We start from the raw sequence: 57,671 nt of genomic DNA, 5'->3' as shown, positions 1-57,671 counted from the left end.
GCGTTCCGGCTCGGGTGCATCACGCTCCTCTTGCGCCGGATCCTCATCAACGGCCCTCTCGGTCGCGTCGGGCGCGGGCGCGCCGGCATCGCGGGGCGCCGGGGTCGCGCAGGCCGCCAGCACAAGCGCCAGCGCAACGACCCCCGCACCCTGCACGGCCCGCCAGCCGCCGTCGGCCATCCAGGCCTCTCGGGACCGGTCCTCTGCAATACGGAACATCTTCAACGAAATAACCTCTCGAACCAGCCCTGCGAGCCGGAATCACTGCCCAGGTCGCACTCGGCGCGCCCTTCGGGCCCCGAATTCTGCCAGAACGGCAGCGTCTTCACCGCCTCGCAGGCATGGTCCTCGTTTTCCACCCGCAGGCCGGAGGCCAGGTCCACCTCCTGATAGCCCACGCCGGGGTGGCCTTCCAGCCGCAGAGAGTGCACGCCTACCCCCGCCATGATCTCCGCCCAGACCGGCGCGGCGGAGACGCCACCGGTGAGTCCGGTCGGGCGATTGTCGTCCATCCCCAGCCAGACCACCGCCACATGCCGATCATCGAAGCCGGCGAACCAGCTGTCCCGAAAGTTGTTCGTGGTACCGGTTTTGCCAGCCACCACCTGACCGTTCAGCCGCGCCGCGATCCGCCGCCCGGTCCCCTCGCGAGTCACGTCGTGCAGGGCATGGGTCAGGACGCGCACGGAACCATCCGACACCGCCCCCTGGAGCGACAGGCCGTAGTGGGACAGGACCTCGTCGTTCTGATCCAGGACATCCCGGATCACCCGGGTACCCGTCGCGTAGCCGCCGTTCGCCAGCGCCTGGTAGAGCCCGGCCACCTCCAGCGGTGACAGCTCGATCGCGCCCAGCGCCAGCGAAGGCAACGGGGCCGGCGTCCGCTGCAGCCCCAGCGTCTGCAGCAGGTTGACCACCTGGGAAATACCGATCTCCTCCGCCAGGCGGACGGTCGCCACGTTGTAGGATTGCACCAGGGCCTCCCAGGCCGTGACCGTCCCCCGGTTCTCGCGATCGAAATTGCGCGGTGTCCAGGGCTCCCCGTGCGGCAGCTGCAGGGTCAGCGGGCTGTCATCCAGGAGGGTCGCCAGGGTGTAACGATCCGGGTTGGTCAGGGCCGCGAGATAGACGAACGGCTTGATCACCGACCCCACCTGGCGCTGGGCCTCCACGGCCCGGTTGTACCCGGGAAAGCGCGGGTTGCGATCCCCCACCACCCCCAGCACTTCGCCCGCCTGGGGATCGGTCACGACCGCCGCGGCCTGCAGGTTGTCGAGGTCGGAACCGCCCCCGCGGCTCCGGACCAGCTCGTCCACACCCCGCACCAGGCGATCCTCCAGCCGCATCTGCACCACCGGATCCATGGTCGTGAAGATCCGCAGGCCCTCGCTGCGCAGATCCTCGTCCGCGTAGTCGGCCCGCAGCTCACGCCGCACCAGGTCGAGAAAGGCCGGGAAACGGCTGCGCCCCTCCGGCATTACCGGGGAGACATCAAGTGCGGTTGCCAGGGCCCGATCCACGCGCTCGCGACTCGCCAGACCGGTCTCCGCCATCGCCTCCAGGACCCGGTCGCGGCGCTGCGTGGCCCGCTCCGGGAAGCGGCGCGGATCGTAATAACTCGCTCCCCGCGCCAGACCGACCAGCAGCGCCAGCTGATCCAGGCGCAGTTCGTTCAATGGACGCTGATAGTAGAACTGGGCCGCCTGGCCAAAGCCATGGATCGCCCGCTCGCCGGTCTGCCCGAGGAACACCTCGTTCAGATACGCCTCGAGGATCTCCCGCTTGTCGTAGCGGTGTTCCAGCAACAGGGCCATCACCGCTTCATTCAGCTTGCGGCTCAGCGTCTGCTCGCGCGTCAGGTAGAAGTTCTTGACCAGCTGCTGGGTCAGCGTGCTGCCCCCCTGGACCGTGCGCCCGGCACGCAGGTTGGCGACCGCCGCGCGCCCGATGCCCACCGGATCAATCCCGCGATGCGACATGAACCGCCGGTCCTCGATCGCCAGCAGCGCCCCGATCAGCTCGCGCGGTACCTCGTCGATATCGACCAGGATGCGATCCTCACCATGGGTCGGATAGATGCTGCCAATCAGCAACGGCTCCACCCGCATCAGGTCCACATTGCGGCCCCCGGACTGCTCCGCCACCGACTGCACCCGGCCGTTCGCCAGGCGCACGCGTACCGAATGGGCCGGCTCCGGTCCGTCCCCAAACGTGAACGGCCGGGTGGTCAGCCGCACGGTACCGCCGCTGACGTGAAACTCGCCCGGGCCCGAACCCTCCGGCGTCTCGCGGTAATTCAGCGCGCGCAGCTCCATCTCCAGCGCATCCGCCGTCAGCGGGCGGCCGGCATACAGCTCCAGCGGCCGCGCATACACCCGGGCGGGCAATGCCCAGCGCTGGCCCTCGAACCGTTCGCGGATCTCGCGGTCCAGATGATGGACATAGAGCCCCCCGATCCCCACGGCGGCCAGCAGCAGGCCGGCCAGGGTCCAGCCCCCCGCGCCCAGCAGGCGCCGGACCCGCCCCCTGCGGGGCGCGTTTCGATGACGGGGACGCTGGCGGCTCTTTCGTGGCATGGACTGGCTGGGGGGCGACGTGACCGGAACGGCTGCAATGGTAACCTGACCGGCAAGCAAAAACGGGTGCATGCCCGGCGATTCCGGGAAAAACATCCGGCGCCGACGCTCGCCCGCCTGAACCTCCAAGCGGAGCCCCCATGACCGAACTGGAACAGCACCAGAAACGCCTGCGCCAACTGGTCCAGGGCAACGGCTTCCCGACGCCCCTGCCGGACACCAGAGCGGTTCGGACCATCGAGACCCATATCTCCACCGTGATCCTCGCCGGCGACGAGGCCTACAAGTTCAAGAAACCGCTGGATCTCGGCTTTCTCGACTTCACCACGCTGGACGCCCGCCGCCATTACTGCGAGACCGAGCTGGAGATTAACCGCCGCCTGGCGCCCCAGCTCTATCGGGAGGTCGTGACCCTCAATGGTGACGACGCGCATCCGGTCATCAATGGCGACGGACCCGTGCTCGACTACGCCGTGCGCATGCGTCGCTTCGACCGCGAGCGTCAGCTCGACCGACTGCTGGACCGGGACCGGCTCCCCACGGCGGCCATGGATGCGCTCGGTCACTACATCGCGGCCTTCCATGAGCGCACCGAGCGGACCGATGCTCAATCCGAGTACGGGACCGCCGAGGCCGCGACCCAACCCATGCTGGACAACTTCCCGGCCCTGTCCGAATCGGTCACCGGCGCCTCGGATCGGGCGCGCCTCGAGCGCCTGAAACAATGGACTCGAACGGAAATCAATCGGCTGTGGCCCTTTCTTCAGGAACGTCATGATGCCGGGTTCGTGCGCCACGGCCATGGTGACCTGCACCTCGGGAACCTGGTCTACGTCACGGACGAGGATGGCGACGAGGTCCCGGTCGCCTTCGACGCCATCGAATTCGATCCCGCCCTGCGCTGGATCGACGTGATGTCCGAGATCGCCTTCACCACCATGGATCTCCTGGCCCGCCGCTCCCGCGCCCATGCCTGGCGGCTGCTGAATGCCTATCTCGAGGGGCGCGAAGACTTCGATGGTCTTGCCCTGCTGCCGCTGTACCAGGTCTACCGTGCCCTGATCCGGGCCAAGGTCCAGGGCATACACGGAGCCGAGCCCCAGCTGCCGTCCGATGAACAAGCGGCCCACCGGGCGGAGATGAGTCGCTACCTCGCCCTCGCGGACCGGTTGACCGAGGCTGGCTCGCCGCGCCTCGTCCTGATGCACGGCGTCTCCGGCAGTGGCAAGACCGTCGTCAGTACCCAGGTGCTGGAGGCCCTGGGGGCGATCCGGCTGCGCTCCGACATCGAGCGCAAGCGGATGGAGGAGCCGGTGGACTACAGCGCCGCCGGGCGCGCCCGGATCTACGAACACCTGTTGCAGCGCGCGGAACGCCTGCTGTCGCTCGGACTGACCGTCGTCGTGGATGCCACCTTCCTCACCCGCGAGCAACGTGCTCCGTTCCAGGCCCTGGCCCGGCGCCATGCGGCCGGGTTCGCCGTGGTCGCCTGCCAGGCGCGCGAAGACGTTCTGCGCGAGCGCCTGGAGCGCCGCGCTCGCGCGGGCACCGACGCCTCGGATGCCGGTATCGAGGTCATGCAACAGCAGCAGCCCCAACAGGAATGGCCGACCGATGCCGAAGGCTGCATCGAGGTCGCCCCGGATGCACCGCTCGACCCCGATGCCCTCGCGCACCGCCTGCTCCAGCCCGTCGCAACCTGAGCAACGCGCTACAATGAGGCCCACGAGCACCACAGTCCGCCCGGAAACCGGAGACACCCCCATGCATCGTTGCCGTACTGGCCCGTTCGACCGCCTCCGCCACGCCCTTGCACCGCTCGCCGCCTGCGGGCTGCTGGCGCTGGGCTCTGCGGCCCAGGCCGATGCCCTGCTCCACTATGTGGACGACGAGGGGCTGGAGAGCCAGATCCTGGTGCGCGGTGACATCGTTCGCATGGAGCTGAACGAGGCGATGAGCGGCACCTCCGGCTATATGCTGTTCGACGCCACCAACGACCAGCTGACCGTCGTGGACGACACCGAACAGACCTACACCCCGCTGACCCGCGAGGTTATGGACCAGCAAATGCGCGCGATGACCGATATGGTCAGCGATCTGCGTCGCCAGATGGAGCAGCTTCCGCCGGAGGTGCGCCAGCAACTGGAATCGCAACTGGGCATCGGCGCGGAAGGCTTCGATGCCGAAATCAGCACCCGGACCACCGGCGAGCAGCGCGAGATCGGCGATTTCGTCTGTGACGAGCACGAGGTCCTGATCGATGGTCAGGTGCAGAGTACGGTCTGCGTGTCGGACCCGGCCCGTCTGGGATTGGAGGAACACGACTTCGCCACCCTGGGCGCCCTGATGGATCGCCTGTATGAGCTGTCCCTCAGCGCCCTCGAGGCCGGTGGCCCGATGGCCTCGCAGATGGGCGCGTCCCTGCTGCCGCGCGTGGATGGCATCCCCCTGGAGGTCAGCGAACACGACGGCGTGACCACTCGCCTCGCGGGCATCTCCACCGACGACCTGAGTCCCGAGCTCTTCACTGTCCCCGACCGCTATGCCGAACGCGATCTTTTCTGACACCGTCCCGCGCTTCCTGCCCCTCGCTCTGGTGGGCAGCGGCCTGCTGTTCCTCGCGGCCTGCAGCGCCGGCCCCGAGCCGCGCGGCACGGAGACCGCCACCACCATCGCCACCCCCCAGCCGCTCCCGCAGGGGCCGATGAGTCCCGCGCCCGAGGCCGGTCTGGAGCGTTCGGAGGTCGTCCTCACGGCCCTGGGGCACCTGGACACGCCCTATCGCTACGGGGGAACCGACGCCTCCGGACTCGACTGTTCCGCCCTGGTGCAGCGCGCCTACCGCGAGGCCGGTCGCAGCGTGCCGCGCACCACTCGCGACCAGGCACGGGCCGCCACGCGGCGAGACGGCGCCCCGACGCCGGGTGACGTCGTGTTCTTCGCGATCAACGGGAGTCAAATCGATCACGTCGGGGTCTACGTGGGAGACGGACGTTTCGTACACGCACCCAGCTCCCGGGGCCAGGTGCGTATTGAGCAACTGGACAACCCCTACTGGGCCCCTCGAACCCGGTTTGCCGGTCATTTCTTCGACTGAACCCGGCATCCCGGAAAACGCGGTGCCGGCCGTCCCGAGGGGCGTTGGCGGCGACACCCGCCCTCGCTCATCCAGCCTTCGAACCCGCTACCTGAGGAAGGAACCATGAAAACGACCAACCCCGTTACACGCGCATTGCGGACCTCGGCCCTCGCCATCACCCTCGGGCTTGGCGTCGGCTTCGCCACCAGCACCGCGCACGCATTCGGCCCCGAGACCGTGATCGAGACCCAGGAACGCGTGGTGTACAGCATCGAGGGCGAGTTCGACTTCTACTACGAGATGATCGAGGACGCCATCGCCGCCGAGGGACTGGTGATCAACAATCGCGGCTACATTGCCGACATGCTGGACCGCACCGCCGACCAGGAAAGTGGCGAAGGCCTGTACCTGAACGGCATGTCCGTCGATTTTTGCAGCGCCACCTACTCGCGCGCGACCATGGATGCGGACCCTCACAACATCACCTTCTGCCCCTACGTGATCGCAATCTACGAACTCTCCGACGAGCCCGGTACCATCTACGTGGGCTACCAGCGCGTCCCGGAGATCGGCGACGAGCCCTCCGCGGAGGCCCTGCGCGACGTCAACAAACTGGTCGACCGCATCGTGCAGAACGCCCTGTCCTTCTGAACCAGGCGGCCCGTCCGACACGAAAAAAGCCCGGGCCTTGCGGCTCCGGGCTTTTTCTTTCCGGGCCGCAACGTGCAACCCGGTGTGACGCCCCCCTCAGGGCGTCTGATCTTCCTCGGCCCCTTCCTTCTTCACCGGCAGCAGGACCTGACGGTCAACGCCCAGCATCAAGGCCGCCGTCGCCGCGATGAAGATGGACGAGTAGGTCCCCACAATCACCCCGATGATCAGGGCGATCGAGAAATTCTGCAGTGCCGCCCCGCCGAGGAACGCGAGCGAGAACAGCACCAGCAGGGTTGTCATACTGGTGACGATGGTACGCGCCAGGGTCTTGTTGACCGCGTTATTCATCACCTGCTCGGTACCCTGCTTGCGCAGCACCCGGAAGTTCTCGCGTATTCGGTCATACACGACGATGGTGTCATTCAGCGAGTAGCCAATCACCGCCAGTACCGCCGCCAGCACGCCCAGGTCGAACTCCAGCTGCAGCAACGAAAAGATCCCCAGAGTGATCAGGACATCGTGTACCAGGGCCAGAACCGAACCGATGGAAAACCGCCACTCGAAGCGAACCGCCACGTAGATCAGGATGCCCGCCAGGGCATAGATCATCGCCAGGCCGCCCTGCTCGCGCAGCTCCTCCCCGACCGCCGGGCCGACAAACTCCACCCGACGCAGGTCCGGGTCCTGCGGTCCACCATCCTGCAGCGTGTTCAGCACGCGGTTGGAGAGCATCGCCGGATCGTCGTCATCCTCGCTTGGCGGCAGACGGATCAGCACATCGCGCGAGGTCCCGAAGGTCTGCACCTGGGCCCCGGCAAAGCCCCCGGCCGCGAGGGTCTCACGGATCGGATCCAGCTCGACCGCCTCGGGATAGCCGACCTCCACCAGGGTACCCCCGGTAAAGTCGATCCCGAAGTTCAAGCCGCGGGTTGCGAGCATGGCGATGGAAGCGAGGATCAGGATGAGCGAGATGGCGATCGTGATCTTGCGCTTGCCCAGGAAATCGATGTTCGATTCGGCGAAATTCAGATGCGGAAGCATGCGGGTCTCCCGGCGCTCAGATGGCCAGGCGCGTCAGCCGGCGCTGGCGCCCGTAGGTCAGATTGACGATGGCGCGGGTCACGATGATCGCGGTAAACATCGAAGCGATGATCCCGATCGACAGCGTTATCGCGAAGCCCTTGATCGGACCGGTACCGAACAGGAACAGCACCAGGGCCGCAATCAGCGTCGTCACGTTGGCGTCCGCGATGGTCGTGAAGGCCCGGTCATAGCCGGACGAGATCGCCGCCTGTGGTGACAATCCGTTGCGGATCTCCTCGCGTATGCGCTCGAAGATCAGCACGTTGGCGTCCACCGCCATACCGACCGTCAGCACGATCCCGGCGATCCCCGGCAGGGTCAATGTCGCCTGCAGCATCGAGAGCACCGACACGATGAAGATCAGGTTCAGGGCCAGTGCCACGTTCGCGATCAGGCCGAACACGCGGTAGTAGAGGATCATGAAGATCATCACGGCGATAAAGCCGATCACCACCGACTGCATGCCGCGGTCGATGTTCTCCTGCCCCAGGCTTGGCCCGACCGTGCGTTCTTCCACGATGGACATCGGCGCGGCCAGCGCCCCGGCACGCAGCAGCAGCGCGAGGTTGCGCGCCTCGCGGGTGCTGTCGAGTCCCGAGATCTGGAAGCGCCGACCCAGCGGCTCATTGATGCGCGCAACGTTGATCACCTCTTCGCTGCGCGAGGTCCGCAGGACCTGCTCACCGTCTTCCTCCACCGTCTCGGTGGTCGTCTCGATGAACACCGAGGCCATCAGGCGCCCCACGTTGTCCGAGGTCACCCGCGAGAAGATCCGCGCCCCCTGGCCATCCAGGTTAATGAACACGGCCGGCCCGCCGGTGTCTTGCGCAATACCGGAAGAGGCGTCGGTGATGTAGTCACCGGTCAGCATGACCTGGCGCTGCAGCAGCACCGGCGTCCCGTCACGCTCGCGATACAGACGCGTGCCCGACGGCGCACGGCCGGACTCCGCCGCCTCCATCGGGTCCCCGGATTCCGATACCAGGCGGAACTCCAGCGTCGCCGTCGCACCCAGCACCTCCTTGGCCCTGGCGGTGTCCTGCACCCCCGGAAGCTGCACGACGATGCGGTTCTCGCCCTGCTGGGCAATGATCGGCTCGGCCACGCCCAGTTCATCGACGCGCGAACGCAGGGTCGAGATATTCTGCTGCAGGGCCTGCCGCCGCAGTTCGGTCAGGTGGTCGTCGTCCAGCGTCGCCACCATCCGGATGGAGTCGCCGGAGCCGCGGACGTCCCACTCCAGTTCGCCGCGGTACTCGCGGGTCAGCCAGCTTTCGGCCGCTTCATAGTTCGCCTCGTTGCCGAACATCACGGTGAGGTCGCTGGAGCTGCGTTCGATCGTGTCAAAGGACAGCCGTTCGTCGCGCATGCGCCCGCGCAACTCGTTCGCGTAGCGCTCCATCGCCGTGCCGATCACCGCCTCCAGATCCACCTCCATCAGGAAGTGCACACCGCCGCGCAGGTCGAGGCCCAGAGCCATCGGCTGGCCATTGATCGCCCGCAGCCAGTTCGGCGTGGCCGGGGCCAGGTTCAGGGCCACCGTATGGTTGTCGTCCAGGGCGTTGCGCAGGATCTCGGCGGCGGCCGACTGCTCGTCGGTGGTCTCGAAGCGCAGCAATATCTGACCGTCGTCCTGCTCCTCGACCTGCTTTGGCGTCACGCCCTGGGCACCCAGGATGGTGCCCATGAGATCCCGGATGTTCTCGTCGATCTCGCCGGTCATCGGATTCCCGATCTGGACCGACGGGTCCTCCGGAAACAGGTTGGGCGCGGCGTACAGCCCCGCACCCAGAACGACCACGACGATCAGGGCGTACAGCCACGCCGGATAGGAATTGCGCATATTCGGAGACCCTGAAGGGCGGGGTTTAAAGGTCTTTGAGCGTGCCCTTGGGCATCACGGAGGCGACCGACTGCTTCTGCACGGCCACGTTCACGCCATCGGCGATATCAACCTTGATGAAGTCGTCGCTGACCTCGGTGATCTTGCCGGCCACACCGCCGTTGGTGACGATCTCGTCGCCCTTGGAGAGCGCCTCGACCATGTTGCGATGTTCCTTGGCGCGCTTGCTCTGCGGGCGGATGATCAGGAAGTACATGATCGCGAAGAAAATGACGATCATGATCAGGAACTCGATCATGCCGCCGCCGGCGGCTCCGCCTTCCTGGGCATGCGCTGCAGAAATCAGAAAGTCCATCGAAACACTCCGTCTGTCGGTTCGGGTCAAGCACCGCCCTGCCCCGAAAACCGCGGCCGGACGGCGTAAAAAATAACGCGCGGATTATGGCACAGGCGGGACGTCCATGCCGCGCCGAACGTAGAAATCGGCGACGAACGCATCGAGCGCCCCCGCCGCGATCGCCTCGCGCATTCCGCGCATAAGGTCCTGGTAGTAATGCAGATTGTGGGTGGTCGCCAGGCGCGAGCCGAGGATCTCGTTGCACTTGTCGAGATGCTTGAGATAGGCCCGCGAATAGTGACGACAGGTGTAGCAGCCGCATTCCGGGTCAATCGGCCCGGTATCCTCGCGAAAACGGGCATTGCGAATGCGCAGCACGCCCTCGCGGGTGTACAGAAAACCGTTGCGCGCGTTGCGGGTGGGCATCACGCAGTCAAACATGTCCACGCCGCGACGCACCGCTTCGACGATATCCTCCGGTCGTCCCACCCCCATCAGGTAGCGTGGGCGATCCGGCGGCAACAGCGGCAGGGTCACGTCCAGGGTCTGCAGCCGCTCGTCCTCCGGCTCCCCCACCGACAATCCCCCGAGCGCGTAGCCGTCAAAACCGATCGCCTGCAGGCCTTCCGCCGATTCCCGGCGCAGCTCCGGATACATCCCGCCCTGCACAATCCCGAACAAGGCCGCCGGGTTATCGCCATGCGCCGCGCGCGAACGTGCCGCCCAGCGCAGGGACAATTCCATGGACTGGCGCGCCTCGTCCTCCGTGGCGGGGTACGGCGTGCACTCGTCGAAGATCATCACGATGTCCGAGCCCAGCTCGCGCTGCACCTGCATCGACGACTCCGGCGTCATCAGCACCTTCGAGCCATCCACCGGCGACTGGAAACGCACGCCCTCCTCCGAGATCTTGCGCATCTCGGCCAGCGAAAAGACCTGGAATCCCCCGGAATCGGTCAGGATCGGCCCCTCCCAGTGCATGAAGTCGTGCAGGTCGCCATGCGCGCGGATGACCTCCGTGCCCGGGCGCAGCATCAGGTGGAAAGTATTGCCAAGGATGATCTCCGCCCCAAGCTCGCGCAGCTCTTCCGGAGTCATCGCCTTGACCGTGCCGTAGGTCCCCACCGGCATGAATGCCGGCGTCTCGACCGTCCCGCGCGGAAAATGCAGGCGGCCGCGCCGCGCCGGGCCATCGGCGGCCAGGTTTTCAAACTCCATCGGTGCCTCCGGTATCGGCGCTCAGGCTGGGCGGGAGGTCATCGGCCCGCCCCGGCGCCAGCCACATCGCATCGCCGTAACTGAAGAACCGGTACCGCTGCGCGACCGCATGGGCGTAGGCATCCAGGATCCGGTGATAGCCGGCGAACGCCGCCACCAGCATCAGCAGCGTGCTCTGTGGCAGATGAAAATTGGTGACCATCCGGTCCACCACGCGGAACGTGTAGCCCGGCTGGATGAACAGCCGCGTCTCGCCCTGGAACGGCTCAAGCGCGCCCCCGGCCGCTGCGGTCTCCAGCGAGCGCACGCATGTCGTGCCCACTGCCACCACACGCCCGCCGCGGGCCTTGCACGCCGCCACGGCGGCGCAGGCCTCGGGCGAGACCTCCAGCCATTCCGCATGCATCTCGTGCGCGGCGGTGTCCTCCACCTTGACTGGCTGGAAGGTCCCGGCCCCCACATGCAGGGTCACCGTCGCCGTCTCCACCCCGGCCTCGCGCAGCCGCGCGAGCAGCGCGTCGTCGAAATGCAGCCCCGCGGTGGGGGCGGCGACCGCACCCTCGCGGCGGGCGAACACCGTCTGGTAGCGATCCGCGTCATGGGCCTCGTCAGCCCGCTCGATATACGGCGGCAGTGGCACATGGCCGTGCGTGCGCAACAGAGCCAGCACGTCCCCGGCCTCCACCAGAACCAGCCGGAAGAACGGCCCCTCGCGCCCGGTCACCTCGACCGTGAAAGCATCCGCGAGCCGCAGGCGGGTCCCCACCTTTGGCGCTCGGCTGGCCCGGACCATGGCCAGTACCTGCCCGGTCGATTCGATGCGTTCGACCAGCACCTCGACCCGGCCCCCGCTCTCCTTCTGCCCGAATACTCGCGCCGGGATCACTCGGGTGTCGTTCAGCACGAGCAGATCGCCCGGGCGCAGCAGATTTTCGATCTCCGCAAAGCCGGCATCCCGCGGGCGCTCGTCCTCCAGCACCAGCAGGCGCGACCCCACACGGTCCGGCAACGGATACTGGGCAATCAGCTCCGACGGGAGCTCGTAATCAAAGTCGGCAACACGCATGGCGCGCGATGCTACCACGCGCCACGCCAGCGCGGCGCGGCATGCCCCGGCCCGCGAAGCCCGTTTCTGCCACGGGGAACCTGCGCTACACTACGCTCGCGCTGAACAAAGTCGACCTGGCTTTTTCAGCGCGCGCAGCGCTGCAAACGCGTTTTGCAGCCTGCTTTGGAATCCACCCCCGTTGAGGGCGATTCCGACGGCACATCCGTGTGCCGCGGGGAGACGCCGACCCATCGGCATCTCTCCGGCACCCCACAAGCCGGGATGGCGGAACTGGTAGACGCGCCGGACTCAAAATCCGGTTCTGGCAACAGAGTGCGAGTTCGATTCTCGCTCCCGGCACCATCATTTTCTCGGGCCCTCCGCCAGGGCCCGCCCGGGGCGCACGACTCCCCGACATCAGGCCGGTGTAGCTCAGTTGGTAGAGCATCTGATTTGTAATCAGAGGGTCGCAGGTTCGACTCCTGTCGCCGGCTCCATTTTTCGGGCTCCCACAGCCAGTGGTGTTCTCTCCTGACGCACATCCCTACCTTGACGATCGCCCCGCGGGGTGTAATCTCGGAGATACGAGGTTGTCCAGAGGCGCCCCACAGGGAAGCCGAGTCAGCAGGCCCGGCTTTCCCCCGGGCTACGCCCCGCAGACAACCCCCTCGGGCTCTGCCCCAAGGAGGCGTCATCATGTCCACAGACCGCTTTTTCATGTTGTTCGCAGGGATCGTCGTGCTGGTCAGTGCCCTGCTCGCCTGGCTGGTCAGCCCCTGGTGGCTGCTGCTCGCGGCCTTTATCGGCGTCCACCTGATTCAGGCCGCGTTTACCGGCTTCTGCCCCCTGATCATGATCATGAAGTCGATGGGGCTGAAGCCTGGCGAGATCTTCCGCTGAGTCCCTACAGGCCACTTTGGGCTCAACGTTCCCCGTAGGGTGCGACCGCCCCGCACCCCTTGTAATCACGGGCGACAGACTACATATTAGCGATTACTAATACGAAACCCGGAGGCATCATCCATGAGCATTGACCGCATCGTCCTCGCCTTTGCCGGCACCGTCGTGATCATCAGCGCCATCCTCGCCTGGCTCTTCACCCCGATGTGGCTGATCCTGACCCTGTTCGTTGGCTTCAACCTGCTGCAGTCCGCCTTCACCGGCTTCTGCCCGCTGGCGATGATCCTGAAGGCCATGGGCGTGAAGCCCGGGGAAGCCTTCAACTAAGCCCCTCGACCAGACCATCTCCTCGCGAGGCTCGGGCGCCATTGGCCCCGGGCCTTTTCTTTTGGCGTTCCCCGGTGCGCGATACGGTGGCCTACACTCACGGGAATAACCCCCTGCGCGAGGTGCCCGCATGCGCTTCCGAGACCGCAATGAAGCCGGTGAGCGGCTCGCCCGCGCCCTGGACCGTTATCGAGGTCAGCCCGGGGTCGTCTATGCGTTGCCACGAGGCGGGGTGCCGCTGGGCGCTGTGGTCGCCCGGCACCTGGGCATGCCGCTGGACCTTTTGATCCCGCGCAAGATCGGTCACCCGTTCCACCCCGAGTACGCCATCTGTGCCGTACCGGAACACGGCGAACGGGTCTGCAATCCGCGCGAGGCGGAGCGCGTGGATCCCGACTGGCTGGAGCAGGCCGAGGCGCGCGAGCGCTCGGAGGCCCGGCGCCGGCGCGAGTTGTACTGCACCGCACCCGTGCCGGAGGTGACCGGCAAACTGGCCATCATCGTCGATGACGGGATCGCGACTGGCCTGACCATGCGGGCCGCGATCCGCGACGCCCGCCAGCGCCGGCCCCGCCACCTCGTCGTGGCCATCCCCGTCGCGCCGGCGGAGACCGCCGCGATGCTGGAAACCGAGGCAGACGAACTGGTCACCCTGGATATCCCGGAATATTTTCGCGGGTCCGTTGGGGCTTATTACGAAGATTTCGAGCAGACCTCGGATGACGAAGTCATCGCCTTGCTCGCCTCGGTCCACCAGTCGCAACGACCCGATGTCTCCCGCTGAGGACCGTAACGTAAGCCTCGTCTTGGATGGCGATCCCCACCAGGGAATCCTCGACCTGCCCGGGTCGCCCATCGGGCTGGTCATTTTCGCGCATGGCAGCGGCAGCAGCCGCCTGAGCCCCCGCAATCACCAGGTCGCCGGCACCCTGCAGGACAGCGGCCTGGCCACCCTGATGTTCGACCTCCTGACCGAGGAGGAGGAGCGGACCTACGCCAACCGCTTCGACATCGAGCTGCTCGGCCGGCGGCTGGTGCAGGCCTGCCAATGGGCGACGGCACAGCCCACCCTGGCGGCCCTGCCGCTGGGACTGTTCGGCGCGAGCACCGGCGCGGCCGCTGCCTTGCGGGCCGCCGCGGCCGCGCCACAAGCGATCCGGGCGGTCGTCTCGCGCGGCGGCCGTCCGGACCTGGCGGGTAACGCCCTGCAACGGGTGGAAAGCCCCACGCTGCTGATCGTGGGCGGCCTCGACACCACCGTCATCCAGCTCAATCGCCAGGCGCAGGCGCTGATGCACGCCCGTTGCGATCTGGAGATCATCCCCGGTGCCACCCATCTGTTCGAGGAACCCGGCACGCTGGAGCAGGCGGCGGACCTCGCGGCGGCCTGGTTCCGTCAGTGGCTCCCTACGGCGTGATCGCCACTTTCAGCACGCCGTCGCGCTGATGCGAAAACAGGTCGTAGGCGGCCTCGATATCGGCCAGCTTGTAGCGGTGCGTCACCATCGGCGTCAGGTCCACGCGCCCCGAAGCGACCACCTCCATCAGCCGCCGCATGCGCTCCTTCCCGCCGGGGCACAGCGTCGTCACGATGGTGTGGTCCCCCAGTCCGGCCGCGATTGCATCCAGCGGCATCGAGAGCTTGCCCGAGTAAACCCCGAGACTGGATAGCGTCCCGCCCGGTTTCAGGATGCGCAGGCTGGCCTCGAAGGTTTCCTGCTGCCCCAGGGCCTCGATGGATACATCCACCCCGCGGCCCCCGGTCAGGTCCATAATCGCTTCGACCGGGTCCTGTTCGTGGAAGTTGATCGCCACATCCGCGCCCAGCTTGCGGGCGGTCTCCAGGCGTTCCGGCACGCCATCGACCACGATGATCCGGGTCGCGCCCATCAGCTTGGCGCCCGCCGTGGCACACAGGCCGATCGGGCCCTGCGCGAACACCGCCACCGTGTCGCCGATATGGATGTGCCCGCTCTCCGCACCGCCGAAACCCGTGCTCATGATGTCGGGGCACATCAGGACCTGCTCGTCACTGAGCCCGTCCGGCACCGGGGTCAGGTTGGCCTGGGCGTTGGGAATACGCACGTACTCCGCCTGGCAGCCATCGATCGTGTTCCCAAGCTGCCAGCCCCCCATGGCCTTGCCACCGCACTGACTGGAGATGCCTTCCTGACAGGAATGGCACTGCCCGCAGGGCGTAATGGCCCCCGCGATCACACGCTGGCCCACCTCGTAGCCGGTCACCGCGCTGCCCAGCTGTTCGATCACCCCGACGGGTTCGTGCCCGACGATGCGCCCGGCCTCCACGGGATACTCGCCCTTGAGGATATGGATATCGGTCCCGCAGATCGTGGTGGTCGTCACCCGCAGCAGGGCGTCGGTCGGCCCGATCTCCGGGATGGGCCGGTCCTGAATCTCGATCCGACCCGGCTCGACGAAAACCGCCGCCTTCATCGTACTCATGCTGGCCTCCTGGGGTTTGGCCGGTTGTTGCGTTTGGCATCCACGTGGACCCTGTGTCTCGAACATAGCAGGCGGTTCGCCCGGTCACTTGAACCGAGCCTTGCGATCGCGACCCGACGATCGCCTGCCGTACAATAAGGCTACATCCGCCGTTCAGGATCGCATGTGATCTCGCTCATCCCCCGCCTGTTTCAACGCGCGCCGGCCCTCGACCCGGAAAGCCGTGCCTGGATCCACGCGATCTTCGACTGGGCCGAGAACGAACCCCACCTGGGCCCGCTTCTGCGCAAAGCACACCTGGTATTGCCCACGGCCGAGCACTTCCCCGGCCAGGCGGACAACCGGCAGGCGATGGCACAGCTGGTATTTGATCGCGTCCTGGAGCATGCCGGGCTCGCCGACGGCCCGTTTCGGCTCTCGCATCCCGGCAACCTGATGGACGCCCCGGTCCCGTGGGACGCCATGGGCACAGCCCGCGCCGCCCCGAACGGAACGACAGCCCAGAGTGCGGGAGTGGGTATCCCCTACGATCCGGAACTGGTCCCCCATTCCCAGGCCCTGATCGCCCACTTCGCACGCGAGATCGCCCTGCGTCTGCTCGCCACGGCGCGCCAGACCCCACCGGCCCTGGAAGGCAACGAGGCGCACATCGCGGAGCTTCTGGCCACCCGCATGGGCTTCGGCGTAATGCTGGCCAATACCGCCTTTCAGGTCCGCGTGAATCAGTGCGGTGCCTGCAAGGGCCCGTCTGCCGAACGTGAAGCGGCGCTGTCCCGCGATGATCTTGCCTATGCCCTGGGTCTGTTCTGCCGCGATCAGGGGATACCGCCGGGACGCGCCCGCGCCCATCTGAATACCCCGCTTCGACCCGCCCTGCGCCATGCCCTGCGCGACCTCGCCCGCCGTGATCGCGAAGTCGCCAGCGGCGCGGCCTGAGCCCGCTCGACGACCACTCGCGCCAGCGTTATTTGATGCGTTTTATAAAGAAAACACAGTAACTTACCGACGAATCGGATCGTTTCCTCAAGCAGGCTGAGCAGCCGGTCCGCGCGCATCGTGGACCGCTTGAAGGGCACGACCGGGCGATCTAGTGATCAGGGTGCGAAACCCCGGCTCCCTGGAGGCCCGTAATGAAGACTCTGCGCTACGCTCTTGCCGCCCCCATCGCCCTCGTACTGGCTGCCGCGCCACTGCATGCCAGCGAGGGGACGTTCGATACCCCCACCCTGATCCCCGAACTCGCGGTCAAGGCCGCCGAGGCGGCGGTACAGGCCTGCCGCGATCGCGACACCCAGGTGACCGCGGCGGTGGTCGACCGCCACGGGACGCCCCAGGCGCTCAAGCGTGATCGCTTCGCCGGGCCTCATACCGTGGACACCGCTATCAGCAAGGCCTGGACCGCCGTCAGCTTCCGCACCGACACCCTGGAACTGCGCGAAATGACCGATCCCGGCGCGGCCGGTTACGGGATCCAGCATCTGCCCCGGGTCAGCATCCTGGGCGGGGGCAAACAGATCATGGCCGGGGGCCGGATTATCGGCGGCATCGGCATCTCCGGCGCGCCCAGCGGTCAGATCGACGATGAATGCGCGGCCGCCGGCATGGACGCGATCGCCGACGACCTGCTCTGATCTACGCGACGCGGGGGCCTTGCCGCCACGGGCGACAGGCCCCCGCTCGGGATCCCCTCGGTCCCTTCATGCCCCTAGCAAACCGCTGCGCTGCAGCCCGTCAAAGATGAACTGCATGGCCAGCGCGCTCAGCAGGACCCCCAGGATGCGCGTCAGCACATGCGCCCCGGTCACGCCCAGCCAGTGCTGCAGCCGCGAGGCCACCAGAAGGCACACCAACGCGAGGACCATCACGGCGACCAGCGCGCCCAGCACCACCGCCTGAGCGGCGGGATCGCCCTCGGCCCGGCTCATCATCAGGATGGCGGCCCCCATGGCGCCGGGGCCGGCCAGCAACGGCGTCGCCAGCGGGAAGATCGACAGGTCCTTGCGCGTCCGCGCCTCCTGCGTCTCCGCCGCCGTCGCCGATACGCCGCCGGAACTGCGGGCGAACACCATATCGATCCCGATCAGCAGCAGCAGGATACCGCCTGCGGTATACAGCGCCGCCAGCGAAATGCCCAGAATCGAAAGCAGCGCCTCTCCGACCAGCGCGAACAGCAGGAGAATACCGCCGGCCACCAGCGCCCCGCGGATCGCCATAGCTCGCCGCTGGGCCGGGCTCATGCCCTGACTGAGCACCGCGAACACCACCGCCACATCCACCGGCCCGATGGTCACGAAGAACGTGGTCAGTGCGACGATTCCCAGCTCCAGCATGGCGGATCCCTCCTCTCGCGGCCCCTTCCGGGGGGCATGGCACAAACCTGAATGAGCCCGACACTTCGAGGTGTAAGTTGCCCTTCGTGTTTCACGAACCTACTTTAGCGCGCTCTGAAATACCGATTGGGGAGCCATCCAGCCATGAAACGTCGTGTTGTCGGTCAGCTGACGCTGGCCAGTCTGCTTGCGTCACCCGCCCTTGCCCACGCCCAGGACGCCGCGCACACTCTGGGCACCGTGTCGGTCACGGCGACGGGCTACGAGACGCTGATCGACGAGACCCCCGCCTCGGTCACCGTGATCGAGTCCAGCGAGATCCGCAACCGCGAGGCGCGCACCCTGGGCGATCTGCTGCGGGGCCAGCCGGGCATCGCCACCGCGGTGGACGGATCGGTGGGCTCCGATCCGATCATCCGCGGCCTCAAGCGCGACCAGGTCCTGGTGCTGGTGGACGGCGTACGCATCAACGCCATGCAGCCGCCGGCGCGTGGCTCACTGGCGTCCTACGTGAACGTGGACCTGATCGAACGCATCGAGATCGTGCGCGGTCCGGGCTCCGTACTCTATGGCGCCGGCGCCATGGGCGGCGTGATCAACATCATCACCCGCGGCGGCGACTTCACCGAGGAGCCCGAGACCCGTGGTTTCTCGCGCCTCGGTGTCACCTCGGTGGATGACGGCATCCGCGGCGCGGTCGGCGTAACCGTCTCCAACGACCGCAACGTGCTGGACCTGTCCACCGCGTATCTGAACACCGACGACTACAAGAACGGCAACGGCGACCGCCTGCGCGACTCCGGGACCGAACAAAACGCCTACCACCTGCGCTATCGCGGCAAGCTGGCGCCCGGCCACGAGGTCCAGTTCCGCGCCCAGCGCGACGAACGCAAGGACGTCTGGTATCTCGCCTCGCGCACCTTTACGCCGAACGACGGGCAGCGCCCGGCAGGTGTGAATACGCACTACACACCGCGCCAGACACGTGATCTCGTCGAGTTGAGCTATGAAGGCGAGTTGAACGGGGCCTGGGCGCCACGGGTGGAGGCCTCCATCTATCGACAGGACCTCTCTCGCGGGAATTACGACTGGAGCGACCGCCTGCAAAAGGACTACCGGACCTCCGACACCGACTTCACCACCGACGGGCTCCGCGTGCAGACCGAGCTGGTCCCCACCGATGACCAGATCCTGCTGCTCGGGGCCGAGGCCTGGCGGCTGCGCGCCAGCCCGGTGTCCTTTATCGGGCTGGAGAGCACTTCTTACGAACCGGTGATTCGCATGCCGCTCGTAGAGAACGGGAAGATCGAGTCTGCCGGCGTGTTCGTTCAGCACGAGACCTACCTCGACTGGGCCACCGTCAATATAGGGGCCCGCTATGACGAGGTACGCGGGAGTGCTGACGCCGCCATGGGCGTTACCGGGCCGCTGGACAACACTGATCGTAACCTCAGCTGGTCGGCCGGGCTCACCTGGCACCTGCACGAGGCCTTCAACCCCTACTTCAGCCTGTCCGAGGGCTACCGCTCCGCCAGCCTGCTGGAACGCTACCTGACCTATCCCTACAGCGATGGGTACACATGGAACAGCGACCCGCAACTGGATCCGGAACGGAACCGCACGTTCGAAGTGGGTGCCCGCGGCCAAATCGGCGCGACCTCCTACACCGTATCCGCCTATGAAAGCCGCATCCGCAATTACATCGGTGGCGTAACGATTAGCAGCGACGAGAAGGACACCATCAATCTGGACGAGGCCCGCATCCACGGCATCGAGGCCCTGGTGGAGCACGCCTTCACCGACGCGATCACCGGCTATGCGAGTGGCACGTGGATCCGCGGCGAGAACCGCGACCGCCGCTTTGACGAGCCGCTGACCCAGATGCCCCCGCCGGAGGCCACGATTGGCCTGACCCAGTCGACTGCAAAAGGCTGGCAGTGGGATGCCCGCATCCGGGCAGTCGCCAGTCAGAGCCGCACCGCGGACCGGTTCACCGCCAATGAGGATTTCCCGGACGGTACCGAGCGCAACACCTCCGGTTTCGCCACCGCCGACCTCGCTGTCGGCTACCGCTTCGGGCCCAGCGCCGGCTTTCGTTCCAACGAGATCACCTTTAGCGTGACCAACATCGCGAACAAGACCTACCGCGAGCACGTCAACGAGATGACGGAGGCACGTCTGGACCCGGCCAATGGCGTACAGGACATCTGGGCCCCCGGTCGCAGCTTCGGGCTCACCTGGAACGCCGAGTTCTAGACCGGCCGCGGACATCGCCCCCAAGACAAGACAAGGACAACACCATGCGTTTACGCGTAATCGATTTCGGCCAGCAGCCGGCCGTGCGGTCCCAGGCGGTCTACCACGGCATCGCCGAGGCCATGGGCAAGGACGACGATCCTGTGCTCACCCTGGTCAACCCCGACGACCCCTATGTCTGCGTCGGGTTGCATCAGGAGATTGCCCTGGAGGCCGACGAAGACTTCTGCAAGGAACAGAACCTGCCGATCATCCGCCGCCACGTCGGCGGCGGTGCGGTATATCTGGATCACAACCAGATGTTCTTCCACTTCATCTACCCGTCGTCGAAGGCGCCGCGGATCGTCTCCGACATCTACAAGAAGTTCATCGACCCGGTGATCAACACCTATCAGGACCTGGGCGTGAACGCGACCTTCCGCCCGGTGAACGACATCCACGTGGACGGACGCAAGATCGGTGGCACGGGTGCCGCCAGTATTGGCAACGCCACCGTGATGGTCGGCAGCTTCATGTTCGACTTCGACACCGCGACCATGGCGCGTTGCCTCAAGGTCCCTTCGGAGAAGTTCCGCGACAAGCTGCGCGCCGGCATGGAGGACTACATCACCACGCTGTCCCGCGAACTCGGGGAGATGCCGGAACGCGAGACTGTGCGCGACGCCTTCCTGAAACGGGTGGCCAGCGATCTCGACGTCGAGGTCGAGCTGAGCGAGCCCACCGCCGAGGAAACCGCCGCCATCGAGGAACAGATGGCCGACCTCACGGACCCTGAATGGACCTACCGCAAGGGCCGCAAATTCGTGGAGATGGGCGTCAAGATCGCCGCGGGCACCCACCTGACCGAGGGGGCCCACAAGGCCGCCGGCGGCCTGATCCGGGCCCAGCTCATGGAGAAGGACGATCACATCGCGGATCTCCTGCTGTCCGGCGATTTCACGGTCTTCCCGGAAGACGGCATGGACCGCATCGCCGACGCCCTGCACGGCCAGCCGCTGGACCAGGAGGCCCTGCAAACCGCCGCGACCGCCTGCATGCAGGAGATCGGCCTGGATGCCCCGGGTATCGAACCCGGCGACATCGCCACCGCGATCCTGGCCTGCGTCCACCGCGAACCGCACTGATCACCTCCGCTCCACCGGAGGTGCAAACGAAAACGCCGGCGTCCTGCAAGGGGCGCCGGCCGTTTTGTCATGCCGCGTATCCCGGTGGTGCGCTGATCAAGCCGAGTCGAGGAACTCGGCACGGCTGGGCGCGGTAGCCAGCCGCGCCCGGTCCCCCGCATAGGGCTCCGCTCCCGCCGCCGCGCGTTCGGCAGCCTGCAGGGTCGCGCCCGCCCACTCCGGCAAATCGGACGCAATCCGGTAATAGATCCAGTTGCTCTCCCGCCGCGTCCGCACCACCTTGTGCTGACGCAAGGCCGCCAGGTGACGCGACACCTTCGGCTGGGACATCTCCAGAGAATGCGTCAGCTCGCACACACAAAGCTCCCCTTCCGCCTGCATCAGCAACAGCGAACGCAGCCGTGTCTCGTCCGCCAGCAGGTTGAACAAATCCGTTGGTTTAAGCGACATATCGAATCCAGCTAAATTCCTTTTGCGAACCGTATACCGGGCCCGCGATCGCGACAAGAAGCCCTCGTTTCCAGCAACTCAAAGACGCAGGCTAGGGGCAACGCCACGCGGGCGGGGGTTCAGAGCAGACGTCCCTTCGCTTGGCATCATTCCCGCACGGAACGAAAGCCCTGCCGCATTCAATGATGGTGATGGCCATGCCCCCCAGCGCCTCGGCTCTCGGCCGGCGTGTCCTTCTCCCCCTCGACCGAGGCCCCCGCCTCGACCAGAATCCCGAGCACGCGCCCATGGGAAGACACCGCCTCGGCGCGGCTCCGGTGATGATCATGGGGACCCTCATGCGGCGGATCATGGCGGACCTCATGCGTCCCGCGCCCATGATGGGCGTGGGCACCGCCTGGAGACGCATCCTCCCCCTCTTCTCCGGGCATGGCCTCGGCCAGCGCGTACATGTGCCGCGCAATCCCTTTCGGCGTAGTGCCATCGGCGCGCACGACATCCACATCCGCCCCTTGCTCCACCAGTGCCGCCACCATGTCCGCATATCCATACAGGACGGCGTAAGTCAGCGCGGTATTACCCCTCGGGCCCCTTGCATCCACGTCCAGAGCCGGCTCCTTCAGGAGCCGCCGGACCACGGCTGCATCACCGCCGTGCACGGCCTTCATCAGGACTGTTACCCCCTCGCGCTCGCGCGCGTTCACGTCCGCCCCCGCACGGATCAGCAGGTCCGTCAGCTCCGCATCGAGGCCGACCGCCACGAGCAATGGGGTCAGTTCCCAGGGCCGCTGGGCGCGATTCACATCGGCGCCGCCGTCAATCAGATCACGCACCCGTTCCGTGTCACCGCTGGCCACCGCCTGGTACAGGGCTTCCGCTCGCTTGTCGCTGTCATCGGCAAGGCCGGGGCCCGCCATACCCGAAAGGCAGACCGCCATGACCAGGCATTTGTAAAACTGTCGCATGGCTTCTCCAGAAAATGCCCCGGCGATCCCTCGATCGCCGGGGGCGGTATTACCAACCCGAGGCCCACGTTTCGTGGGCCCCTCCATCAGGAAATATTGAACCGCGTGCGGATCGACCCGATCGGCTTCAGCATGCCGTTCGCGGCCCGATAGTCGAAGAAATCGATATCGACCGGGAACGAGCCCGCCTGTTGCGGCTCGAAGATCAGGTCGTAACGTTCCGCGGAGGTCATGAGGATCTCCCCGCCCGCCGGGATGGTCTCGATCTGCGGCAGCGGCCGGCCATCCTCCGCGACCACCTGGATCGGGCCCAGTTCGGCCGGAAAACGCACTCGCTGCGGGACATAGCCCGCCATGATGTAGCGCAGCAGGACCCGGTCCACGCGACTTGCGTTGACCACCACAGAGGGATCGGTCTCGCTGAGATCCGCACCAATCCCGTTGATGCAGAAGATCTCCGGGTTGAAGTCATTCAACCCCGCGTCGCCCCCGCAGAGAGCGGAATCCCAGGGCAGGCAGTGCCAGTTCATGTCGATGTCGTCCACGGCCCAGATCGCCTCCACCGTGTAGCTTGGTCCACCCTCGTACACGGTGCCGGGACCGCTCGGGGGGTCGATGATCAGGGCACCGTACATCCCCATCTCGGCATGCAGAACGGTGTTGGTATGACAGTGGTAGAAGTAGGTACCCGCCTGCGACGCCCGCCACTGGTAGGTGTACTCTCCGAGTACATCGAACGAGTAGTGACCGACCCCGTCGTTGAAGGTATCGGGCTCGATGCCATGGTGGTGGACCGTGTGCGGCGCCATCATCGCCATCGCATTGAGGTGGGTGTGCACGATCTGCCCCTGGCGCACGCGCATCGGCGGGGACGGCATGGCACCGCCCATGCCGCCACCACCAACGCCCATGCCGCCACCACCCATACCACCATCCATGTTGAAGCCCCAGATAGGGACCTCGACACCATTGATGATCTGGCTGCCCTGCATGAAGGTGTTCAGGAAGAATTCCACATCGGGCGTGACGCGGTTCGGGGTATTCGGGGCGTCGATATGCAGGCCGCAATTGCCGGTGATACCGGCATCGCAGCCACCGCCCATACCGCCGCCACCCATGCCACCGCCGTCTCGATTTCTGCTCATGATCTTGTGCTCCGTTTCAATCCGTTGGTTGCGCCGAACTTGTATCAGGACAGGTCATCCACTTTCTGGGTCAGATCCGATTCCATCGACGGCGCCGCCCCCATCACGATCGGCGCATGTGCGCCGTGGGGATAAGAGCCCCCGCCCGCGGTCTGCGACATCTCGGAATGGCAGTGCATCGGGAAGTGCTGGATCTGATTGGCGGAGACCGGCGGATAGGCATCCGGCGGAGCCTTGAACGGATAGATCACGTCGCGCACGTCCAGCGGGAACATGGAAACAGCATCCTTGTTCTTGAACGGGGCACTGAAGCGCTCGTAGTTGATCGTCACCATTTCCACGTGGTTCCCGTGGAAGTGCGGGGCATGGACGATCCCGCCAGCGTTCAGCATTCGCACATAGGCCGCCTCGTCGTAGTGGCCCATCAACTCGGTGTTGTACTCGTGCGTGTTCTCGTACGCATGCCCGTTGATCGTGAAATAGCGCGGATCGAAGCTGTCCGGGTCGATGGAGCTGACCTGGTAATCCCCCAGGTTGCGGACCTGTTCGCCCCACGCCGGATCCACATTGCTGAACAGCCACTTGTACTGGCGCACGAACTGCGGTCCGCCAATGAACGGCCGATCCTTGATCCCCGCGGGCATCACCACCAGTGCCCCGTGCAGGCCCATGATCCGGTTGACGCCATTGTTCTGGTCGTCGTAGTACAGGTACGTACCCGCCGGCGGCGCCGAGAACGAGAACGAGATGTTGTTCTGCGCACTGGCCTGATAACGAATATTGGTGGCCCCGACATGGAACACCACCGGCGTATGCAGCGTGTTCTGCAGATTGACCGTGATGGTGTCGCCCTCCTGGCACACCAGGGTCGGACCCGGCCAGGACATCGCCCCCGTGGCAGAAAAGCCGAAAATCCGCGCCGACGTACCATCGATCATGGTCACGTCGCCTCGCCGTGCCGTCAGATCAATGCTGAGCTCCTCGGCGTGCGCCCGGGGCGCCCAGGCCAGCAGGCCCATCGTGCCCGGAATCGCGAACCCGGCGGACAGCGCCATCCCGCCCTTCAAGAAATTTCTTCGATGCATGCGCGTGCTACCTCCGTGTTGAACAAGGGAGTGCGCAGAAGTCTTCCGTGATCGCGTTCCCGTGACGTCGCGACTCCCGCCGATCACGAAAGGCAGTCACCGGGCCGCATGTACCAACCTCGGTGTGGCGGCTACCGAACCGACATGGCACGGGAACCTCCCCGCCCCCTTCTGCGTCTACGTCTGGCGTTCCTGTATTTGTTCAGGAACTATTGGCCAAACAGCGGGCGAAGATAGAGAAAAACTCCGGTTTTACAACAAGGTTATTACCGAATATTTATATTGAATGCCTCTAATTCTTCGCTGGTCTGGCACAAAAAACCCCGAAGTTTTCGCTTGTTAGGGCTCCGATTCGTGTATGATGCCGGGTTGGCAGTTGCCATCCGATTTTCGCCGGGCCTTTGTTTCCGGCCTGTGTGAGTACCCCCAATGTCCGATTCCCCCTCCTTCTCCCAGCTCGGGCTTTCCGAGTCGCTGGTTCGTGCCCTGTCGAATATGGGCTTCACCACCCCGACCCCGGTTCAGGCCGCCTGTATCCCTGCATTGCTGGAAGGCCGCGACGTCCTGGGCGAAGCCCAGACCGGCACCGGCAAGACCGGCGCCTTCGGCCTGCCGCTGATCGACCTGATCGATGCCGGCGAGCGCGTGCCCCAGGCACTGGTGCTGGCCCCGACCCGCGAACTGGCCAATCAGGTCGCGGGCGCACTGACCGAATTCGCCGCCGGGTTCGATGGCATCGACGTGCTGCCCGTCTACGGCGGTCAGCCGATGGGCGAGCAGCTGCGCGCCCTGCGCAAGGGCCCGCAGATCGTGGTCGGCACCCCTGGCCGCGTGGTGGACCACATCAAGCGGGGCACGCTGAGCCTGGAGGCCCTGCGGGTCGTGGTACTGGACGAGGCCGACGAAATGCTGCGCATGGGCTTTGTCGAAGAGATCGAGTGGATCCTGGAGCAGACCCCGGAAGCGCGTCAGACGACCCTGTTCTCGGCCACCATGCCGGGCCCGATTCGTCGTATCGCACATCGCCATATGCGCGAGCCGGAAGAGATCAAGATTGGTGCCGGCAACGAGGCCGGCACCGACATCGACCAGAGCTACTGCCTGGTCGACGCCCGCCACAAGCTGGAGGCCCTGACTCGGTTGATGGAAACCGAGGACGACCTCGACGGCGCCGTGGTATTCGCCCGCACCAAGGCCTCCACGGTGGAGATCGCCGACGCCCTCGGCCTCGCCGGCATCAAGGCCTCGGCCCTGAACGGCGACATGGAACAGGGCGAACGGGAGCGCGTCGTCAGCGACCTGCGCGACGGCCGCCTGGACGTGATCGTTGCGACCGATGTCGCCGCCCGCGGCATCGATGTGCCGCGCATCAGCCACGTCTTCAACTTCGATGCCCCCGGCGATGCCGAGGTCTATGTGCACCGCATTGGCCGTACCGGCCGTGCCGGGCGCAAGGGCCGCGCGATCCTGTTCCTGGAGCCGCGCAAGCGCCGCATGCTCAAGGACATCGAGCGCCTGACCGGCAAGCCGGTCCGCGAGCAGCCGCTTCCCGATCGCCAGGCCGTCCAGGCCCGTCGCGAGGCGCGTTTCGCGGAACAAGTCCAGGCCCTGCTGGGCAGTGAACAGGCCAGCGCGCACGACGCCCTGGTCGAGCGCCTGCTGGCCGACGGCACGGTATCCGAACGCGACCTGGCCCTGGCCCTGGTCGCCCTCGCCACCGCCGACAGCCCGCTGGATGCCAACGCCCGTCAGGGTACCGACCCGCTGCTGGCCGCCGCCCGCGCGCCCCATACCGACCGCGGCAACAGTCGTCGCGACGCGAAGCCCCGGGGCGAGCGCCCCTCACGCGGCAAGGATCGCGAGCCGGAAGCGGATATGGTGCGCTACTACATGCCCGTGGGCCGCAACAACGGTGTGGCACCGGGCGCCATCGTCGGCGCACTCGCCAATGAGGGCGGGCTGAACGGCCGCGACATCGGCCGCATCGGGCTGCGCGACGACCACAGCCATGTCGATCTGCCGGCCTCGCTGGACGAGGCTGCCATTCGCCGCCTGGGCAACATCCACGTCGCGAATCGCAAGCTGGAGCTGACCCGCCAGGCGCCCCGCCCCGGCCAGTCGGCCCACCAGGACGACGCACGGCCCGCCCCCGCGCGCAAGCCCGGCAAATCCCGCGATGAGCGGTCCGAGCCGGCGGCCCGGAAGTCGCGGCCCATGGGCAAGCCGGCACCCGCCAAGCGCGGCCCGGCCCCGGCCAACCGCAAGCGCCCGGCCTATGCGGCGCCGGGCAAACGCCCCGCCGGCAAGGGCACGGGGTCCCCGAAGGCCTCCGGTCCGCGCGCGGACGGCACGCTGATGATCAAGCGCAAGGTCGCGAACGGCTAACCCGCCCCAACCCGCGAAGACGCCCGCTGGATCAAGCCAGAAGCCCGCGACACCTCTGGGTGTCGCGGGCTTTTTCGTTTACAGCGTCAGAAATCGCCGGTACGGCCCGCCTCGACGATGCTGTAGATCGTGTCGCGGACCTCGCGCGCGGTCGCCTCGAGGTCCTCGGGCAAGTCCGTCGCGTGCAGCATCATGTCCATGTTGGTGGTCACGATCCAGCCCTGCCCCTCGTCGTCCTCCACCACCGCGATGCGGCAAGGCAGAAAGCTGGCGAAGATGATGTCGTGCTGCACCATCTGGTTGGCAATCAGCGCATCACAGAAGGCCAGGATGCGCATGTAGTTGCCCTCGCCCCCCATTGCCCGCACCTGCTCGGACAGCGGCAGATCCGCGACCTCCTGGAAATTGCGCAGGTTGGCGCGCAGTTTCATCGACTCGATAGCCTCATCAATGCTTACGCCATCCTCGATGCGCACCAGCTCCACGCTGTGTCGAACCATCTGCTGCAGGGTCTCGCGATCCAGCTCCTCCACATCGGTGGAATCCGACGCAGCCAGAGGCAACGGCAGCAGCATCAACAGCAACACCAGCATCCAGACTTTCATCGCGCTCTCCTGATTCGGGTGGACGGAAGGGTTCGCCGGCCGGGGCGGCATGTGAATCCTTCCTTACCGAAATCTAGATCATGCTGGCGCGCTTCACCCGCTCTCCCGCACTGGACGACGGGAGATACCCCGCGATCAAAGCAATCTGCCCCGCCTGCACTAACGCCGGATCAGGCGGTGCAGAAGCTCGTACTTGCCGTTGGTGTGATCGGTGCGACCCGCCTCGTCACGCCAGTCCCAGCGATCCGCCGGAAACAGTTCCCGCATGGCCGGCAGCGCGCAATGGAAGGGCGGCCCACCCTCCCGGCCGGTCTGCATGAAACACGCAAACAGCTCACCGCCCGGGCGCAACCAGGCGTGCAGCTGGCGTTCATAGGCCGGCCACTGAGCGGGCGGCAGGGCACACAGGGAGGTTTGCTCGTACACCCCGTCTACCGGTGTCTCCGGCCGCCAGGACAGCATATCGGCCTGAACCACATCGGCTTCCAGGCCGGCATGGTCCAGATCGCTCCGCAGCTGTTCGACGGGCGTTGGCGCCACGTCCAGTCCAATCACGCGAAAGCCCCGTGCCGCCAGGGTCGGGACTTCGTGGCCAAACCCGCACCCGGGCACCACGACACGGTCCCCTGGCTTCAGGGCGGTGCGTTGCAACCATTGCTCCAGCGAGGGGCTGGGCCCACCGCGATCCCAGCGGGTCGAGCCCGCCTGATAGCGGGCCTCCCAGTCCGCCTCCGCATCGACGGAAGCGGAATCGGCAGGGGAACTTTCGGAATTTGGCATCGGACTCCTTCTCGGCACAGGATAGGAACCCGATAGACCATACCAAAGCGCCAACGACTCACGGAGAGCCCGATGGACCGGAACCAACTGCCCTACCGCATCCACCGCCAGGAACTCGGCCCCATGGAGAACTTCGTCTACCTGATCGAGGATCGCGCCAGTCACCGCAGCGCCGTGGTCGACCCCGCCTGGGAGCCCGAGGCGATCATCCGTCAGGCACGGGAGAACGACGTCGAGATCTCCGACATCCTGCTGACTCACAGCCATCACGATCACATCAACGGCGTCGAGGCCATCCTGGAGCAATACCCGAATGCCCGGCTGCACCTGCTCAAGCCGGAGGCCGAATTCTGGGGCAAGCAACTGGAACGCCCGGAGCTGCACCACGGCGGCGATGCGATGCGCCTGGGCGATACCGAGATCCGCTTCCTGCATACGCCCGGCCACACGCCCGGCTCTGCCTGCTTTCACATGCCCGCGGGCGACGACCTCATCACCGGGGACACCCTGTTCGTCTTCGGCTGCGGTCGCTGCGACCTGGCCGGCGGCGACCCGGAACAGATGTTCCATACCCTGAACGGGCTGCGTGAAGGCCTGCCGGCGCATACCTGCATCCACCCGGGCCACAACTACGCCGACAAAGCCGAATCCACACTGGAAGAACAGGACGCCGGCAACCCCTTCCTGCACTTCCACGACAAGGACGACTTCGTCCACTACCGCATGGTCGAGCACGACCGCGTACGCAGCACGCCCTACCACCCCATCCCCCGGAGCTGAGACGGGCCGAAAAACAAAGAATCCGTCCCGATGGCTTGCATCCCCCGGGACCAATCGCGATAATGCGCGCCTTCAGACGATGCGCCCGTAGCTCAGCTGGATAGAGTACCTGGCTACGAACCAGGTGGTCGGAGGTTCGAATCCTTCCGGGCGCGCCATATTCCAGAGAGAGGGCACCCACATTCGGGTGCCCTTTTTCGTTTCCAGTCCCCCAAAGGATTCGAACCTCCGTAGACAATCCGGTTCGATCCCGAGCGTAGCGAGGAACGTGTCGGCCCACGGCCGACACCCTGAAGGGCCTGGCGCGCAGCGCCGCCGCTATCCTTCCGGGCGCGCCATATTTCAGGCACTTAGGCGACACGTTCGCCGGGTGCTGTCCCAAAGGTGGGCGGCTGTCCCATTCAGACGGGGCAACCATACTCGCAAGCGCCCTCGGTCCTGACGGATCGGGGGCGTTTTCGTTACTGGGTAATCTCCCGGATCTCGCGCATGCGATCCGAGCATTCGTCCAGGGCATCCCCGCGCAGCCACTCCCCTCGCCACGCCAATCACACGCAGTGTCCTCTGTTACGAAACTGACCCCGCGGATTCGCTATCCCACCAGGCTCTCCCTAACGCTTGGTTTCCCTCCCGAAAAAGCCGTGAGAAGGCAGCGCAAACGACCGTTCGCGGTCAACGCGTCACTTGATCGAGCTCCAAACGGTCGTGTCGGGAAAAGGACAAAAGCAATTGAATTTTCTGAAAACTCTGTCGACCGCTAACCCTCGTGTCAGGACTATAGGTCATCGATTTCGCAGGGGTTCCACGCAGTTCGCAGGGCTAAGAGTCCCTCCGCACCGAATACCTTATTGAAATACTCAGGAATTCGATTAGTTTAATCCGGGACAGGTGGCCGCGACGCGGGCCGAGGCATGTAGCACGAAGCCTCCTCGGATCCAAGGATCGTGTACTGGCGAAACACCGGCGTGGGCAGGATCTGCTCGCGTATAGATCTACCGCGAGAGCGGAACCTTGATGCCGGGAATCCACCCGGGGTGGCCACTGGACCATGGAGTTCCACAAACACGCTGAACGGAGTGGAAGCATGTCGACACAGCCGAAAGATATCGAGCAACTCGTCAAGCGCGACTACAAGTGGGGGTTTTCCACCGACATCGATCAGGACATCCTTCCACCCGGCCTCGACGAGGATGTCATCCGCGCGATCTCGCGCAAGAAACGCGAGCCGGAGTTCATGCTGGACTGGCGCCTTGCCGCCTACCGCGACTGGCTCGAGATGCGCGAGCCCAACTGGGCACACGTCCATTACCCAAAGATCGATTTTCAGGCCATCTCCTACTTCGCGGCCCCGAAGTCGAAAGACGATGCCCCGCAAAGCCTGGACGAGGTCGACCCCAAGCTGCTCGAGACCTACGAAAAGCTCGGGATTCCGCTGCACGAGAGGGCGCGTCTGGCAGGTGTCGCCGTGGATGCCGTGTTCGACAGCGTATCGGTCACAACCACCTTCAAGGAGAAGCTTGCCGAGGCGGGCGTGATCTTCTGCTCGTTCTCCGAGGCATTGCAGAACCATCCCGAACTCATCGAGAAGTATCTCGGGACCGTCGTGCCGCGCAACGACAATTACTTCGCCGCGCTGAACTCCGCGGTGTTCTCTGACGGTTCGTTTGTGTACATCCCCAAGGGCGTGCGTTGCCCGATGGAGCTGTCGACCTACTTTCGGATCAATGCCATGGACACCGGTCAGTTCGAACGGACCCTGATCATTGCCGAAGAAGGCTCCCACGTGAGTTACCTGGAGGGCTGCACCGCGCCCCAGCGAGACGAGAACCAGCTGCATGCCGCCGTCGTCGAGCTGATCGCCGAAAAAGATGCCGAGATCAAGTACTCGACCGTCCAGAACTGGTATCCAGGCGACGAGGAAGGCAAAGGCGGCATCTACAACTTCGTCACCAAGCGCGGCGAATGCCGCGGCGATAACAGCAAGATTGCCTGGACGCAGGTTGAAGCGGGCTCGGCAATTACCTGGAAGTACCCAAGTTGCGTGCTTACCGGCCACAACTCGGTGGGCGAATTCTATTCCGTCGCTGTCGGCAATAACTTCCAGCAGATCGACAGTGGGACCAAGATGATCCACATCGGCCGCAACACCCGCAGTACGATCATTTCCAAGGGCATCTCGGCCGGTCGCGCCAACAATGCCTATCGCGGTCTCGTGCGGATGACGCCCGGAGCTGAAAACGCTCGGAACTACACCCAGTGCGACTCTCTGCTGCTCGGATCTACCTGCGGTGCCCACACCTACCCCTATATCGAGGCCAAGAACCCGAGCGCTCAAATCGAGCACGAGGCCACCACCTCGACCGTTAGCGATGATCAGATCTTCTACCTGAAGCAGCGCGGCCTGTCGGAGGAAGACGCCGTCAACATGATCGTCAACGGCTTCTGCAAGGAGGTCTTCGGCGAACTTCCCATGGAGTTCGCAACCGAGGCCGAAGCATTGCTGGCCGTGTCGCTGGAAGGCGCAGTGGGCTAAGGCCTCGACCCGACCAGAGCCGCACAGCGCGCCATGCACGAATCGCGAGGACCAAACGACATGAACGAGCAGGAACTGATGACCGCCTTCGAGATGCTTCCGGACTGGGATGACCGGTTCAAGATGATCGAGGACCTCGGCAGCAAGATGCCCGCCTTGCCGGACGACGCGCGAACCGAGACCCATCGCATAAAAGACTGCAACACCAAGGCGTGGCTGACCGCTCACCTGGACGATCAAGACCCACCCCGGCTGGTATTCCACGCGGATGCCGAAACCTCGATGGTACGCGGCTTGATGGCTTTGATGCTGCTGCCGTTTCGCGACAAGACGCCGGAGGGCGTCCTCCAGACCGACCCTTATGAAATGTTCGGTCAGATCGGTATCGACGAGGCGCTCAGCCCCACCCGCCGAGCCGGCATGGAGGCCCTGATGTTCCGCATCCGGGAGCTTGCTCTGGAACACATGCCCGCTCGGGCCTGACGGCCCCGCCTATTCAACAATCGGATTCCTGGGAGAACACCACATGCTGAAGATCGAGAACCTCAAGGCAGACATCGACGGTAAAGAGATCCTCAAAGGCATCAATCTCGAGGTTAAACCGGGCGAGGTGCACGCGATCATGGGCCCGAACGGCTCTGGCAAGAGCACCCTTTGCCAAGTGCTCGGGGGGCGTGATGGCTACGACATCACCGCGGGTTCCGCAGCCTATCAAGGGGAAAACCTGCTGGAAATGGAGCCCGAAGTCCGGGCGCGCGAGGGGCTGCTGCTGGGCTTTCAGTACCCGGTAGAGATCCCCGGCGTGAAGAATATCTACCTGCTCAAGGAGGCCTACAACGCCCGGCGCAAACACCGAGGCGAGCCAGAGGCGGACACCTTCCAGTTTCTGAGCATGGTGCGCGAGAAGATGAAAATGATGCAGATGGATGAGAGTTTTCTGCATCGAGCGGTCAACTCGGGGTTCTCCGGCGGCGAAAAAAAGCGCAACGAGATCCTGCAGATGCTGGTACTCGAACCCCAACTGGCCCTTCTCGACGAGACCGATTCGGGCCTCGACATTGATGCGCTCAAGATCGTCTCCGAAGGGGTGAACCATCTGCGCTCCACGGAACGCGCGATCGTCCTGGTCACGCATTACCAGCGACTGCTCAGCCACATCGAACCCGACTATGTGCACGTGCTCTCCGGCGGTCGGATTATCAAGTCCGGTGACAAGACCCTGGCTGAAGAGCTTGAACGCGATGGATATCAGGGGATCATCGAGGAGGCCGCATGAGCGCGATCAGCCAGGAAGACCACTACACCCTGCAGGCGGAGCAACTCGACGATGCGCTCCCGCCCCACCTGCCCCAATGGCTTCTGGAAAGGCGGCGCGTGGCGGCCCGTCGATTCATCGAAACGGGCTTCCCCGACCCTCGTGACGAAGAATGGAAGTACACCAATGTACGCCCGCTTACCAACAAGGCGTTCGCCGCAGCTGAACGGCGCGACAGCCTCGATGCCGCGACCGTCGCCGGGCACACCCACCAGGGTCTGGAACCGATCCAGCTGGTATTCGAAGACGGGCACCTGCGGCCGGACCTGTCGGAACTGGGTCCCCTGCCAGCGGGAGTACAGATCCGTGGACTCAACAGCGCGATCCATGAAAATCCGGATGAACTGGAACCGCACCTGGATGCCGTTGCACACGACTGGTTCTCGCCATTCCCAACGCTGAACACCGCCTTCCTGACCGATGGCGTCCTGATCCATCTGGCCCGGGGCGTAACGCTCGAGCGCCCCCTTCAGATTTTGCTGTACGGCAATGCGGAAAGCGAGGCGCTCTGGTGCCATCCGCGTATTCTGATCATCGCCGAGGAGCAGGCCGCTGCCACGGTGATCGAGCATTACGTGGACGCCGAGGGTGCGCGCGGTTTCACCAACGTGGTCACCGAGATCGTGGCGCACGCCGGGGCGCAGATACAGCATTACCTGCTACAAGATCATAGCGACACGGCCTACCACGTCGGGAACGTGTTCGTGCGCCAACACCGCGACAGCGTCGTCACCTCGCACAACGTGAATATGGGCGGCCGGCTGGTTCGTCATGACCTGAACATCGACCTGATCGAACCCGGGTCCGAGATCCACCTCAATGGACTCTTCCTGGTCAGCGGGCGACAGCATGCCGATACGCACACCCGCGTGCATCACTCGGTACCGCATACCCGGAGCCGGGAAGAATACCGTGGTATCGCCCAGGGCCATGGCAGGGGTGTTTTCAAGGGCCGGGTGCTGATCCAGGAAGGCGCACAGAAGACCGAGGCCGAGCAGCACAGTGCCAACCTGCTGTTGTCGGACAAAGCCGAGATCGACACCAAGCCGGAACTCGAAATCTACGCCGATGACGTCAAGGCCGCTCATGGCGCGACCGTCGGCCAGCTGGACGCGGAGGCCCTGTACTACCTGGCCAGTCGCGGCATCCCCCGCGAGACCGCGCGCGCCATGCTGGTTCATGCCTTCGCCGAGCAGGTCCTCGATCGGATCGCGCTCGAGCCCGTACGCGAGGCCATGCGCGACCGCCTGTCCCAACGACTTCCGGGGACGATCGAAGACTCGATCGGCCAGTGAGTTCCCTTCGGGAGGATTCTTTCATGCAGACACAGGAAATCATCACTCTGGAACGCGACACGCTGGCGGTCGCCGTGCCGGCCGGCCACCAGGTCATGATCGGCGAAGGCAGCAAGCTGGCACTGGTGCAGGCCCTGGGCGGATCCTTCACCGTCACCGCCCAGGGCCGCATGTTCCGCATCAGCGGCCAGGATGCCGACGCACTGGGCAAGACACCCCTGCCGCCGCCGCAGCTGCCCGAGAACGCCACCGACGCCGATGTTGAACATCTCGTCTGGGAGCAGATACGCAGCTGTTATGACCCCGAGATCCCGATCAACATCGTTGAACTCGGACTAATCTATCGCTGCGAGGTCGAGAACCTGAGCGACGGCATGCGCCGAGTATGGATCGAGATGACCCTGACCGCGCCGGGCTGCGGCATGGGCGACACGCTCGCCAATGATGTCCGGAAACGGGTGATGGAGGTCCCGACCGTGACCCAGGCCTCAGTCGAGATGGTCTTCGACCCGCCATGGGACGCCTCGCGCATGAGCGAGGCCGCACGCCTCGAGACCGGGATGTTCTGATGAGTGACTGGGTGGATGTCGCCCCGGCCACAACCATCGAGCCGGGCCAGTACCGTATCGTGGACGTCGACGACGTGCCCATCGCGGTGTTCAACGTGGAGGGGGCTTTTTACGCGATCGAGGATCTGTGCTCCCACGAGGAATATCCGATCGCCGATGGCAAGATCGAAGGTGACCGGCTGACCTGCCCGCATCATGGTGCGGAGTTCTGTCTGCGTGATGGCCGGGCCCTGAGCGCACCCGCCGTGGAGCCCCTCACCTGTTTTCCCGTACGCGTCCACGACGGAACAGTCCAGGTCCGCGATGACCGCTGGGATTGAACCGGAACCTGACGCCCCCTGCTATCCAAAGCGCCGATCAGACGTTGGCGCAAATCATTAAACAAGGAGCGATCGCCATGTCATCAGCTCTCGACCAAACACCCAACACACCCGTCGACGTAGCCCCCGGCGACCATCTGCGAGCCACCGAGCGCGCAGTGGAACACATTCTCGGCCAGATGCAGACCGACCCGAAGGCCCGCGGATTCCGCATCGAGATCAAACGGACCGGCTGCTCGGGCTGGATGTATGTCGTGGACCTGGTTTACGAGGCCCGCCCCGACGACCTGGTCTTTCAAATTGATGACCGACTCGCGATTCATGTTGACCCGAAAAGCTTCGAGTTCGTGCGCGGCATGGAGATCGATTTCAAGGCCGAGGGTCTGACCCGGCAAATCGTATTCAACAATCCGAACGTCACCGCCGCCTGCGGCTGCGGGGAAAGCTTCTCCGTGGACTGACGGCAACCCGCCGGAGCCGATCGTCCGCGCGCGCCGGAGACACCCCGCGTATGCGCATCGAACGAATCTTGCGGAGTCGCCCCGTGAATGACCTATTGAGAGATCACAATTAGGCAAACAGGTCCACCAGGGAACCCGGTTGGTAGCCGTCGACGGGTTGTTCGAACTGTTCCACGGGGCGTTTTACGTGAGTGCCCTGAATTTGCACTTCCAGTATCAAAGAGGTCACAGGCTGTCGGCGAATCTGTGGACGGGCGGTCGGGTCATCGCCGTAGTCAATCAACGCGCCCTCGGCACGATGCTTTTCGCGCACCAGAATGGTCGAGGCCTGAGCATCATGGAACCGCATAGCCTCGAGTATTTGCTACGACGAGTCGGTCCGCCGGCCAATTGATCTCGAAGCGGAAGGACTTACGTCACGCCGTGCCCAGCGGGCCCTTCGATGGCCCTCCCAAATCAGTAAAACGCTGGCTCCGGGCGACAAAATGCCGTTCCGACTTGAAAGCTTCTTCGCCGCGGGCCCCGCCGAACCCGGCCGCCACGATGCCGTGTTCGCCCCGTTTGCACACCCCAACCGCGCAACCATCGCCCGGTACGAGGCTCGCGGCGCACGAAATCCCGCAGCCCGCAGCGGACGTTCGTTGAATCAGCGCATCCCTGGGCGCATAGAAAGCATTCGCGGCCAGCGCGTCTCACGGGGGAATCGGGCGTAAAGCCCAGAAACAAGAAAGCCCTCGCGAACGATCACATGACCACGACTACAGGGGGAGCGAGCCGCAGCCTTGCTTTCACGGGAACTTGGAGGATCCGGACGGAGGCTGGCAGCCACGTCCACGCCAGAGCAGGGTTCCCATTCGCGAGGGCTAAGCAGAATGCTAGGTGCCACAGCTCAGCGGGACAACAAGAATCCCTTCCACGATCGTTCCACACTGCAACAACCATCTTGCATGGATCGTTAGCGAAGCACGGTGCCGTGTTTACTTCGCGTGCCGATCTACGGTCGCTCATCGGGTTGGACCCGGCGGGTGCGGCAAGTCGCATACATGCAATATTCGGTACCCGTCCCTCAGACGAGTCCATCAAGGTACTCATGCATGCGATTCCAGCCCGAGTCCGTCAGATTCACCCGGACCCGGCGCTTGTCCATAGGATCCTGAAACCGCTCCACTAGCTCCTCCTTTTCGAGCATGTCCAGATACCGCGACGTGGTCGACAGGGGGACCCGCGCGCCGACTGCCAGGCTGGATACGTAGGTCAGGTGTCCCGATAACTGGTTCTGCGCAAGGTCCAGCAGCATATCCCATGCGGGATCCGACAAAAGACTGCCAGGGAAGTACTCCCGCCTCCGCTCGCGCTCGGCGATCAACCGGCGAACCTGATCCAGGAGTGAGGATGCCTCGACCGGATCGCCCGGGGGGCTCTGGCCCAGGGCGGGATCCTCGTGCGAATGAGGTCCGAGGTTACCGCGGGTCACCCCGACCCGCATGGCGACCTGTGACACCTTCGACTGCAGGTCGCTCAGAAGCGACCGCATCACATCATGCTCTCCCTCCCGCTGCCGGGCTTGGCGAGCACTCTCCATCGCCGCATGCACGCCATTCAACAGGTCAGTCCTCGATACGGGCTTGGTCAAACAATCCCGTGCCCCATGCCGCATGGCCAATACCGTCGCCTCCATATCGAGATGGCCGCTGACGCATACGATCGCCGGCGCGGCGTGTGGCGAAATGGAATCTCGTATCGCGTGCATTAGGGCGAACCCGTCCATTTCCGGCATCCGAAGATCCACAAGCACCGCAAGCAGCGACGGATATCCCCGCAGGAACGAGAGCGCCTGACGACCATTCTCCGCCCCAATACACTCGATCCCGTCGGAACCAAGGGTGGCGAGGATCTCGTCGAGTACCGTCGCATCGTCGTCGACGACCAGGACTTCGGGCTGCCGGGTTGCGGACGAAATGACCTTGCGGAGCGCTTCACCGTCGGGGTTGTCAACGTCCACGTCTATTGCTCCCTTGTGCGTCATCGAGGCTCATAGCTCGAGAAAACCACGCATTCCTCTCGCTTTCAGAAGTATCGCTCTCAGAATGGAAGGGTTGCATATAACCTCTGTGTTGTGGCGCCTAAGGCAAGTGGCGGCCCAACGCCATGCGGGCAGACCCAGAAACCGACCTGCAGCAATGAACGAAGGCCGCAAATTCGGCCGCGCGGTTGTAAAGGTGAGTCCTGGCGACACTTCCGTGAGGGTCTCGGCCGTTCGAACACTCCTTCCATATTGGAACCATTCGGGAAATACCCCATCGTCCTTCGCGCCAGCGCAACGATAGACTGCGAACAGGTTCAGGGTGATCAAGGGCCCCACGGTCTGCGTACGCGCCCGCATGCAGACCCGACAGTCTTCCGAGACAAGGCGGGTCCTGCAAACAGTGGTGGGCCTACCCAGCCGTTCATGCTGGAGGTGGCCCGCATCTCGCGAGCGTCCCGATCCCGCTAGGGGCCTCGGAGATATGGATGGAGACAAACTAGTGATCGAACACGTACTCGTCGTGGATGACTCGACGGAGACCACCGAGGAAATCATGGCCACCCTCGTGCGGCTTGGGGTCAAAAGTTATGCAGCGAATGACCTCAGCGCGGCCACCCGCCTCCTTGAGCGGACCCGAATCGACCTTGTACTGCTCGATCTCCGCCTCGGGAACGAAAACGGTCTGGACCTGCTACCCAGGGTAGCGGCTCTGCCCCGCGTGCCACCCCCGGTTGCCTTCGTATCCGGCCTGGACCCCGATATTCTGGTCAGCGCCGAGGATGCCGCGCGGCGCGCACGGCTGCCGGTTGCCGGACACCTGGCCAAACCCCTCGGACGGCAGCAGCTTGCGCAACTGCTTGACTCGGTTTCGCAGCGGCCGCTTCCGGAACATGTCGAGCCCCCACCAGTAGAGCCCATGTCCATGGCAGCCATGGAGCGCGCCCTGGAACAAGGCTGGTTGGTACCCTTCTTTCAGCCTCAGTATGACCTTGTGGACGGAACATTGAGCGGTTTCGAGGCGCTGGCGCGCTACCTCCCGCCAGACCGCCCCGAACCCGTCGGTCCGGCCGCCTTTGCGGTCTATCTTGATTCCGAACGTTTCGCCTGGTCGATCTTCGAGTCAATCGCATGTCAGTCGCTCGATCTCTTCACGCGCGTGAACCACGGCGACCCGCATACCCGCCTCAGCATCAACCTGCCCGCGGAAATCTTTGCCGACCCCCGCTTCCCGGGAGAGCTGATTCGCTGGTGCCGCGACCGCGCATTTCCGCACGACCGTCTTGTACTCGAGTTGACCGAAACGCGCCTCAATCTGACCCCCGAACAGCGTATGGGCCTATCCAAGGCCCGCATTTCCGGCTTTGAACTGTCCCTGGACGACTTTGGAAGCGGCGCCTCGAATCTGGACCGCCTGGCCCAGCTGCCATTCACCGAGGTCAAGATTGATGCGTGGTTCCTGCTTCATGGTGAGGACGAAGGGCGTAACCATCACCTTCTCGGCGATATTGCCCGCCTCTGTCGTCAGCGGAATATCCGTACGGTCGTGGAAGGGGTCGAGGATTCCGCCCTCCTGGAGCTCGCCATCCGCGACGGTTTTAATGTCGGGCAGGGGTATCTCTTCGGTCGACCGATGCCTGCCGAGGATGCATCCAGCCTGCCGCTGAAACGCGACGAAATCGCCAACCTGCGAACCATCACCATCAATAACGGATCGTCCCGTGCGGCCCACGATCCGGTACTCTCGCAGGACGAGTTGGCACTCCTGAACAGCCTGTGGGATGAAGCCGCATCACCGGAGCAGCCGGGCGCCACCGAATTGACCGCATCGCATCGCAGCGATCCCTCGCAGCCCTGGTGTCTGATTGTCGAAGACGATCAAGAAGTCCGTGAAGAGATTGTCATCACCCTCAAACAGGAGGGACAGGCATGCTGGACGGCCGAGTCTCTCGAAGATTGCCGCTGGACCCTGCGCAACATCGACTCCATCGGCGTCATCTTCCTCGACCTGTGCCTGCCCGACGGGAACGGACTCGAAATCCTCGACCCGCTTTTCAAGGCGGAGTACGGACAGGCTCCTGCGGTCGTGGTGCTGACCGGACACGGATCCCCCGAAATCAAGCGTTTTGCGCAACGCGCGGGCGCGACACTTTATCTGGACAAACCCGCGAGCGCGATCCAGATCCGTCAGGCGTTCTACGCGGCGCTTGCCCAGTATCGAACTCAGCTGAGCGCTTAGGGCAGGCGGATTATGTACTGGCTCGACTTGGCAACCCGGCCGTCCCGGGACCCGGCACCTCGCGCATCGCGAATTGATCCTGCCTCCCGGTTTTCCGGGATCCCCAGCGCCACACCGCGCCGTGCCAAAGCGAGTTCCTACCCGACAAGCGACTGGATGGTTTCTGGCGAACACCCGCCCTTGATTCGGCCACCCCGCGAGAACACCATGCCGCCGTCTCGGACACAACGCCGGCAGGACTGTCGCTACAGCCTGTTGCTACCCCAAAGCTGTGCGACTCGCGCAGCGTTAACCGCGTCTGCGTAAGGACACCAACTAATGGCGCAATCGGACGTCCGGATCAGCCGATACCACCACCTGGCAGTTGCGGCTGGCCTGGCTTTAGCCGGCCACCTGATCAACTGGTTGCCCATTCCGCTTGGCTACGGTCTCGATCTGCTGCCCGGCCTCGTTTTCGCGTATATCGCATTGCTGCTGCTCGGCCCAGCCTGGGCACTGTTCGTTGTTGCCGTCAGCGTCATCCCTAGCTATTGGCATTGGGGAGTCCCCTGGCCCGCGATGGTCATCTCACTGGAGGTACTGATCGTCGGCCTACTGGCCCGGCGCTATCCAGCGATCCCGCTCGCCTTCTGGGTCGCAATCTTCTGGGTTGTTATGGGGACGCCCACCTGGCTCGTCCTAAATACACTGCTGATCCAGCTCGACCTGATCTCGATCGCGCTGATCGTGATCAAACAGGCAATCAACGGCATGCTCGCGGCCTCGATCGCCGCTTTGCTCGTGTTCGCGTCCGGTAGCGGCACTCACATGGTGGACCGTCAGGCGCGCACAGCCGTGTACTCCATGCATCACGTACTGATCAATGTGCTGGTTATCCTGTTCGTTATCCCCATTACGTTGCTCGCGCTTCTTCAGGGCCATCACCTGCGTAAGACGGTTCAGGAAACCCTGTATCAGAACCTCGCGCACGGTCTTGATATGCTCGAACACCACGCGCAAACCGCCGCCCAGAGAGGGATCTCGGATCTGCACCTCCAAGTTACCAGCATGTCCAACCCGGATCTGTCCTCCCTAAACCCCGATCCGGCCCGTGCACGCGGCGCCCCGTCAGCACAAACGCTGCTCTGCCCAGCCGATGACGGCTCCGGTGCAGCTCGCCCACCAAGCTCTCAGCAAGCTTCCGATACGGCCCTTGAACAGGCGATCTGCAACTGGGCCCACGAAAAGCCCACCGGCGTCCGACTACATATCGCAGATCCTGACGCAGACGCGCGACTGATCGTCTGGCGCACCCTTGATATCAAGACCGATGGACAGCGGATTGCCTTCACCCACGCCACGCCCGCCGAGTTCTTCCGGCGCAATATCGTGGCGCCCCCGGTCAAGGACAACACCGAGCTCGCGCTTCGAAAACACGACGGCACAAGTGTCTATCTCGTCGGAAACAACGGGGCCACCGAAGTCCCGGATTCAGGGGATTCGAGTCTGTGGAGCCGCATCGTCACCCACCAGGAACCCGTCTACCAATGGCCGGACGACCGCCCCAGCGAAAGCGCTATGCACCAGTGGTCCGGATTGACGCTCTGGCTGGCGCGGCCCTCGACCGCGATCCCGGGCAGCCTTCTCACCGCGACGTTGACTCCGGCCGCGGACGTCGCATCCTACCGCGACTCGCTACTGACCCAGTTGACGATACTGATGGCCATCCTGGCGGCCGGCTTCGCTCTGATTCTTGGGATAACGCGCGCATTCCGACAGGAAATCCAGCCCCACATCGACGCGGTCCTGGGCCTCGATGGAAATCAGGTGATTCCAGGCATTCCGTCGCGATTCATGGAAACGCATTTGCTGAACCAGTACCTGCGGCGAATGTCGCGCAAAATCCAGAGAACGACTCAGCGCTCACAGCGTGATGCCCGGCGGTTGGTTCGCCTGGTACGGAATGCCCCGGTGATCATCTGGGCCGGCCGGTTCGGCTCTGAGCGTACGATCGACCTGACCTTCGTCAGCCCCTCCGCTCGCCGGCTCACGGGGCACAGCGACTTTCCCGACACCGACAGCTGGCTGGAAATGGTCCACCCCGGGGATCAGGCCGCGGCCCGCGCGATGATTGGCCGCCTTTACAATGAAGGGTACGCCTCCTGCGAATACCGCCTGGGCGACCCAACGGGCCACTACACCTGGGTCTATGAAGAGGCCTCGCGCCTGGACGATCTCGAAGACGGCGAGGACGAAGTGATTGGCCTGACTGTGGACATTTCACGGATCAAGGCCACCCAGGAGCAACTGGTCAGGAACGCCAAGATGGCCACCCTGGGCGAGATGGCCACGGGAATGGCGCACGAACTCAACCAGCCGTTACAGGTCATCCAGCTTGCGTCCGACAACGCGCGCGAATCGCTTTCTCCCGAGATGCCCGCCGAAACCGTCGACTACGTGCACGCCCGGCTCGACCGCATTGCCCAACAAGCGGAGCGCGCCGCCGCAATCATCAACGACATGCGCGTATTCGGACGCAGCCAAAAGAGTGAGGCACGGCAGGTTGCGATCGATTCCGTCGTCGATCACGTGCTCAGCCTGATCGGTCAGCAGATCAAGGCCCGAGGAATTGAAATCGTCGTGGATCATCAGCAACCTCGAGGTATCGTTGACGCCAAACGCACCGATCTCGAGCAGACGCTGGCCAACCTACTGACAAACGCACGGGATGCAATCGACGCCCGCCAGCAGCACCGCCGAGACGATGAGCTCGGCTTTTTCGAGGGCGTCATACGGATCCGGACGTGTATCGATGACGAACGGCGGACGACTACTCTGGAGGTCGAGGATAACGGCGGCGGTATCCCCGAAGAGCACCTCGAGCACGTATTCGAACCGTTCTACACAACCAAGGGCGAGACGCACGCAACGGGTCTGGGTCTTACCCTGGCCTTCGGCGTCGTACATGACCTCGGGGGCCAGATGGATCTCCGGAACACCGATCAGGGAGTGCGAATCACGGTCGCCCTGCCGTGCCACTCGATCGCCAACGATGGTGATCCGAACACCGGCGATCCGGAGCAAGCGGGTACCCCGTAATGACCGCCACCTTGAGCACCTTTACCACCGCAGGCCACACCCTGGACGCGCTGCGCGATACCATCCGGACCGCCCTCGCGGGTCAACCGCCCGCCGGGTTGCTCATCATGACCGCGCAGGGTAACGATTACCTGCCGGAGGATCTGGATGACCTCCTGCAATCGCTTCGGGTCCCGCTCCTGGGTGCTGCTTTTCCCGCCTTGATTTGGTCGGCGTCGGTGCACCAAACCGGGGCTCTGGTCGTTCGGCTACCGGTTACGCCGCGGGTCGAGCTCTATCCACTGGGTAACGCGGCGTCGCACACAACCGACCGATCCGCCGACCAGGCCCCGCATCCATCAATCGGCGAGGCCTCCGAGACAGGCGCCCAGATCCTGCTGACCGACGTCTATTCCAATCATCTCAATGGATTTCTCGAGACCTACTTCGAGCGACACGGTGCTGACCTTCACGCCATCGGGGCGGCAGCCGGCATACCCACTGCCGGAGCCAAGAACGCGGTCTACACCAACACCGGCACCCATCGCCACGTGGTCGTTGCGGCCACGCTGGGGCTGCGCCTCGCGACAGCCACCCGCCACGGGTTCTACCCCATCTCCCCCAGCCTGCGGGTGACAGCCGCCCAGGGCGACGTCATCGAAACCATCGAATCCAGCCCGGCTTTTCCGACCTACAGTCGCGTGGTCGCCGACCAGGCCGGGGCCCGCATCTTGCCGGACCAGGTTGCCGAACGCGCGGGACATTACCCGCTGGGGGTATGCGTCCTCGGCCGCGAGCCACTCATACGCGACCCTATTGCAGCGACCGAGCACGGGGGGTTGCGCGTACTCGCGGAGATCCCGACGGGATCCTATGTTCAGGTTTTTACCGGGGATCGCGACAGTCTGGTGGGCGCCGCGAAGGATGCCGTATCGGATATCGAGGACGCCTGTACCGATACCCCCGGAACGATGATGATTTTCGACTGCATCAGTCGGACCCAGATCCTCGGTGAGCAGTATCCACGTGAGATGGATGTGCTCTCGGACCATCCCACTGCCTTTGGGGCGATCACGGGTGGAGAACTCGCATACGCGGGCGTCGGCTTTCCCGAGTTTCTCAACAAGACCATCACCCTCGGTTACTTCTCGCAGCGTTTGGCACCGGCAAAGGTGGCCAACGATGATTGAACGCGAGACCGAAGCGCATGCCTTGTTGCAAATATCGCTCGCGGTCGGCCGCAGCCTTGACCTGGGCGAGATGCTGGGCCACGCGCTGATCAAACTGGTTCGCACAGTCAATATCTCGGGTGCAATCGTCCTCGAGCGCAGCCCTTCAGCACAGGCGGACGCAGTGCAATGGACCCCCGTCCGTTCCATGCCGCGCGGGCTTGAGCACAAAAAACGGTGGCGCGCGGTGCTCCGTTCGCCCCAGCTCCAGTATCACTTCGAGCCTTCGACGCCCCTGCAGCCACCGTCCTTTTGCAAAGTGAATGGCGACGGCCAGTTCATCGTGTTCGAGCTTCCGGAGTTCGGTGCCATCGTCATCGGTGACTCGCCGCAATCCCTGCCAGACTCCTTCTGGGAGTCGTTTCGCACCATCGCCACGCGCCTGAGTGACGCATGCATGGCATGTCGGAAGAACGAACAACTGGCCCGGCGCCAGGCACAGGAATCCCTTCTGATTCGCTGGTCACTGGAACTCGCCCGGGCACCCCAGGATGCCCTGGAAGGCGTTCTTGAGGACAGCTTTTATGCGGTGGCCCTTGCCCTGCGGGCGGATGAAGCCACCCTCTGCCTGAACGCTGACGCCCCCACACTCTGCACGCCCGCTGTTCACTGGAGCTCGGCGGAAAGCTCACGAACCGAGCGACACGACGCTCGTCGATTGCCCGTCATCATCCCGGCAACGGATCAGGACCCGACCGGCCCCAGGTATGCGGAACATATCGCGTCTGAATCCGGGCTGGACTCACCCTACACCGCCCTTGCCAACCGCGGCATTCGCTCACATGTCACCATCCCGCTCGCCAGCGCAGTCGGAACGCTGGGTTTTGTGACGCTCAACTGGCGCTCGCCAGCCTATAACGGACAGCGGCCCGACGAGAACTTCCTGAGACTGATTGCCAATCTGTTCACCAGTGCGAAACTTCGTCTGGATCAACAATCCCGATTACAGGCGCTCGAACTCCAGCTGCGCGCGGAGTCTCGCTCCGCGTTGTCTCTGGCCAAAAAAGCCGAGAAGGCAAATCACGCAAAATCGCGGTTTCTTGCTGTGGTCAGCCATGAGCTGCGAACCCCCCTGAGCAGTGCCCTTCCAACCCTGGAACTTCTGGCGGATACGCAGCTCGATGCCAACCAGCGCGCGCGTGTGGACACACTGCTGCGCGCCACTAACCATCTGAACCAGATCGTCAACGATCTTCTCGACATCAGCGCGATCGAGAACGATACGATCGAGCTGCAGGAGTCCCCCGCCCATTTGCCGACCCTGCTGCGAGAGCTTGTCGACCAGATGGCGGCAATGGCCGGTGACAAAGGCAATCAGCTCTTGGTCGAGATCGACCCCGAACTGCCGGAGTCTATCTACCTCGATCCGCGTCGCTTCAGACAAATCCTCTGGAACCTGCTCGGAAATGCGCTCAAGTTTACCCGCGACGGCACTATTTCCCTGAATGCGGCCGCGACCGGACTAACCACGCACGACCACGCTTCCGGAAGGCTGCAAATCCAAGTCAGTGACACCGGCGAAGGCATCCCTCAAAGCCATCAGGAACGGCTTTTCGAACCGTTCTACCAGGCCCACAAAAATCGCCAGAAGCCAAAGGAGGGAATCGGACTGGGGCTCGCAATCGTGGACGGCCTGGTCAGAGCGATGGGTGGTGTCCTCGACTTCGACAGCACCCCGGGACGCGGGAGCACGTTCCATTTCGACCTGCCACTAAAACCCGTGGGCGATTCCGAGCCAGCCTCTCCGGCACCCTCCCGCCCGCACCCGCAGGCCGTCACGGCGCCGGATGATACCCGCATTCTTCTGGTCGACGACGATGACGACGTACGCGAAGCCGCCGAAGATACCCTGCGTCAGCTCGGATACGACGTATCCGTGGCCACGGACGGCCAGCAGGCCTGCGAGCGAATCGCACTACGGGACTACAACCTGATCCTTATGGACTGTCGCATGCCGGTAAAAGACGGCTTCCAGGCAACGCGCGAGATCCGCGGAACGCTACAGGAACAGCCACACCGACCGCGTCCGGTGATCGTTGCGCTCACAGCGGCTGTGATGAACGATGATCGCGACGAGTGCCTGGCGGCCGGGATGGACGATATCCTGCCCAAACCCTACAACCGCCAGCAACTCAAGGAAATTCTGGCGCGTTGGATCGCGTAAGCCGGTCCAAACGACGATCTTTGCAAGGGCACTTCGGCATCCTCTGCGCCCACACGCTCCTTGCCAACATGACAATCGAGATGTCCGTGCCGCGGCGTTGGATCATCACAGACCGTCGATGCCGGGACGCGCCACACCGGGGCCGCTCGGCATTCAACATTGCGTCTGGCAAAGCCTTGTCATTCGTTGCGCACGGAAAGCACGCCATACTGCTGCGCGGAACGCCGGAAGACCGTGTTGCCAGTGGCGCGCTCGTATACCGTAAGCGTGAGCATCAGGCTGGGGCTGCTGTTTTGCGCCTGAATACGAAACGTCTCGCGCAAGGGGATATTCAGCCCGGCACGGCCTTCTCTTCCCGCCCGATTCAATTCATGAACGGCATACATCCGGTAATCGTCACCATTCTCGAGCTCGAGCGTGGTCGTGGACGCCATCCGCCCTCCGTTGAAACATGCCGCAATCGCCGTGTGCGACCCCTGCAACCCACATGACAAAACGGCATAGAACGGATACTCGCGTTGCAGTCGCGTCTGCGCCGCCTCCCTTCGGCGGGCCTCCTGCTCCGCTCGGCGTTGCGCTTCCAGGCGCCGCTGTTCTCGCGCCTGTAACACCGTGACCCCCTGGTCCCGAGCTCCGTCGCGATCCTTGAGGTACTGGATCGCGCCCGCCACCGACAGGTCCGCCTCCGTCAAATAGCCGGATTGGAGGATTTCTTCCCGCAGCTGCGAGTAGGCGGGTTCTCGGTTGTACTCGCGATCTCGCAAAATCGCCAGCTGCCCATGCGAGATCTCCTCGGGCCAGTCCAGGACGAACTCGAGCTCCGCATAGGATTCGTAGCCTGACCGGGTCGCATACCGCTCCCACAGTTCCTCCACTTCGACCAGCTGCCCCAAGTGGACTTCTGGCCGGGGGATCTCACGATAGTGACCACGCTGTTCCAGCGCCGTCTGGAGTTTCACGATATCGGCTGAAAAGCCCACAAAGATGTTGCAGGACCCCTCGCTCCGCCAGCCCCTCTCGCGGAGTGCCGCGAGTTGCGCATCCGCGTCCTTGTAAAGGTCATCCAGCGAGTCATACACCCTCTCGAACCCCATGATGTCTTCTGGCTCAAGCAGCAGATGCGCAGGCGAATACCGCTCCCACTCAGAAAATTCGCTCGCCAGGGCTTCGCTGAGCATATCCTCGCCCAGGCTGCGATAGCCCCGGACCGCCATTGCATCATGCCCGCTCGTGGACAGCGCGCACACGTTCTGGCGATAGAAGCCATCGCCGGTCCGACGCCGATCATCCGCGGCGAAGCTCTTGTGCCGCTGGTTCCAGGAGAAGAACAGCGAACCTACGGTCTCGCGGGCATTTTCCGCAGCCAGCAGGGTGTAACGCGCCGAGCGGGCCTCAGCCCGAGCGACACGATCCGCGCGGCGCTCGTCGATGGCCACCGAGGCATCGCGCAGCCTCGAGAAGGACCAGGAGGCCAGAATTTCGTATCGCGCCGATCTCTTGTACGCGGGGAGTTCCAGAATCGGTTCGTACAGATAGCGGGGAGCCACCATCAATTCGGATTGGGTGCCACTGCAATCATGTCGCAGCCGGACCTCCCGATCTTTCGGATTCAAAAAATCGTCCAGGGCCTCAAAGACGGCGCTATCAAGATGGTTGACCCCATTGGCCCGATAGACCGAACGAACGGCCAGTGGGGGATGCGTACGACCCCATTGGTCGAATACTTCATGAAGTACGTATGGATCGGCGCCACCGGAACGCGAAACATGCGCAGGAAGATCCGTTAGATCATGCAGATACAAATCACAGTATTCGAGCCATTCCTCTCCGTCCCGGGGAGTGTTCCTCACCAGGTTGCCCTCGATATCCCGACGAAACGGGGCGGGCCTCTGCCTGCTGTAATCGATGTCGCGGGTGGTTCGGGCGAGGATCATGATGTCCAGGGCTCGCCAATCTTCTTCCGCCAAGACCAGCGAATCGGATCGCTCCGCGGAGGCCGATTCCCCGGGCTGGTGGTCCGTCGTTGCCAGGCAGCCACTCAGCATTACCAGCGGTAGCAAAAGCGCTAGGTAAACACGGAACCGATTCGCAGTCATCATCAGCCACACTTGAACACTACCCCGCCGTGCTCATAGAAAAAACGGATCCTGATCAGCAGCGAGCGTGAGCCGTGCTCAAGGCCGTGCGGGCCCGGGGCGCCAGCCTCCCGCGGCTCCGTCATCCCGGAAACTGCGCAACGGTTATCCGGGATCTCCACGGTATGGAGCACCCGTGCGTTGGGGCTGGACCAGCGTCTGGCGAACCCGGCTCTTCGCTGCGCTACAGCCGGGATGACGCTCGTTGCTAATCGGGAAACGGACCCAGATCCATACATGCGTCCATACACGCGCTCGTACCCGGTGTTTCGCCAAACCCGACGCGACATGCAGCGGCTCGAGGTCCTGATCGCTCGATTCCGAAGGATTCGGAGTGTGGCAACACGACCGTCCGCCTGGGCAGACCGGCGTCTCGCCCTTCCATACCGGGGTACCCGGACCATGACGAGCATGACGAGCCGGTCGCTCGAAACCGGCTAGCCAGCCACCCGGGCAGCGGCCTGCTGCGAATGCTGAGCGTGTGCCTCAAGCAAAACCACGCGGTACAGTTCACGCGTGAACGCATAACGCGTCACACCCAGGCGCACGGTCTCGCGCACAATCCCCATCTCCATCAGCCGCGCGAGGTGCGCCAGGACTCCCTCGACACCGGCTTGGTCGCAATCCGCCTGCTCGCGAAGCTCGTCCAGGGTCGCGAAGCCCTCAATCTGCGCTAACACAACGGCCGTCGAAAACGCGTCCCCTACGCCATCGACGTGTTCGGCCAGCAAGTCATGTACGCCAGGCGGAATGGTCAAGCGCGTCGACAACTCCCCGGGGGGATTCGACAAGGCCAGCTGTTCAAGAATCAACGGGCTCCCGCCGGCCAGATCCAGACAACGCCGGACATTACGGCCCGGGTCGCCCCACTCCTCGGCGATCCAGGGCAGGATGTCTTCCATCTGGCCAAGGGTGAGCTCGGGCAACTGAAGTGGGTGACAGGACGCCAGAAGCTCCGGATCAATGTCTTCCTTGCGCGCGGTCGTCAGGATCAGGCGCGGCGGTTGCCCTCGCAGTCGGGAGGCCAGCCGTTCCAACCACTGCATCGTCTGCGCGTCCACTCGCTCGACATCCTCCACGACGATCACCCCGCCGCGATACAGAAACAGGTCCAGCAAGGTTTTCGCGGCATGCTCGAGGCGTTCCCTGGGCGACAGGTTCCGGGGCAGATTGTCGCTGGGCTCCCCGGATGGTTCGAACAGATCAGCCACTAGCGCCAGATCCGAATTTGGCACGTACACCTTGGCCCCCATTTGCCGCCGTAGCCAGATCCGCAGTCGCCCTAGCACCTCCGACCAGTCGGCATCCTCGTCGATCGCCGCCTGCTGCCGTATCGCCGTCACAAACGGGTGGAAGGGCAGATTGCCGGCACCCGGCTCACCGCGAAGCTCGAACCAGTCGCCGGCATGCCCGTCCATCTGGTTCCAGAGCTCCGTCAACAAGCGCGTCTTGCCGGCACCGCGAGGCCCCTCTACCAGCATGGCACCTCCGAGGGGCTCGACGCCTCGCGCATAGCCCCGCAGTTGTCGGAACTCGCGTTCCCGACCCACCAGGGGGTATATCGCCGCATGAGCCACCAACCCCCGCCGGGGCGCGCCAAGCCGCGTGAGGCGCGCACCCGGAACCGAAGACACCCCGACCGCGGGCTCGACCTCCACCAGCGTCATCTCAAAGGCGCGAAACTGATCCCCCGCGACACGCGGCCCCACCAACACCTCGCCTGGACCCGCCTCGTGCGCCAGACCACGCGCGACCATGGCCGCCAGCCCCTCGACCTCCGTTGCCGCGAACGACTGAAGCGTCACTTGCCCGTGTTCCACCCCGATACCGGAGTGCGGCAGCCAGTCATCCAACTCACGGGCTGCATGCAAGGCCTCTCCCAGCGCCTCGGCGTTAGCCCTCGGATACCCGAACAACAAGGTCGCCGAGGACGCCCGTTCACCGATCACCGGATAGGCGCCGTACCGGTCACCAAGCACCCCAATCATCTCTCGCCGCGACTGCTCGTCGAAGGAATGCGATGTCGTGTCGCTGAGGTCGACGTGTACCACGGTAACCGGCCATCGACTAGACCAACCGCCGGCCTTCCCGAAGGCAGCTCCATCAACCGCGGCCATGCCTTCGGCGGCGATTGCGTCTCCTTCGTTCCGATCCGACATCTCTGCGGAATCGCTGCCAGAAAACAGACTTAACAGACGCCGGACGGCCGCGCTCGCCGAACCTCCCGGTCGCGCCTGCATCCGCTCCGAGTATTTCGAGGCATCCAGCAAGGCCAACGCCTCTTCCGAGCGGGCGAGGCGCACTTTTATAAGGCGCCGCCACGCCGACTCGGCATCGGGATCAATCTCGGTCGCGCGCTGCGCAAGCTCAAGCGCCCGCGACAGGGCCCCTTCTGCTTCCAGGGCCCGGCTCGCACGCAAGGCCATCTGGAGCGCCTGTTCCCTGTATCGATCACGCAAGCGCACCAGTCCATCGCGCAATTCCGGCTCGCGGGGTGCGGGCAGGTCGCTGAGGAACGGGCCGCGATAAAGGGATACCGCCTCGCACAGAGCTTCCGCATCCGGGTTACCCGAACAAACAAAACGCGCGAATCGATCGACATCGACCAGGATATGGCGGGCGCGCATGAGTCGCACATGATTGACGTCGACCTCAAGGTAGTTATGAACTCCGTCGGTCAACATTCGTTTCAGTAGTGTGAGCGCCTGCCCAAGCGACGCTAGTGCGTGGTTCCGACCGGCACGGGGCCACAGAGACACGGCCAGGTCTGCGCGTGACAAGCCCTCGCGTGGCGCGGTACAGATCCACCCAAGCAGCAGCCGCGTTTTGACCGGGCCTATTTCGTGAGCTAAATCCATACCATGGATACGGATCCCAAGCTCACCCAAAAGCTGCAGTTCAACCCGAGCCATCACGAAAAACCATCGCCATTCCGCGCAATCTCCATCCGAGGGGAAGCTATGGCATAGCGGGCCTGGCCCGCACTAGCCATGGCCCGACCGGCGAAAACGCTCAAAATCTCCGACGCGATTACTTCCTCAACGTCAGGCATTGAACCCTGTAACCCGCCGGTGAGTAACATTTGGAGTTAAAAGCGCACGTCACCTGGCATTAAACAGGTTGAAGTCGGAATCGGATCCGATCCGTGCAAACTGAAACTCGTAAAGACCGCCGCTACCGGACGACTATAAGGCGTACCCACGCGGTTGAGACGAAAGAACAAACTGCGATGTCGCCGATCCAGCACAGCTCTCGAGTTACACACCGTTTTTGAGTAGGTGCTGCAGCACGCAATCCTGGCCGGTCGGTGGCTTGCCACAGCCCAATCAGCTCCCGCTGCGCTGACCCTCCGCCTTGTGCTTCAAGCTTTGTTTCAATTGGGTCACGTTATCGGGTGTGCGGCGCTTGCTGTCGCCCTCAAACGTGCCACCGTTCTCGATCACCAGCGTGTCCGCGATGACCGTACCGGTAAACACACCCGACGCCCCAACCGTGAATCGTGCGCACTCGACCGTACCGTCACAGCGCCCGTCAATGCGCACCTCAGAGGCCACCAGTTCACCCTCTGCCCGGCCGGATACCTCGATAGTCATAAGTGAGTCGCAGGCAATGTTTCCTTCCACACTGCCACGAACGAACAGTTCGCCCGTGACCTCTTGGATCCCACGAATGACGGTACCCTCCCCAACCACTGTACTATTGCGGGGAAGCTCCTGAAGGGTATCAACCTCGCTGTCCTCGGTCAGAGCAGAAATCCCGCCATTCATCTGGCCCATTGCCAAAAAGTGATCGTCTTCTTCAGCGCACACACCACGACCGCCAGTACCCCAAAAACCTCGCTTGAACATCTTTGAAACCTCCTCAGTTGCTTAATAACCAATCTCACACTCACCCGCTTCGTGGTCCAGTGGAAGTGGAACCGTATCGGAAACAGTCCCTGTCATAATGGCGAGATTTCCGCTTCACGATTCTAGTTCGAATCGAATTCACCCGTGGAGCATCTCTTTAAGAGACGTAAATTTAATGAGATAGCTCAATACCCATACGCCACGAATGCGCGAACTTTTTACCTGATGAGAAACGAGCGTCAGCCAGACTCAAGGGCCACGGGGGCCGGGTTTCGCCACCCTAAGTCATCATCCCGGCCGTAACCCAGCGGAGAGCCGGGAGCTCCACGCGCCAGTCCAGCCCCAACATACGGGTACCCCGTACCATGGGGATCCCGGATAACCGCTACGCGGTTTACGGGACTGTCCAATGCAGATGTGGCTGCAGATCGGGGCCCGGACGTCCCTTGTGCCCGGTTGACACGCGTTCCTGATCTGGACGCAGAGTGGCGGATCGCGTCCAAACCCACCCAGCATCATGTCTCCTGCCCCTCTTGACGAGCGTCACCCCCGCTCGACATGGCCGCCAGAAAATCATCGACGCCCTCTGTATCCAGCGAAGACGAATCATCGCCGGGCGGCCTGGTCATAGACGCCGCCAGTGAACCAAAGCGCCTCAAGCGAGGCAGGCTGTCCCGTTGGGCATGTAGACAGTACGACACCCTCGCCTGCGGCAGGCATATCCTGTCTGCGTCCGACATTCCGTCCAGCGCGTACATGTAGATCTGGAACAGTCCGAACAGTAGGTCCCCACCGATATCTTTCCCGTACTCCGGCTGCGGTCACCAAGGCCTCAGCACGCCACGTTGATCCAGAACCTGAAACGGGGCATCAGCGGCGTTCACGCTTGGGCAGGCTGCGCCAGTAAGCTCGCCCCCGCTGCAATTCTGGCGAGCGCTGGTTCGATACGAAAAACGGCTTCGCATCCATGGCGCCGGCGGGCACCGGCTGTTAGTACGGCCACAATGAAAGAGCCCGCGCCCCGTCTTCCAGCGCGAACTACTACACCCGCAGTGCGGCAGGCACGAAAGTCATCCGTCAGCGGGAATCGCGGGCGACATACAGGTTCAGCGCGTCAACCGGGGCCATCACCTGCGCCGCCTGCCCGCGGCCATCAAGCTGGCGAAACGCCATCGGTATGCCGTCGGAGACCCGGCCCACTTCGTCAATCGTCGCGGCGTCCAGCGCCTCGGCTGCCTGAATGCCCGCCGTGATGCGCCCGCCTGTCAACAACGGCTGCTGCAGGCTCAGCACTGCCTGCAGAACCTGATCGTCGTCGACGCTGGCCTCGTCCCCTGGTTTCGGGAAACGCGCCCAGGCCGCAACGCGGCGATCGCCCTCGGCCGCCTCCTGCTCCTGAATCCGCGCCGTGATCGAGGGATAGGACTGCGCCGCAAGCGCCGCGAGATCCGCAAAAGACCAGGCCTCCGCCGGCGTACCCGACTCCCCGAGCACCCCCGGCTCTTCACTCAGGGTCAGGTACCACTCCGACTGCACCCCGTCGGGCACCAGAATCAGCACCAGCAACAGCCCCCAACGGACCCACCTCGCACCTGGAAGCATGGAGGCTTTGCTGTGATCGCCTTCGGTTTGCACGTAGTGGTTTCCGGGTCGGGTTGATCAACAAGATGGGAACTGACGCGACAGCCCTCCCTGAATGACGAAGGGGCGGCCGTCGGGCTTACGACGCGACGGTGTTGGACCCGCGGACAACCGCGGCTTGTCTCATCAAGAAATCGAATTTCGACCGGATGACTCCATCAGCAGCCCCTAAAACCCACTTCCGCCCGATCGATCCGTCATTTTCCTCCTTCTTCCGACATCAGGATGCCGTGCCCAGCTTTTGTATGCACCGAAACTTCTACCAACTCGGGCCTTTTCATTTCCATTACGGATACTAAAATCTGATGCGAATGAGACGTGGGTTGCCGCCTCGCTGCTATTCTTCGATGTACGTATCTCCCAATGCATTTGCCCTCAATCTCGCCTCCAAGCGCGTTTGCGGGCTTTTTTATGTTTACGAAAAGTAAATGGAAAAGTACGCCCTGCAATGCGGTCATAGATGTCAGGTTTTGCCTGGTCATATACACGTTTTCGAAACAAATCGAGGCGTTCATGCTGCCAGGCCTTGAGCGAAAAGTTCGGGGTTCGGAGAGGGCGGAGAGTTCGGGGTCAGACCCGGCGGAGAGTTCGGGGTCAGACCCTGCCTTTTGCCCCCGCATCAAGAGAGAGGCAAAGGTCAAGGTCTGACCCCCCTTGATTAAAGGTCAAGGTCTGACCCCCCTTGATTACGAGGTCTGACCCCCCTTGATTACGCAGGTCGGCGCCCTGATCGCACGGCGCATGCACAGTGCTTGCCCCCTACCGCATTCCTTGTCGACCTGGTGCGACGAGACGGGTCATCCGAGCGTGTCCGGCAAGGCGTAACTCGTGCTGCGTCCACCGCCCGGGTTCTTCTTCAACGCGCCCCGGCCCACCAGGTCCGCAATATCCCGCTGTGCCGTGTCCTGCGAACACCTGGCCATCCGGGCCCAACGCGAAGAGGTCATCCCGCCTTCGAACCCATCCAGCAAGCGATTGAGCACCTTGATCTGTCGGGCATTGAGCGGCTCGGTGGCGAACCGCTCCCAGAATTGTGCCTTGAACAGCACGTGCTCGAGTGCATCCTGAGCGCTGTCCAGCGAACGCTGCAGGCAGCCCAGGAACCATTCCAGCCACAGGGTGATATCCAGGTCTTCCTGTTTCTGGGTCCGCTCCAGGGTCGCGTAATAGTCGCTGCGTTCCCGGAGGATCTGCCCAGACATGCTGTAGAAACGTTCCGCCGACCCATCCGCTCGTGCCAGCGCCATATCGGCGATCGCCCGCGCGATACGCCCGTTTCCATCCTCGAACGGGTGAATCGTCACGAACCAGAGGTGAGCCAGCCCCGCCACCAATAGCGGATCCAGCGGTCCAGGTGTCTTGAACCAAGAGAGGAAAGCGTCGACCTCCCCCGGGATTCGTTCGGCCGGTGGCGCGGAGAAGTGCACCGTCTCCCGGCCAACGGGGCCGGACACCACCTCCATCGGCCCTTGATCGTCATCCCGCCAACGCGCAACCGGAATCCGCGTCATTCCGCTACGCCCCGTCGGAAACAGGGCCGCATGCCAGTCGAACAGCCGATCCACCGTCAATTCACGGTCAAAGGCCTTCGTGGCATCCAGCATCAGCTCGACCATGCCTTCGACATCCCGGCCCGAAGCGACCAGTCCACCAGCCTCCAGGCCGAGGCGACGTGCCAGGGAAGAGCGCACCTGATCCAGGGGTAGCCGTTCGCCCTCGATCGCGCCGGAGTCCACGATATCCTCCGACAGCACCCGCAGCGACGCTTCTTCGCGCAACGCGAAACCCAACCCCTGCATGCGCCCGAGCAGCCGACCCTGCTCGCGCGCGGCCGCGGCCAGCATCGGCGCGATATGTTCCGCGTCCCACTGCCAATGGGGCCAATCGGTCAGTTCCCAGATATATCGCACACCAATCTCCGCACTTTATGCGGAGATTATGATGGTCTTTCTCCGCATTTCCAAGCGTAGAAGGGTTCTACCCCACTTCAATCATGCATGGGCGATCAACGAAAAACCAAGGAGATCTGATGACCATGCAAAGTCGATTCTTCGGCCCTCTGGGAAGAGTCACCGGATCATGCACCTGGATGCGGGACGAAACCCGCGGATGGCGTTTCCTCGTGGACGGAGGCTTGCAGCAAGTCGGACTCACCACTGATCAGTGGCGTGCCGGTGTGAAGTGATCCAATGACAGCGGACACTCCAGTTAAGCCACACGGATGGGTAATTGGAGGTGAATGTGAGCAAGCAGAGACGGCAGCATGTGTAGCAGGAACAACCGCACATGCAGGCTAAGACGGCCAAAACGGTCGGAGCGGTCCACCGTCTTCATTCAGACCGATGCGGGCTCGCCTATCCGAGGAAGGGCAGCACTAGGTGTGATCTCTCAATAGGTTGTCCACGGGACGACTCCGAAGGATGCTGAGTTTGCGGACCTAGCCATTCCAAAGGAGGACGCCCCGTGAACCTTCATCAAAATGCCTTAATGGGCCCCCGCGGTCGAGAGCGGATGGCTCGTCTGGTCGTGGATCACGGCCTGAGCCTTCGTGCAGCGGCCCGCGCCTTTGACGTGGATCCGAAGACCGTGCAGCGCTGGGTCCAGCGGTTCCTGGAGGCGGGCCGTTCGGGTCTTGCGGACCGCTCGTCCCGGCCGCGGAGCCAACCGCGGCGAACCCCGCGACGGATCCAGCGCCAGGTGGTCGCCTTGCGGCGGCAGCGCTGGACTATGGATCGGATCGCCGCCTTCACGGGGATCTCGAGGGCCAGCGTCAGCCGCATCCTGCGGCGCGAGGGCCTGAACCGCCTGAGCGCGCTGGAGCCGGTCGAACCGCCTCGGCGCTACGAGCACGAACACCCCGGCGATCTGCTCCACCTCGATATCAAGAAGCTGGCGCGCTTCCGTCACCCGGGCCACCGCGTGACCGGGGTTCGCGCCAAGGACTCCATCGGCGCGGGCTACGAGTACGTGCATGTGGCCATCGACGACCGCTCGCGCATCGCCTACAGCGAGATCCATCCCGCCGAGCGGGCCCGAGATGCGATCGCGCACCTGGAGGCGGCCGTGCGCTACTACGCCACCCTGGGGATCACCATCCGACGGGTCCTGACCGACAACGGACCCTGCTACCACGCCCGGGCGTTCAGCCAGGCCTGCCGCCGACTGGGCATCCGCCATCGCCGCACCCGGCCCTACACGCCGCGAACCAATGGCAAGGCCGAGCGCTTTATCCAGACCGCCCTGCGCGAGTGGGCCTACGCCTTCACCTACGCCACGTCAGAGGAGCGCAAACGCCATCTGCCCCGATGGATCCACGACTACAACTGGCACCGCCCACACGGTAGCCTGAACAAGCAGCCACCCATCAGCGTCCTCGGTCTACCTGAGGACAACCTTGTGAGACTCCACA

The 57,671-nt window shown here is 64.0% G+C and carries 48 protein-coding genes and 3 tRNA genes (1 of these 51 running past the window's edge); 29 read left to right on the top strand and 22 right to left on the bottom strand.

Translation table 11 applies throughout. The features are described 5' to 3' along the window. Together H609_RS0105020 and mrcB are read right to left on the bottom strand one after the other, a co-directional pair. Positions 1-180: the 5' portion of a tetratricopeptide repeat protein gene (locus H609_RS0105020; RefSeq protein WP_018875368.1), read on the bottom strand. Its footprint begins 345 nt before the window's first position; 180 of the gene's 525 nt are visible here — the first part of the coding sequence; the start codon lies at positions 178-180; its stop codon lies off the left edge, out of view. A 41-nt stretch (positions 181-221) separates the two neighbouring features. After that, positions 222-2,576 carry a penicillin-binding protein 1B gene (gene mrcB / locus H609_RS0105015; protein ID WP_081659425.1) on the bottom strand — a complete coding sequence of 785 codons (2,355 nt, stop codon included), beginning with the start codon at positions 2,574-2,576 and terminating at the stop codon, positions 222-224. Between the two features lie 140 nt (positions 2,577-2,716). On the opposite strand from mrcB, the gene H609_RS0105010 reads away from it, so the two are divergent. The 4 genes from H609_RS0105010 to H609_RS0104995 all read left to right on the top strand — a co-directional run bounded on the left by H609_RS0105010 (position 2,717) and on the right by H609_RS0104995 (position 6,306). After that, positions 2,717-4,279, top strand: coding sequence for a bifunctional aminoglycoside phosphotransferase/ATP-binding protein (locus H609_RS0105010; RefSeq protein ID WP_028484449.1), 1,563 nt, complete (start codon positions 2,717-2,719; stop codon positions 4,277-4,279). A gap of 61 nt (positions 4,280-4,340) precedes the next feature. After that, entirely contained in the window at positions 4,341-5,141 is an 801-nt protein-coding gene (locus H609_RS0105005) for a hypothetical protein (RefSeq protein WP_028484448.1), read from the top strand. Next, the gene (locus tag H609_RS13340; RefSeq protein WP_038036111.1) at positions 5,119-5,673 is read left to right on the top strand and encodes a C40 family peptidase; all 555 of its coding nucleotides are present in this window, start codon (positions 5,119-5,121) and stop codon (positions 5,671-5,673) included. Before H609_RS0105005 ends, H609_RS13340 begins: the two co-directional genes overlap by 23 nt. 105 nt (positions 5,674-5,778) lie before the next feature. Next, positions 5,779-6,306: a DUF302 domain-containing protein gene (locus tag H609_RS0104995; RefSeq protein ID WP_028484446.1), complete on the top strand. Its 528-nt coding sequence runs from the start codon at positions 5,779-5,781 to the stop codon at positions 6,304-6,306. A gap of 96 nt (positions 6,307-6,402) precedes the next feature. Here the strand turns inward: H609_RS0104995 and secF are convergent, their stop codons facing one another. The 5 genes from secF to queA all read right to left on the bottom strand — a co-directional run bounded on the left by secF (position 6,403) and on the right by queA (position 11,856). Then, positions 6,403-7,350: a protein translocase subunit SecF gene (gene secF, locus H609_RS0104990; RefSeq protein ID WP_018867387.1), complete on the bottom strand. Its 948-nt coding sequence runs from the start codon at positions 7,348-7,350 to the stop codon at positions 6,403-6,405. A gap of 16 nt (positions 7,351-7,366) precedes the next feature. Beyond that, a complete protein-coding gene (secD, locus tag H609_RS0104985; RefSeq protein WP_018875361.1) occupies positions 7,367-9,235 on the bottom strand; it encodes a protein translocase subunit SecD in 1,869 nt (622 codons plus the stop codon). Positions 9,236-9,260: 25 nt separating this feature from the next. Then, positions 9,261-9,590, bottom strand: a complete 330-nt coding sequence (yajC, locus tag H609_RS0104980; RefSeq protein ID WP_018867385.1) for a preprotein translocase subunit YajC — start codon at positions 9,588-9,590, stop codon at positions 9,261-9,263. 84 nt (positions 9,591-9,674) lie between these two features. Next, on the bottom strand, positions 9,675-10,790 hold the full coding sequence (gene tgt, locus H609_RS0104975) for a tRNA guanosine(34) transglycosylase Tgt (protein ID WP_028484445.1): 1,116 nt from the start codon (positions 10,788-10,790) through the stop codon (positions 9,675-9,677). Then, positions 10,780-11,856 carry a tRNA preQ1(34) S-adenosylmethionine ribosyltransferase-isomerase QueA gene (gene queA / locus H609_RS0104970; RefSeq protein ID WP_028484444.1) on the bottom strand — a complete coding sequence of 359 codons (1,077 nt, stop codon included), beginning with the start codon at positions 11,854-11,856 and terminating at the stop codon, positions 10,780-10,782. Before queA ends, tgt begins: the two co-directional genes overlap by 11 nt. Positions 11,857-12,114: 258 nt before the next feature. Between queA and H609_RS0104965 the strand changes: the two genes are divergently transcribed. The 6 genes from H609_RS0104965 (at position 12,115) to H609_RS0104940 (ending at position 14,483) form a co-directional block, all read left to right on the top strand. Continuing rightward, a tRNA-Leu gene (locus H609_RS0104965) sits at positions 12,115-12,201 on the top strand. Positions 12,202-12,259: 58 nt separating this feature from the next. Beyond that, positions 12,260-12,335 (top strand) — tRNA-Thr (locus H609_RS0104960). A gap of 199 nt (positions 12,336-12,534) precedes the next feature. After that, complete coding sequence (locus H609_RS0104955) at positions 12,535-12,738, top strand: DUF2892 domain-containing protein (RefSeq protein WP_028484443.1); 204 nt, start codon at positions 12,535-12,537, stop codon at positions 12,736-12,738. 123 nt (positions 12,739-12,861) lie between these two features. Further along, positions 12,862-13,065, top strand: coding sequence for a DUF2892 domain-containing protein (locus H609_RS0104950; protein WP_018867381.1), 204 nt, complete (start codon positions 12,862-12,864; stop codon positions 13,063-13,065). Between the two features lie 130 nt (positions 13,066-13,195). Further along, positions 13,196-13,849, top strand: coding sequence for a phosphoribosyltransferase (locus H609_RS0104945; RefSeq protein WP_026280426.1), 654 nt, complete (start codon positions 13,196-13,198; stop codon positions 13,847-13,849). Then, a complete protein-coding gene (locus H609_RS0104940) occupies positions 13,836-14,483 on the top strand; it encodes a dienelactone hydrolase family protein (RefSeq protein WP_028484442.1) in 648 nt (215 codons plus the stop codon). Before H609_RS0104945 ends, H609_RS0104940 begins: the two co-directional genes overlap by 14 nt. On the opposite strand, the gene H609_RS0104935 is transcribed toward H609_RS0104940, so the two are convergent. Beyond that, the gene (locus tag H609_RS0104935; RefSeq protein WP_026280537.1) at positions 14,473-15,528 is read right to left on the bottom strand and encodes an NAD(P)-dependent alcohol dehydrogenase; all 1,056 of its coding nucleotides are present in this window, start codon (positions 15,526-15,528) and stop codon (positions 14,473-14,475) included. The two genes, H609_RS0104940 and H609_RS0104935, sit on opposite strands and share 11 nt — an antisense overlap. A gap of 165 nt (positions 15,529-15,693) precedes the next feature. On the opposite strand from H609_RS0104935, the gene H609_RS0104930 reads away from it, so the two are divergent. Then, positions 15,694-16,464, top strand: a complete 771-nt coding sequence (locus H609_RS0104930) for a hypothetical protein (protein WP_028484441.1) — start codon at positions 15,694-15,696, stop codon at positions 16,462-16,464. A 194-nt stretch (positions 16,465-16,658) separates the two neighbouring features. Further along, positions 16,659-17,159 (top strand): heme-binding protein, encoded by a 501-nt coding sequence (locus H609_RS0104925; protein WP_018867376.1) that lies wholly within the window; start codon positions 16,659-16,661, stop codon positions 17,157-17,159. Positions 17,160-17,225: 66 nt separating this feature from the next. Here the strand turns inward: H609_RS0104925 and H609_RS0104920 are convergent, their stop codons facing one another. Continuing rightward, the gene (locus H609_RS0104920) at positions 17,226-17,858 is read right to left on the bottom strand and encodes a MarC family protein (protein ID WP_018867375.1); all 633 of its coding nucleotides are present in this window, start codon (positions 17,856-17,858) and stop codon (positions 17,226-17,228) included. A 144-nt stretch (positions 17,859-18,002) separates the two neighbouring features. Between H609_RS0104920 and H609_RS0104915 the strand changes: the two genes are divergently transcribed. Further along, positions 18,003-20,114: a TonB-dependent siderophore receptor gene (locus H609_RS0104915; protein ID WP_028484440.1), complete on the top strand. Its 2,112-nt coding sequence runs from the start codon at positions 18,003-18,005 to the stop codon at positions 20,112-20,114. Positions 20,115-20,158: 44 nt separating this feature from the next. Continuing rightward, positions 20,159-21,238, top strand: coding sequence for a lipoate--protein ligase (locus H609_RS0104910; protein WP_018875354.1), 1,080 nt, complete (start codon positions 20,159-20,161; stop codon positions 21,236-21,238). A 96-nt stretch (positions 21,239-21,334) separates the two neighbouring features. Here H609_RS0104910 and H609_RS0104905 read toward each other — a convergent pair whose 3' ends face one another. The 4 genes from H609_RS0104905 to H609_RS0104890 all read right to left on the bottom strand — a co-directional run bounded on the left by H609_RS0104905 (position 21,335) and on the right by H609_RS0104890 (position 24,853). Further along, positions 21,335-21,688 carry a metalloregulator ArsR/SmtB family transcription factor gene (locus H609_RS0104905; RefSeq protein ID WP_018875353.1) on the bottom strand — a complete coding sequence of 118 codons (354 nt, stop codon included), beginning with the start codon at positions 21,686-21,688 and terminating at the stop codon, positions 21,335-21,337. Positions 21,689-21,867: 179 nt separating this feature from the next. Continuing rightward, complete coding sequence (locus H609_RS0104900; protein WP_018875352.1) at positions 21,868-22,653, bottom strand: ankyrin repeat domain-containing protein; 786 nt, start codon at positions 22,651-22,653, stop codon at positions 21,868-21,870. 86 nt (positions 22,654-22,739) lie between these two features. After that, on the bottom strand, positions 22,740-23,798 hold the full coding sequence (locus H609_RS0104895) for a multicopper oxidase domain-containing protein (RefSeq protein ID WP_231369966.1): 1,059 nt from the start codon (positions 23,796-23,798) through the stop codon (positions 22,740-22,742). A 44-nt stretch (positions 23,799-23,842) separates the two neighbouring features. Then, positions 23,843-24,853: a multicopper oxidase domain-containing protein gene (locus tag H609_RS0104890; protein WP_018875350.1), complete on the bottom strand. Its 1,011-nt coding sequence runs from the start codon at positions 24,851-24,853 to the stop codon at positions 23,843-23,845. A 459-nt stretch (positions 24,854-25,312) separates the two neighbouring features. On the opposite strand from H609_RS0104890, the gene H609_RS0104885 reads away from it, so the two are divergent. Continuing rightward, positions 25,313-27,268 carry a DEAD/DEAH box helicase gene (locus H609_RS0104885; RefSeq protein WP_019583629.1) on the top strand — a complete coding sequence of 652 codons (1,956 nt, stop codon included), beginning with the start codon at positions 25,313-25,315 and terminating at the stop codon, positions 27,266-27,268. An 86-nt stretch (positions 27,269-27,354) separates the two neighbouring features. Here the strand turns inward: H609_RS0104885 and H609_RS0104880 are convergent, their stop codons facing one another. Next, entirely contained in the window at positions 27,355-27,873 is a 519-nt protein-coding gene (locus H609_RS0104880; protein WP_018867370.1) for a DUF302 domain-containing protein, read from the bottom strand. Between the two features lie 159 nt (positions 27,874-28,032). Next, positions 28,033-28,653 (bottom strand): methyltransferase domain-containing protein, encoded by a 621-nt coding sequence (locus H609_RS0104875; protein ID WP_028484438.1) that lies wholly within the window; start codon positions 28,651-28,653, stop codon positions 28,033-28,035. A gap of 72 nt (positions 28,654-28,725) precedes the next feature. Here H609_RS0104875 and H609_RS0104870 point away from each other — a divergent pair, with 72 nt between their 5' ends. The 9 genes from H609_RS0104870 to H609_RS0104830 all read left to right on the top strand — a co-directional run bounded on the left by H609_RS0104870 (position 28,726) and on the right by H609_RS0104830 (position 35,926). Then, on the top strand, positions 28,726-29,433 hold the full coding sequence (locus H609_RS0104870; protein ID WP_028484437.1) for an MBL fold metallo-hydrolase: 708 nt from the start codon (positions 28,726-28,728) through the stop codon (positions 29,431-29,433). Between the two features lie 81 nt (positions 29,434-29,514). Beyond that, positions 29,515-29,591, top strand: a tRNA-Arg gene (locus tag H609_RS0104865). Between the two features lie 926 nt (positions 29,592-30,517). Next, complete coding sequence (gene sufB, locus H609_RS0104860) at positions 30,518-31,966, top strand: Fe-S cluster assembly protein SufB (RefSeq protein ID WP_028484436.1); 1,449 nt, start codon at positions 30,518-30,520, stop codon at positions 31,964-31,966. A 60-nt stretch (positions 31,967-32,026) separates the two neighbouring features. Further along, complete coding sequence (locus tag H609_RS0104855) at positions 32,027-32,449, top strand: SufE family protein (protein WP_028484435.1); 423 nt, start codon at positions 32,027-32,029, stop codon at positions 32,447-32,449. A gap of 43 nt (positions 32,450-32,492) precedes the next feature. Continuing rightward, on the top strand, positions 32,493-33,242 hold the full coding sequence (gene sufC, locus H609_RS0104850) for a Fe-S cluster assembly ATPase SufC (RefSeq protein WP_028484434.1): 750 nt from the start codon (positions 32,493-32,495) through the stop codon (positions 33,240-33,242). Beyond that, positions 33,239-34,576 (top strand): Fe-S cluster assembly protein SufD, encoded by a 1,338-nt coding sequence (sufD, locus tag H609_RS0104845; protein WP_028484433.1) that lies wholly within the window; start codon positions 33,239-33,241, stop codon positions 34,574-34,576. The genes sufC and sufD overlap by 4 nt, the downstream gene beginning before the upstream one ends. Positions 34,577-34,599: 23 nt before the next feature. Further along, positions 34,600-35,145 carry a putative Fe-S cluster assembly protein SufT gene (gene sufT, locus H609_RS0104840; protein ID WP_028484432.1) on the top strand — a complete coding sequence of 182 codons (546 nt, stop codon included), beginning with the start codon at positions 34,600-34,602 and terminating at the stop codon, positions 35,143-35,145. Further along, a complete protein-coding gene (locus H609_RS0104835; RefSeq protein ID WP_028484431.1) occupies positions 35,145-35,465 on the top strand; it encodes a non-heme iron oxygenase ferredoxin subunit in 321 nt (106 codons plus the stop codon). Before sufT ends, H609_RS0104835 begins: the two co-directional genes overlap by 1 nt. Positions 35,466-35,542: 77 nt before the next feature. Further along, positions 35,543-35,926 carry an iron-sulfur cluster assembly accessory protein gene (locus H609_RS0104830; RefSeq protein WP_028484430.1) on the top strand — a complete coding sequence of 128 codons (384 nt, stop codon included), beginning with the start codon at positions 35,543-35,545 and terminating at the stop codon, positions 35,924-35,926. Between the two features lie 109 nt (positions 35,927-36,035). Here H609_RS0104830 and H609_RS0104825 read toward each other — a convergent pair whose 3' ends face one another. Then, positions 36,036-36,275, bottom strand: coding sequence for a hypothetical protein (locus H609_RS0104825; RefSeq protein ID WP_028484429.1), 240 nt, complete (start codon positions 36,273-36,275; stop codon positions 36,036-36,038). A gap of 717 nt (positions 36,276-36,992) precedes the next feature. After that, entirely contained in the window at positions 36,993-37,928 is a 936-nt protein-coding gene (locus H609_RS0104820; protein WP_231369964.1) for a response regulator, read from the bottom strand. A gap of 523 nt (positions 37,929-38,451) precedes the next feature. Here H609_RS0104820 and H609_RS0104815 point away from each other — a divergent pair. The 4 genes from H609_RS0104815 (at position 38,452) to H609_RS0104800 (ending at position 46,638) form a co-directional block, all read left to right on the top strand. Beyond that, complete coding sequence (locus H609_RS0104815) at positions 38,452-40,188, top strand: EAL domain-containing protein (protein WP_028484427.1); 1,737 nt, start codon at positions 38,452-38,454, stop codon at positions 40,186-40,188. A gap of 318 nt (positions 40,189-40,506) precedes the next feature. Further along, positions 40,507-43,266 (top strand): ATP-binding protein, encoded by a 2,760-nt coding sequence (locus H609_RS0104810; RefSeq protein ID WP_028484426.1) that lies wholly within the window; start codon positions 40,507-40,509, stop codon positions 43,264-43,266. Continuing rightward, positions 43,266-44,435 (top strand): FIST signal transduction protein, encoded by a 1,170-nt coding sequence (locus H609_RS0104805; protein WP_028484425.1) that lies wholly within the window; start codon positions 43,266-43,268, stop codon positions 44,433-44,435. The genes H609_RS0104810 and H609_RS0104805 overlap by 1 nt, the downstream gene beginning before the upstream one ends. Further along, positions 44,428-46,638: an ATP-binding protein gene (locus tag H609_RS0104800; protein WP_028484424.1), complete on the top strand. Its 2,211-nt coding sequence runs from the start codon at positions 44,428-44,430 to the stop codon at positions 46,636-46,638. Before H609_RS0104805 ends, H609_RS0104800 begins: the two co-directional genes overlap by 8 nt. Positions 46,639-46,817: 179 nt before the next feature. On the opposite strand, the gene H609_RS0104795 is transcribed toward H609_RS0104800, so the two are convergent. The 5 genes from H609_RS0104795 to H609_RS0104765 form a co-directional block, all read right to left on the bottom strand. After that, on the bottom strand, positions 46,818-48,737 hold the full coding sequence (locus H609_RS0104795) for a hypothetical protein (RefSeq protein WP_231369963.1): 1,920 nt from the start codon (positions 48,735-48,737) through the stop codon (positions 46,818-46,820). A gap of 473 nt (positions 48,738-49,210) precedes the next feature. Further along, the gene (locus H609_RS0104780) at positions 49,211-51,457 is read right to left on the bottom strand and encodes an AAA family ATPase (protein ID WP_231369962.1); all 2,247 of its coding nucleotides are present in this window, start codon (positions 51,455-51,457) and stop codon (positions 49,211-49,213) included. Positions 51,458-52,099: 642 nt separating this feature from the next. Beyond that, complete coding sequence (locus H609_RS0104775; RefSeq protein ID WP_231369961.1) at positions 52,100-52,621, bottom strand: polymer-forming cytoskeletal protein; 522 nt, start codon at positions 52,619-52,621, stop codon at positions 52,100-52,102. 1,077 nt (positions 52,622-53,698) lie between these two features. Continuing rightward, the gene (locus tag H609_RS14290; protein WP_231369969.1) at positions 53,699-54,181 is read right to left on the bottom strand and encodes a TolC family protein; all 483 of its coding nucleotides are present in this window, start codon (positions 54,179-54,181) and stop codon (positions 53,699-53,701) included. Positions 54,182-55,059: 878 nt separating this feature from the next. Continuing rightward, positions 55,060-56,172, bottom strand: a complete 1,113-nt coding sequence (locus H609_RS0104765) for a Fic family protein (RefSeq protein WP_028484420.1) — start codon at positions 56,170-56,172, stop codon at positions 55,060-55,062. A gap of 553 nt (positions 56,173-56,725) precedes the next feature. Between H609_RS0104765 and H609_RS13330 the strand changes: the two genes are divergently transcribed. Next, positions 56,726-57,671, top strand: a 946-nt coding sequence (locus tag H609_RS13330) for an IS481 family transposase (protein WP_081659424.1), incomplete at its 3' end; no start/stop codon positions are given.

Origin of the sequence: Thioalkalivibrio sp. ALE17 (genome assembly GCF_000425605.1) — a bacterium.
GTDB lineage: Bacteria > Pseudomonadota > Gammaproteobacteria > Ectothiorhodospirales > Ectothiorhodospiraceae > Thioalkalivibrio.
The sequence above is the reverse complement of the archived record's forward strand: the minus strand, read 5'-3'. Positions and strand labels throughout refer to the sequence as shown.

What these genes read in the sequence shown, in the direction of transcription:
- H609_RS0104875 (WP_028484438.1), bottom strand. Translation starts at nt 28,653, where the DNA reads ATGCCAAATTCCGAAAGTTCCCCTGCCGATTCCGCTTCCGTCGATGCG.
- H609_RS13340 (WP_038036111.1), top strand. Translation starts at nt 5,119, where the DNA reads ATGCCGAACGCGATCTTTTCTGACACCGTCCCGCGCTTCCTGCCCCTC.
- H609_RS0104890 (WP_018875350.1), bottom strand. Translation starts at nt 24,853, where the DNA reads ATGGCGCTGTCCGCCGGGTTCGCGATTCCGGGCACGATGGGCCTGCTG.
- yajC (WP_018867385.1), bottom strand. Translation starts at nt 9,590, where the DNA reads ATGGACTTTCTGATTTCTGCAGCGCATGCCCAGGAAGGCGGAGCCGCC.
- H609_RS0104935 (WP_026280537.1), bottom strand. Translation starts at nt 15,528, where the DNA reads ATGAGTACGATGAAGGCGGCGGTTTTCGTCGAGCCGGGTCGGATCGAG.
- H609_RS0104915 (WP_028484440.1), top strand. Translation starts at nt 18,003, where the DNA reads ATGAAACGTCGTGTTGTCGGTCAGCTGACGCTGGCCAGTCTGCTTGCG.
- H609_RS0104795 (WP_231369963.1), bottom strand. Translation starts at nt 48,737, where the DNA reads ATGATGACTGCGAATCGGTTCCGTGTTTACCTAGCGCTTTTGCTACCG.
- secD (WP_018875361.1), bottom strand. Translation starts at nt 9,235, where the DNA reads ATGCGCAATTCCTATCCGGCGTGGCTGTACGCCCTGATCGTCGTGGTC.
- H609_RS0104830 (WP_028484430.1), top strand. Translation starts at nt 35,543, where the DNA reads ATGTCATCAGCTCTCGACCAAACACCCAACACACCCGTCGACGTAGCC.
- sufD (WP_028484433.1), top strand. Translation starts at nt 33,239, where the DNA reads ATGAGCGCGATCAGCCAGGAAGACCACTACACCCTGCAGGCGGAGCAA.
- H609_RS0104900 (WP_018875352.1), bottom strand. Translation starts at nt 22,653, where the DNA reads ATGCGACAGTTTTACAAATGCCTGGTCATGGCGGTCTGCCTTTCGGGT.
- sufC (WP_028484434.1), top strand. Translation starts at nt 32,493, where the DNA reads ATGCTGAAGATCGAGAACCTCAAGGCAGACATCGACGGTAAAGAGATC.
- H609_RS0104920 (WP_018867375.1), bottom strand. Translation starts at nt 17,858, where the DNA reads ATGCTGGAGCTGGGAATCGTCGCACTGACCACGTTCTTCGTGACCATC.
- H609_RS0104810 (WP_028484426.1), top strand. Translation starts at nt 40,507, where the DNA reads ATGGCGCAATCGGACGTCCGGATCAGCCGATACCACCACCTGGCAGTT.
- mrcB (WP_081659425.1), bottom strand. Translation starts at nt 2,576, where the DNA reads ATGCCACGAAAGAGCCGCCAGCGTCCCCGTCATCGAAACGCGCCCCGC.
- queA (WP_028484444.1), bottom strand. Translation starts at nt 11,856, where the DNA reads ATGCGTGTTGCCGACTTTGATTACGAGCTCCCGTCGGAGCTGATTGCC.
- H609_RS0104950 (WP_018867381.1), top strand. Translation starts at nt 12,862, where the DNA reads ATGAGCATTGACCGCATCGTCCTCGCCTTTGCCGGCACCGTCGTGATC.
- H609_RS0104835 (WP_028484431.1), top strand. Translation starts at nt 35,145, where the DNA reads ATGAGTGACTGGGTGGATGTCGCCCCGGCCACAACCATCGAGCCGGGC.
- H609_RS0104885 (WP_019583629.1), top strand. Translation starts at nt 25,313, where the DNA reads ATGTCCGATTCCCCCTCCTTCTCCCAGCTCGGGCTTTCCGAGTCGCTG.
- H609_RS0104775 (WP_231369961.1), bottom strand. Translation starts at nt 52,621, where the DNA reads ATGTTCAAGCGAGGTTTTTGGGGTACTGGCGGTCGTGGTGTGTGCGCT.
- sufB (WP_028484436.1), top strand. Translation starts at nt 30,518, where the DNA reads ATGTCGACACAGCCGAAAGATATCGAGCAACTCGTCAAGCGCGACTAC.
- H609_RS0104910 (WP_018875354.1), top strand. Translation starts at nt 20,159, where the DNA reads ATGCGTTTACGCGTAATCGATTTCGGCCAGCAGCCGGCCGTGCGGTCC.
- H609_RS0104940 (WP_028484442.1), top strand. Translation starts at nt 13,836, where the DNA reads ATGTCTCCCGCTGAGGACCGTAACGTAAGCCTCGTCTTGGATGGCGAT.
- H609_RS0104800 (WP_028484424.1), top strand. Translation starts at nt 44,428, where the DNA reads ATGATTGAACGCGAGACCGAAGCGCATGCCTTGTTGCAAATATCGCTC.
- H609_RS0104995 (WP_028484446.1), top strand. Translation starts at nt 5,779, where the DNA reads ATGAAAACGACCAACCCCGTTACACGCGCATTGCGGACCTCGGCCCTC.
- H609_RS0105010 (WP_028484449.1), top strand. Translation starts at nt 2,717, where the DNA reads ATGACCGAACTGGAACAGCACCAGAAACGCCTGCGCCAACTGGTCCAG.
- H609_RS0104945 (WP_026280426.1), top strand. Translation starts at nt 13,196, where the DNA reads ATGCGCTTCCGAGACCGCAATGAAGCCGGTGAGCGGCTCGCCCGCGCC.
- H609_RS0104870 (WP_028484437.1), top strand. Translation starts at nt 28,726, where the DNA reads ATGGACCGGAACCAACTGCCCTACCGCATCCACCGCCAGGAACTCGGC.
- tgt (WP_028484445.1), bottom strand. Translation starts at nt 10,790, where the DNA reads ATGGAGTTTGAAAACCTGGCCGCCGATGGCCCGGCGCGGCGCGGCCGC.
- H609_RS0104955 (WP_028484443.1), top strand. Translation starts at nt 12,535, where the DNA reads ATGTCCACAGACCGCTTTTTCATGTTGTTCGCAGGGATCGTCGTGCTG.
- secF (WP_018867387.1), bottom strand. Translation starts at nt 7,350, where the DNA reads ATGCTTCCGCATCTGAATTTCGCCGAATCGAACATCGATTTCCTGGGC.
- H609_RS0104925 (WP_018867376.1), top strand. Translation starts at nt 16,659, where the DNA reads ATGAAGACTCTGCGCTACGCTCTTGCCGCCCCCATCGCCCTCGTACTG.
- sufT (WP_028484432.1), top strand. Translation starts at nt 34,600, where the DNA reads ATGCAGACACAGGAAATCATCACTCTGGAACGCGACACGCTGGCGGTC.
- H609_RS0104855 (WP_028484435.1), top strand. Translation starts at nt 32,027, where the DNA reads ATGAACGAGCAGGAACTGATGACCGCCTTCGAGATGCTTCCGGACTGG.
- H609_RS0105005 (WP_028484448.1), top strand. Translation starts at nt 4,341, where the DNA reads ATGCATCGTTGCCGTACTGGCCCGTTCGACCGCCTCCGCCACGCCCTT.
- H609_RS0104825 (WP_028484429.1), bottom strand. Translation starts at nt 36,275, where the DNA reads ATGCGGTTCCATGATGCTCAGGCCTCGACCATTCTGGTGCGCGAAAAG.
- H609_RS0104805 (WP_028484425.1), top strand. Translation starts at nt 43,266, where the DNA reads ATGACCGCCACCTTGAGCACCTTTACCACCGCAGGCCACACCCTGGAC.
- H609_RS0104780 (WP_231369962.1), bottom strand. Translation starts at nt 51,457, where the DNA reads ATGTTGACCGACGGAGTTCATAACTACCTTGAGGTCGACGTCAATCAT.
- H609_RS0104880 (WP_018867370.1), bottom strand. Translation starts at nt 27,873, where the DNA reads ATGAAAGTCTGGATGCTGGTGTTGCTGTTGATGCTGCTGCCGTTGCCT.
- H609_RS0104905 (WP_018875353.1), bottom strand. Translation starts at nt 21,688, where the DNA reads ATGTCGCTTAAACCAACGGATTTGTTCAACCTGCTGGCGGACGAGACA.
- H609_RS0104895 (WP_231369966.1), bottom strand. Translation starts at nt 23,798, where the DNA reads ATGAGCAGAAATCGAGACGGCGGTGGCATGGGTGGCGGCGGTATGGGC.